Here is a 55,904-nt window from a genome sequence, read left to right as displayed (position 1 = left end):
CCAGCACCTGGGCGACCGTCCCCGGGGTGCCGACGGCGGTGACCCCGTGCAGGCCCTCCAGGGACAGCACCCGGCCGGTCTCGCGGAGCGACGGCCCCCACTCCTCCACCTGCTGCTTGATGACCTCGTCCAGGTCGAAGGCGACGGCGGTGGGGCTGCGCGGGTCGCGCTGGGTGGTGAGCAGCCGCTGGACGACGTCGGTGAGCCGCTCGACCTGCTGGAGGGCGATCGTCGCCTCCTCCTTGACCGTCTCCGGGTCCTCGGCGAGGGCGATGATCTCCTCCAGCCGCATGGAGAGCGCGGTGAGCGGGGTGCGCAGCTGGTGCGAGGCGTCGGCGGCGAGCCGGCGCTCGGCGGTGAGCATCCGGGCGATCCGCTCGGCGCTGGTGTCCAGCACCTCGGCGACCCGGTCGAGTTCGGGCACCCCGTAGCGGCGGTCGCGCGGGCGCGGGTCACCGGAGCCGAGCCGTTCGGCGGTCTCGGCGAGGTCGGTGAGCGGCCGGGCGAGCCGCTTGGCCTGCCAGACCGCGAGCGCCACGGCGGCCTGGACGGCCAGCAGGGCGACCACGCCGAGCAGCAGCAGGTTGTTGGCGATCTCGTGGTCGACGTCCGCGCGGGACTGCTCGACGGTGACGGTCTCGCCGCTGTTGCCGCGCTCGACGGCCTTCAGCAGGTGGTCGCCGGCCGGGCGCTGACCGGCCGAGAGGACCGGCTGGCCGGGGACCTGCACCTCGACGTAGCTGCCCTCGGTGACCTGGCTCTCGAAGGCCCGCTCGTTGGTGACCGACTCGCCCGCCGCGATCCGGCTCTCGACCAGGGCGAGCACCCGGACGGCGGCGGCGTCGACCCGGTCCTGGGCCGAGTTGACGATGGTGCGCTTCTCCACCAGGGCGAGTGGCACGCAGAACACCACGACCACCACCAGGACGACGCCCAGCAGCGAGTTGATCATCCGGCGTTTCACGCTGCCGCTCCCCGAGGTGTTCCGCTTCACCGGCCGTGGCCCGGTCCTGGTCTCCGTACGGGGCTAATTCTTCTCGAACCGGAACCCCACCCCGCGCACGGTGGCGATGTAGCGGGGGTTCGCCGCATCGTCGCCGAGCTTCTTGCGGAGCCAGGAGATGTGCATGTCCAGGGTCTTGGTCGAGGTCCACCAGGTGGTGTCCCAGACCTGCCGCATGATCTCCTCGCGGGTGACCACCCGGCCGGCGTCCCGGACCAGGACGCGCAGCAGCTCGAACTCCTTGGCGGAGAGGGTGAGCTCCTCGTCGCCGAGCCAGGCGCGGTGCGACTCGATGTCGATCTTCACCCCGTGCGCGCCGGTGGTGAGCTGGTCGACGTTGCCGCGCCGGAGCAGCGCCCGGACGCGGGCCAGCAGTTCGGCCAGGCGGAAGGGCTTGGTGACGTAGTCGTCGGCGCCGGCGTCCAGGCCGACCACGGTGTCCACCTCGTCGGCACGGGCGGTGAGCACCAGGACGGGGCAGCTCTTGCCGTCGGCGCGCAGTCGGCGGCAGACCTCAAGGCCGTCCATCTCGGGCAGCCCGAGGTCGAGGACGACGAGGTCGACCTCCTCGGTGAGGCCGGCGGCCAGTGCGGTCGGACCGTCCTCGCGGACGAGCACCTCATAGCCCTCGCGTCGCAGGGCCCGGGCGAGCGGTTCGGAGATCGCCGGATCGTCCTCGGCGAGCAGCACACAGGTCATGTGGTGATGGTAGTCCGCCGGGGTATGCCCGGACGCCCTGTGAGGTAGTTCACAGAGCGTGATCGTTATACAAGCATTCAAGTGATCTCAACAGGGCGTTGCAGTCCGCCGGTTCAGCGCAGATTCCCCTTCTCGATCTTGAATCCGAAGGGAGAGAACCCCATCTACCATGGATCGATCGGGAAGATCCGTTGATCCCTTTGCCATCGGCATACCTAATCCATGCCTTTTGTCATCTGATAGAGCCAAATATCGCCACGTAGAGTGGTTTCGTCCACGTCCGCCGCCACCCCCCTAGGCGGACGCTGTCAGGCAAGGAACCACTACACATGGCGTCTACCACCCGGGTTGCCGACCTCGCGTCGACCTCCCCCAGCGGCAAGACCTTCCTCGGGCACCCCCGAGGCCTCGCCACGCTGTTCATGACCGAGATGTGGGAGCGCTTCTCCTACTACGGCATGCGCGCCCTGCTCATCTACTACCTGGTCTCCGGCGGTGCCGACGCGGCAGCCGGCAGCCAGGGCGGCGGCCTCGCCATGAAGGCGACGATGGCGACGGCGATCTACTCCGTCTACGTCTCCATGGTCTACCTCATGGCCTACCCCGGCGGCTGGTTCGGCGACCGGGTCTGGGGTGCCCGCAAGACCGTCACCGTCGCCGGTTTCGTGATCATGGCCGGCCACCTCGCGCTGGCCGTCCCGGGCCAGGCGGCGTTCTTCGCCGGCCTGCTCCTGGTCGCGCTCGGCTCCGGGCTGCTGAAGGCCAACATCTCCACGATGGTCGGCCACCTGTACAACGGCCCCGAGGACCCGCGCCGCGACGGTGGCTTCACCGTCTTCTACATGAGCATCAACCTCGGTGCCTTCGCCGCCCCGTTCATCATCGGAACGGTCGGCAAGGAGTACAACTGGCACCTGGGCTTCGCGCTGGCCGCCGTCGGCATGGGCCTCGGCCTGCTGCAGTTCCTGCTGGGCACCCGCCACCTGAGCCCCAAGAGCAGCCTGGTCCCCAACCCGCTCATGCCCGCCGAGCGCAAGAGCCTGCTGGTGAAGGCCGGTGCGGCCGTCCTCGCGATCGCCGTCTTCTACGGCGCCGTCGTCGCCCTGGGCGTCTACACGCTGAACTGGGCCCTGGTGCCGCTGACCATCGCCGGTCTGCTCATCCCGGTCGTCGTCCTGACCCGCATAAAGCGCGACAAGGACCTGAGCGCCGGCGAGCAGTCCAAGATGTCCGCGTACATCTGGTTCTTCGCCGCGGCCGCCATCTTCTGGATGATCTACGACCAGGGCGGCTCGACCCTCTCCCTGTTCGCCGACAAGAACACCGCGGACACCCTGCTCGGCTTCGGCTTCTCGGCCACCTGGTACCAGTCGCTGAACCCGCTGTTCGTGATGGCGCTCGCGCCGGTCTTCGCCTGGCTGTGGCTGTGGCTGTCCCGCCGGAACAAGGAGCCCAACACCATCGTGAAGTTCGCGATGGGCCTGGTCCTGATCGGCGCCTCGTTCTTCATCTTCATCGTCCCGATGAACATGGCGGGCGACGGCAAGGTCTCCCCGATGTGGCTCGTCTCGATCTACATGATCCAGACCATCGGTGAGCTGTGCCTCTCCCCGGTCGGCCTCTCGGTCACCACCAAGATGGCGCCGCAGAAGTACGCCTCCCAGATGATGGGTGTCTGGTTCCTCGCCGTCACCGCCGGTGACTGCACCACCAGCCTGCTCTCGCTGGCCGGCGTCAACCTGGACGGCACCGGGATCATCGCGCTGCAGGCAGCGCTCGCTGCCCTGGCCGGCGTCGCGGTCTTCATGGGCCGCAAGCGCGTCCAGGCCCTCATGGGCGGCGTCCACTGACGCTCGCCTGACCGGCCCACCGCTTCCGGGGCCGCCGTGGATTCCTGAGATCCACGGCGGCCCCGGTCGTTTTTCCCCGCGGTGCACGGCGCCCGGTACGGCGGCGGGCCCACGGCGCGCGGTACGGCGGCGGGGCCCGGAGAACAGCGGGCCGCGAACAGACCTCGAAGAAGAAGAACGGGCCCCCGCGAACGGCGGGGTCCGGGAACAGCGGGGCCCGGGAACAGCGGGGTCCGGGAACGGCGAAAGGCCCCCGCGCCCGCCACCCCGGGGGCGCGGGGGCCTCCCGCAGACCGTCGGTCAGACCTCGCGGACGCCCGCTCGCCAGACCGCGGCCGTCAGCGGCACGCCCGGCCGGTAGGCCAGGTGGACGTGCGAGGGTGCGTCGAGCAGCAGCAGGTCGGCGCGGGCGCCGGGCGCGACCACGCCGACGTCGGTGCGCCGCAGCGCCTGGGCGCCGCCCACGGTGGCCGCCCGGACCGCCTCGTCCGGCGTCATCCCCATCTCCCGCACCGCCACCGCGATGCAGAACGCCATCGAGCTCGTGAAGCTGGAGCCCGGGTTGCAGTCGGTGGACAGCGCCACCACCGCCCCCGCGTCCAGCAGCCGGCGCCCGCTCGGGTACTCGGCCCGGGTGGAGAACTCCGCCCCCGGCAGCAGGGTCGCGACCGTCCCCGAGCCGGCCAGCGCCGCCACGTCCTCGTCCGTCAGGTGGGTGCAGTGGTCCGCCGAAGCGGCCCCCAGCTCGACGGCGAGCTGCACGCCGGGCCCGTACGAGAGCTGGTTGGCGTGGACCCGGGGGGTGAGGCCGCGCTCGATGCCGGCGGTCAGGATCGCCCGCGCCTGGTCGCCGTCGAAGGCGCCCTTCTCGCAGAACACGTCCACCCAGCGGGCGTGCGGGGCGCAGGCGTCCAGCATCTCGCCGGTGACCAGGTCGACGTACCCGGCCGGGTCCTCGGCGTACTCGGGCGCCACCACGTGCGCACCGAGGTAGGTGGTCTCCGGGGTGTGCCGGGAGGCGATCCGCAGTGCCCGGGCCTCGTCCGCCACCGTCAGCCCGTAACCGGACTTGCACTCGATGGTGGTGGTGCCCTGGCGCAGCGCCTCCCGGACGAACCGGTCCAGGTTGGCCTCCAGTTCGGCGTCGCTCGCGGCGCGGGTGGCCGCCACGGTGGTGCGGATCCCGCCCGCCGTGTACGCCTGCCCGGACATCCGGGCGTTGAACTCGGCGGTGCGGTCGCCGGCGAACACCAGGTGGGCGTGCGAGTCGACGAAGCCGGGCAGCAGGGCCCGGCCCTCGGCGTCGAAGCGCTCGTCCGCGGCCGGGGCCTGTGCCGCCGGGCCGACCCAGGCGACGGTGGCGCCGTCCAGCACCACGGCCGCGTCGGTCAGCAGGCCGAGCGGCCCGCTGCCCTGTCCGGGGTCGTTGGTGACCAGGCTGCCGATGCCCGTGATCAAGGTGGTCCTGGTGCTCAAGACAAGGCCTTCCGGAGGGAGGTGGACTGGGGTTCCAGCAGCGGGCGGGGTTCGGCGGGGCGTTCGACGGGGGTTCAGCAGTCCAGCGCGCCGATGGCGGACCGCAGCGCGCCGGGCACGTCGGCCACCAGCTGGTGCACGCCGTCCCGCACGACGTGCCGGCCGCCGACCACCACGTGTCGCACGTCCGCCGCCGAGGCGGCGAAGACCGCGATCTCGGCGCCGAGCCGGGGCGGCGGGCCCGCGGTGCGGACCGAGTCCAGCGCGATCACCGTGAAGTCGGCGAGCGCCCCGGCCTCGACCCGGCCGGCCTCCGGCCAGCCCAGCGAGGCGTGGCCGTCCTCGGTGCCGGCCCGCAGCAGCGCGTTGGCCGTCCAGTGGCCGCGGGTCCGGGTGCGCAGCCGCTCGTCCAGCTCCAGCGCGCGGGCCTCCTCGAACGGGTCGATGACCGCGTGGCTGTCGCTGCCCAGGGTGATCGGGCAGCCCGCCGAGGCGAGCCGGCGGGCAGGGCCGATGCCGTCCGCGAGGTCCCGCTCGGTGGTGGGGCACATGCAGACGGTCGTGGAGGAGTCGGTGAGGAGCTTGACGTCCTCGTCGGTGAGGTGGGTGGCGTGCACGACCGAGGTGCGCGGGCCGAGCGCGCCGTGGTCGGCGAGCAGCCGGGTCGGGGTGACGCCGTGCGCGGTCAGGCAGGCGTCGTTCTCGGCGGTCTGCTCGGACAGGTGGACGTGCAGCGGCGCCTTGCGCATCGCCGCCCAGTGCGCGACGGTGCCCAGTTGCTCGGCCGGGACGGCCCGTACCGAGTGGATGGCGGCGCCGATCCGGGCGTGCTCGCGGGGCTTGAGCGCGTCCACGCGCTCCGCCCAGGCCTGCGCGTCGCCGTCGCTGAACCGCTGCTGCGGCTTGGTGGGCTCGGCGCCGAAGCCGGCCGACAGGTAGCAGGTGTCCAGCAGGGTGATCCGGATGCCGGCCCGGGCGGCGGCCTCGATCAGCGCCTCGCCCATCGCGTTCGGGTCGGTGTAGCGGGCTCCGCCGGGCGCGTGGTGCAGGTAGTGGAACTCGCCGACGGCGGTGATCCCGGCCAGCGCCATCTCGGCGTAGACGGCGGTGGCGAGCTCCAGGTAGGCGTCCGGGTCGAGCGCGCCGGCGAACCGGTACATGGTGTCGCGCCAGGTCCAGAAGGTGCCGGAGCCGACCTGCACGTGCCCGCGCAGCGCCCGGTGGAAGGCGTGCGAGTGGGCGTTCGCCTGCCCGGGCAGCAGCAGCCCTTCGAGCCGGACGGCGCCGGGCGGGCAGGGCCCGCTGTCCGGCGTCACCGAGGTGGTCCGGCCGTCGGGGCCGGTGGCGATCAGCACGTCCCGCTCGACCACCGGCCCGTTCGGGTGCGGCAGCCAGGCGTACTGGGCCCAGTAGCTCACTGCGGTCACTGACACGCGAGGTCCTCCAGTACGTCGGCGAGGGCGGTGACCCCGGCCAGGCAGTCGGCCACCTCGGCGTGTTCGGCCGGGGAGTGGGAGACGCCGCTGGGGTTGCGCACGAACAGCATGGCGGTCGGGATCGCGGACGCCAGGATCCCGGCGTCGTGTCCCGCCCCGGTGGGCAGCACCGGGGCGTCCAGCAGCTTGGCGAGCCGGTCGCGCAGCGGCCCGTCGAAGTCCACCACCGGGGTGTAGGACTCGCGGGTCAGCTCGACCCGGACGCCGTCGCGCTCGCCGCGTTCGGCGGCGGCCTGCTCGATCTCGGCGACCAGCGCGGTGAGGGTGCGCTCGTCGGCCGCCCGGGAGTCCAGCCAGCCGCGCACCAGCGAGGCGATCGCGTTGGTGCCGTTGGGCTCGACCGCGACCTTGCCGAAGGTGGCCAGCGCGCCCGCCAGCTTCGCCTTCTTGCGGGCGGCGAGCACGGTGTTGGCGTAGGTCAGCATCGGGTCGCGGCGGTCCTCGATCCGGGTGGTGCCGGCGTGGTTGGCCTCGCCGTGGAAGTCGAACCGCCAGCGGCCGTGCGGCCAGATCGCGCCGGCCACCCCGACCGGCTGCCCCTCGGCGAGGTAGCGGCCCTGCTCGACGTGGAGTTCGACGAAGGCGCCGATCCGGGCCAGCCGGTCGTCGTCCGCACCGATCCCGGTCGGGTCGTAGCCGGCCTTCTCCATCGCGTCGGGCAGCCGGACGCCGGCGGCGTCGCGCAGCTCGTACGCGGCCTCCTGGGAGAGCACGCCGGCGGTCAGCCGGGAGCCGATGCAGGCCACGCCGAACCGGGCGCCCTCCTCGTCACCGAAGTTGACGATCGCCAGCGGCCGGGTGAACTCCGTTCCCCGGGCGCGGAGTTCGTCCAGCGCGGCGAAGGAGGAGACCACCCCGAGCGGGCCGTCGAAGGCGCCGCCGTCCGGGACGGAGTCCAGGTGCGAACCGGTGACGACGGCGCCGCCGGCCCGCGGATCGCCCAGCCAGGCCCACTGGTTGCCGTTGCGGTCCAGCTCGTACGCCAGACCGCGGTCGCGGGCCTGCTGCTCGAACCAGGCGCGGCACTCGGCGTCGGCGGAGTTCCAGGCGAAGCGGCGGTAGCCGCCGGTGGAGGCGGAGCGGCCCACGGGGAGCAGCTCCGCCCACATCTCCTCGAAGGACGGGACCGTCACAGTTCACCCATCGGGACGCGCACGCCACGCTCGGCGGCGACCTCGTCGGCGCGGTCGTAGCCGGCGTCCACGTGCCGGATGACGCCCATGCCCGGGTCGTTGGTGAGCACCCGGCGGATCTTCTCCCCGGCCAGCGCGGTGCCGTCGGCGACGGTGACCTGGCCGGCGTGGATCGAGCGGCCGATGCCGACGCCGCCGCCGTGGTGGATGGAGACCCAGGAGGCGCCGGAGGCGACGTTGACCATGGCGTTGAGCAGCGGCCAGTCGGCGATGGCGTCCGAGCCGTCCAGCATCGCCTCGGTCTCCCGGTACGGGGAGGCGACCGAGCCGCAGTCCAGGTGGTCGCGGCCGATGACGATCGGCGCGGACAGCTCGCCCGAGGCGACCATGTCGTTGAAGCGCTCGCCGGCCTTGTCGCGCTCGCCGTAGCCGAGCCAGCAGATGCGCGCGGGCAGGCCCTGGAAGTGCACCTTCTCCTGGGCCATCTTGATCCAGCGGTGCAGCGACTCGTTCTCCGGGAAGAGGTCGAGGACGGCCTTGTCGGTCTTGTGGATGTCCTGCGGGTCGCCGGACAGCGCGGCCCAGCGGAACGGGCCCTTGCCCTCGCAGAACAGCGGGCGGATGTACGCGGGGACGAAGCCGGGGAAGGCGAAGGCGCGGTCGTAGCCGGCCAGCTGGGCCTCGCCGCGGATCGAGTTGCCGTAGTCGAAGACCTCGGCGCCGCGGTCCATGAAGCCGACCATGGCCTCGACGTGCTTGGCCATCGACTCGCGGGAGCGCTGGGTGAACTCGGCGGGCTTCTCGGCCGCGTAGGTCGCCATGTCGTCGAAGTCGACGCCGACCGGCAGGTAGCTCAGCGGGTCGTGGGCGCTGGTCTGGTCGGTGACGATGTCGATCGGCGCGTCCATCGCGAGCAGCTGCGGGAAGAGCTCGGCGGCGTTGCCCAGCAGGCCGATGGAGAGCGGCTGCTTCTTGTCGCGGGCGGCGGTGGCCAGCTCCAGCGCGTGGCTGAGGTCCTTGGCCTCGACGTCCAGGTAGCGGTGCTCGATCCGGCGGGAGATGCGGGACGGGTCGCAGTCGATGCAGATCGCCACGCCGCCGTTCATGGTGACGGCCAGCGGCTGGGCGCCACCCATGCCGCCGAGGCCGGCGGTGAGGGTGATGGTGCCCTCCAGCGTGCCGTTGAACCGCTTGTTGGCGACGGCCGCGAAGGTCTCGTAGGTGCCCTGGAGGATGCCCTGGGTGCCGATGTAGATCCAGGAGCCGGCGGTCATCTGGCCGTACATGGTGAGCCCGAGGCTCTCCAGCCGGCGGAACTCCTCCCAGTTGGCCCAGTCGCCGACCAGGTTGGAGTTGGCGATCAGCACCCGCGGCGCCCACTCGTGGGTCTGCATCACGCCGACCGGGCGGCCGGACTGGACCAGCATGGTCTCGTCCTGCTTCAGGCCCTGCAGCGTCTTCACCATGGCGTCGAAGGAGCGCCAGTCCCGCGCGGCCTTGCCGGTGCCGCCGTACACGACCAGCTTCGACGGGTGCTCGGCCACCTCGGGGTCGAGGTTGTTCATCAGCATCCGCAGGGCGGCCTCCTGCTGCCACCCCTGCGTCGTGAGCCCCGTGCCACGCGCCGCGCGCACCTCGCGCGGCCCGCTCGCCTGCTGCTGCACCATAGTCCCGGCCTCCCTGCGGATGGATTCATTCAAGCTCGGTTCGACTGAATATAACTAAACAAGCGGGTTTCGACCAGACCCCGGAACAATCCGATCAGCCCCGGCACCGGCTGACTTGGCGCGCTAGCCTGAACCCGGCGAACACCAGCCACTCGGCCCAGTACCAGGGAGCGGAGAACACGATGACGGCCATCACCGTGCGGCCCGGCAGACTCCGGGATGCGGCGGAGGAGATCGAGCGGAGCACCGGACTTCGAGTCCAGATCATCGGAGGAGCCCTGATGATGTCCCCCACCCCCCGCGGCAAGCACGCGGGGACGGTGCAGGAGCTGCGCGACCAGCTCATCCCGCAGCTCCCCGGAGACCTCCGCGCCTACGAGGTCTCGTCGATCTGCATGCCGGACGACGAGGACGACTACGCAACCCCGAACCTGGTGGTCCTGCCGAAGGATTGGGGCCGCGACGACGAATGGCTCGCCGATCCGCATGACGTCGTCTTCGCGCTGGAGGTGATCTCCAGCTCGGAGCGTGCACGCGACATCGCGACCAAGACCGATTGGTATGCCACCGCCGGCGTGGCCGCCCTCCTCGCGACCGACCCCCGCGACGGCACCTGGACGCTCTACACCCACCCTCGCGACGGCGCGTACCAGGGCGTCCTGCACGGCAAGTACGGCGAGCCCGTCCCACTGCCCGCGCCGCTGCCCGCCGAGCTGGACACCTCCGACCTCCCGCTCTACGCGCCCCGCAGCTGAGTCAGGCCGCCGCGTCGCCGTCCCAGTCGATGCCGATCTCGGCGAGCCAGCGGCGGTCGTCGGCGTCCGGGGCGGGCGGGGACGGGGGGCGGGGGATGTTCTGGACGGGGCCGAGGCCGTACTTCTCGGCGGCCGCCGCGGCGCGGGCGTCGGGTTCGATGACGCCGACGTGGACGGCGGACTCGTCGCCCGGGTCGAGGACGGTCAGTTCGGGTTCGGGCAGGCGCCGCAGGGTGACTCGGCGCCCGCAGGTGGGGCAGGACCATTCGTCGGCACCCGAGGCCAGGCGGGCGACGAACTTCATCTCGTGGATCACGCGCATGGGTGACACCCCCTGCAGGAGGGGATGCCCGGGTTCGTGACGGCTACTCCCCTGCCGCTGCTCCAGGCTGCGTCCGTTCCGGACTGCGGCTATTCCAGGAAGAGCCCGCGTGCCGCCGCCGACTGCTCGATCGCCTCCAACCGGGCTTCCGCGCCCGGGAGTTCGTCGCACATGGCCTGCAGCAGCACCCGGCCGAGCATCATCGGCGCACACGCGGTGTCGAAGACCAGCCCGGTGCCGACGGCGGCCGGCAGCATCAGGTCGGAGAGCTTGGCGACCGGCGCGAAGGCGCTGTCGGCGACGGTGAGCACGGTCAGCCCGCACTCCCGGGCCACCGCCAGGGCGTCCATCAACTCCCGCGGGTAGCGCGGCAGCGCGAAGCAGAGCAGCGCGGTGGCCCCGGCCGCGGCGGCCTGTTCGAGGCGGTCGGCGAGCATGCTGCCGCCCTCGTCCAGGAGCCGGATGTCCGGGTGCACCTTGGCGGCGAAGTAGGCGAAGCCGCGGGCCTGCGCCGAGGCGGCCCGCAGGCCGAGCACGGGCAGCGGACGGGAGGCGGCGAGCAGCCGGGCGGCCCGGATGATCGGCTCCGGGTCGGCGAGGAGTTCGGCGAGGTGGCGCAGGTGCGCGATCTCGGCGAGCACGGCCTGCTGGTGCTCGTTGCGCACCGCGTCGTCCGGGGTCTCCGGCGCGGCCGGCTCTCCCCCGCCGAGTTCGCGCAGCTGCTTGCGCAGTGCCGGGTAGCCGTCGTACCCGAGGGCGACCGCGAAGCGGGTGACGGAGGGCTGGCTGACGCCCGCGAGTTCGGCGACCTCGACGCTGGACAGGAACGGCGCCTCGGTGGCGTGCCGCACCAGGGAGTGCGCGATCCGGCGCTGGGTCGGCGTCAGCCGGTGGCCCTCGAAGAGCTGGAGCAGCCGGGCGGAGGGGCCGACGCTGCCGGTCTCGTCGGTGGCGGTCATCAGCGGTACCTCCGGGTGCGAGCGGTTCGGACGACGACTGTGCAGCAGCGGGCCGCACCTGGCAAAGACGTCTCGTACGGCGGGACGCAACGTGAGACGTCCCGCGGATCGGACCGGATCGAACGGTATCCGGACACTTCCGAGCCGGGCCCGGGCGGTCGCCGGGTCCGGCTCGGGGTAACCCTGATTTGTCCCTGAGCCCGCCCGGATTCCCCCCGCGAACGGATGGACCGGGCGTCACCGCGGGGCCAGGCTGGATCCCATGGACACTCGCCAGGACGACCTGCGGCGCGACCTCGACGCCACCCTGCAGGCCCGCAAGGAGCTCGGCAAGGAGTACGAGGACGAGCTCGTCGACTCCTTCATGAAGCGCCTCGACGCCCGCCTGGACGCGCGGGTCGAGCGCTCCGTGGCCCAGCGGATGGACGACCACGAGCCGGGTCCGTACCGCGACCGCCACCACCGGTCCCGCCGCCAGGGCTGGACCAAGCGCTCCGGCAGCGGGCTCGCGGTGGTCTCGATGGCCTTCGGCATCCCGTTGACCGCGATCGCCAGCAACCCCACGAACGGCGGCTTCGCCGGTCTGCTGGTCTGCTGGGCGGGCATCGTCGGGGTCAACTTCGCCGCCGCGTTCGGCGAGCGCCGCAACCGTGAGGACCGTCGGCCGCGGAGCGACTGGGACTGAACCCCGGTCGCCCCGCGGCGGCGGTGCGTCAGGCCAGCGGGCCGGTGACCTCTTCGACCGCGCGCACCAGGTCGCCGGAGGCGACCAGCGCCGCGGCCGCCTCCAGGTCCGGCGAGAGGAAGCGGTCGCGGCCGGCGCCGCCGACCCCCGCCTCCCGGGCGACGGCCAGCGCGGCCGCGGAGGCCGGGGCGATCCGGCCGGCCGAGTCGGCCTGCTGACGGATCTCCAGCGCGCGGGCAGCGGCTGTGAGTTCGACGGCGAGGATCCGGCCGAGGTTGTCGACGGCCTGGCGCAGCTTGCGCGCGGCCGACCAGCCCATCGACACGTGGTCCTCCTGCATCGCGGAGGACGGGATCGAGTCGACCGAGGCCGGGACGGCGAGCCGCTTGTTCTCGCTGACCAGCGCCGCCTGGGTGTACTGGGCGATCATCAGGCCGGAGTCCACGCCCGGGTCGTCGGCCAGGAAGGCCGGCAGGCCGTGCGAGCGGGCCTTGTCGAGCAGCCGGTCGGTGCGGCGCTCGGAGATCGAGCCGAGGTCGGCGGCGGCGATGGCGAGGAAGTCCAGCACGTACGCGACCGGGGCACCGTGGAAGTTGCCGTTGGACTCCACCCGGCCGTCCGGCAGCACCACCGGGTTGTCCACCGAGGCGGCGAGCTCGCGGGAGGCGACCAGCTGGGCGTGCGCCAGGGTGTCGCGGCCGGCGCCGGCCACCTGCGGGGCGCAGCGGATCGAGTACGCGTCCTGGACGCGCGGTGCGTCGTCCTGGTGGTGGCCGGTGAGGCCGGAGTCCTTGAGGACGGCCAGCATGTTGGCGGCGCTGAGCGCCTGGCCCGGGTGCGGGCGGATCGGGGCGTGCAGCTCGGGGGCGAGCACCTTGTCGGTGCCGAGCAGCGCCTCCAGGGTCATGGCGGCGGTGATGTCGGCGGTGGTGAACAGGCGCTGCAGGTCGGAGATGGCCATGACCAGCATGCCGAGCATGCCGTCGGTGCCGTTGATGAGGGCCAGTCCCTCCTTCTCCAGCAGCTCGACCGGCTCGATGCCGGCGGCGGCGAGCAGCTCGGCGACGGGCTTCTCCTCGCCGTCCGGGCCGGTGGCGGTGCCCTCGCCCATCAGGACCAGCGCGCAGTGCGACAGCGGCGCGAGGTCACCGGAGCAGCCGAGCGAGCCGAACTCCCGGACCACCGGGGTGATGCCGGCGTTGAGCAGGGCGGCCATGGTCTGCGCGACCAGGGGACGCACCCCGGTACGGCCGGAGGCCAGCGTCTTCATCCGCAGGAACATCAGCGCGCGGACCACCTCGCGCTCGACGGCCGGGCCCATGCCGGCGGCGTGCGAGCGCACCAGCGACCGCTGCAGCTGGGCGCGCAGCTCGGGGCTGATGTGCCGCACGGCGAGCGCGCCGAAGCCGGTCGACACGCCGTAGACGGGACGCGGCTCGGCCGCGAGGGCGTCGATCCGCGCACGGGCGGCCGCCATCTCGGCGAGCGCGTCGGGACCGATCTCGACCCGGGCGTTGCCCCGGGCGACGGCCAGAACGTCCTCGGCGCTGACGTCGGCCTTGCCGACCAGGACCAGCGGAGCGTCGGGGGCCACAGCACTGTGCATATCCATATACACCATCACATCAGGTGAATGAAGATATGACAACAGGTGCTCGCCATTCGGATTCTCCGACCTCGGCGTCCACAGCGCACCCCGCAGCCCCGTCGCCCCCGCCGCCCCCGCCGGCACTCCCCTACGACCCGAGTTCCGCCTCGATCAGGTCGACCGCCCGGCCGGTGCCGCACTACGCGCGCTGGGACCGCGGACCGCTAGCGGCGGTTCGAGCGCCTGACCCAGAGGACGACCAGGACCGTCACCAGCAGGGCGATCAGCAGGGCCGTGGTCAGCCACCCGAGGAAGCCGTGGAAGAACCCGTGGAAGAAGCCGCGCTTCACCTTCTTCTTCGTCTTCGACTTCGACTTGGACCCGGCGAGCCGGGCGATCCGGTGCGCCCCGGCCCCGTCCCGCGCCTGCGGCACCCGCTCCGGCGCCGTACGCGCCGCTCCCGCCGCCCCCGTCGTCCGCACCACCGGCACCGCCGACGCCGGAGCGGCCGCCGCCACCCCGCCGCCGAGCACCAGCACCCCGGCCACCGCCGCACCCGCCAACCGTCTGCCCACGCCACGCCCCCCGTTACCGCTCGACCGGCCACCCACCATCCCACCGCCGCGCCCCCGGTGACAGCCCCGGCCCCCGACCGCGACCCACCCGCGACACATCGGTCACCGAACCGGAACACGCCCGGGAGCCACCCGGTGTCCGCGCGCTCACACCACCGGGGGCGAGGCCGCGCCGGCCAGGGCGACGGCGGCCAGGGCGCGCATCGCGCAGGCGGCCTGGCCGAGGGGGAGGGTGGCGTCGTCGGCGAAGAGTTCGACCAGCCAGCCGCCGGCCGCGTTCTGGCCGCCGGCCGCGACCATGCCGCGGTAGCCGGAGACGACGAGCATGGCCTCCTCCGCCGGGTCGTTGCCGGCGGCGCCGGCCCGCAGGGCGAAGGCGCCGCCGCGGACGGCGCGGCGGGTCATCGGGTAGTGGCGCAGGTCGAAGACGGCGTCGGGGGCCTCGATCTGGGCGCGCTGGGTCTCGGCGCGGGTGCTGCTGGGGCCGCTGGTCATCCGGTAGACGGCGTGCTGGGCGGTGCGCATGAGGTGGGAGCCGGGCGGGACGTACGAGACCCACCAGCCGACGGCGTCCAGCAGCCGGGCCGAGGTCTCGGCGACCACGACGAGCTTGCCGAGGGTGTCGGCCGGGTGGACGGCCCGCGCCGCGGCGGCCTGGTCGAGGGCGGCGAGGACGGCGGTGATCAGCTGGCCCGGGTCTGCGCTGTGGGCGGCGCCGCGGAACCGCCGCCGGTCGCCCGTGCCGGCCCGGCCGTTCGGCCCGCGCCGCCCGTCGGCCCGGTGGTGCGGGTCGGCTGCGTCGGCGAGCAGCACGGTGGGGTCGGGCGAGAAGCCGGGGCCGTGGCTGCGCCCGGCGACCACCGGGTGGGCGGCGCGGGCGGCCTTGGCCCGGTACTGGGCGGCGTCGGCGAGGCGGAAGAGCCGGTCGGGGGTGGTGACCGGACCGATGGAATCCCCGGTGGAGGCGACGCCGCAGGCCACGCCCTCGCCCTCGGACAGCGCGAGCGCCCGGGCGCACAGCTCCTCGGCGACGGCGACCACCTCGTCGGCCTTCTGCCCCTCCACCAGCAGGCAGAACTCGTCGCCGCCGAGCCGGGCGGCGAGGCTGCCGGGGAGTTTGGCGGCGGCCAGCGAGAGCTGGTGGGCGAACCGTTCCAGCAGCCGGTCGCCCATCTCGTGGCCGAGCTGGTCGTTGACCCGCTTCAGCCCGTTGACGTCGCAGACGACCAGCGAGACCACGGTGTTGTGCCGGTTGTGCGCCTCCAGCGCGCTCTCCAGCCGGGCGTCGACGGCGCGCCGGTTGGCGAGGCCGGTGAGCGGATCGGAGAAGGCGAGCTTGCGCAGGTCGGCGAGGCGTTCGGTCTGCGCGAGCCCGGCGGAGACCTGGGCGGCGAGCAGGGTCGCATAGTCGGCGTCGGCCTCGGTGAACTCGGGCATCCCGACCGACCGGGCGAGGTACAGCTCACCCCAGGCCTGCCCGTGCAGCACGATCGGCGCGACCACGCAGCAGGCCCGTCCGCGCCGGCGCAGCGCCGCGGCGCGTTCCCGGCAGTACGCGCCGGCAGTCGGGTGGGTGTGACCGGCGTGCGGTTCGGTGTTCTCGGCGCTCTGCAGCCAGGCGCGCGGCAGCCGCCCGGTGGTCCAGCGCTCCTCCAGATAGGTGACGATCTCGGGGAAGTCGGCGACCGGGTACGACTCGTCCTCGGGCAGTTCCTCCTCGCCCGGGGCGAGCTCGCCGTGGTTGACCAGCACCCGCAGCCGGCCGGACTCGCGGTCCCAGACCGAGACGGCCGCCATGGTGGCGCCGAGCGCCTCGGTGGCCCGGGTGGCGGCGGCCCGGACGGCCTCCAGGGGGGTGAGTGCGCCGGCCATGTCCTGGGCCAGCTCGACCACGGACTGCAGCCTCAGGTCGGGCAGCGGGTCGCGGTGCCGCGAGCCGCCGCAGTCGCAGCCGCGGTCCGTCATGATCGCCTCACTGCTCACCGGCTCGCCTCGCTCCCTGTGCTCGGTCCTGCCGGACCCCCGTCGCCCGGTCGCACCCGACCGGCCGCTTGCACCAAGACTATGGCGGTTTCGTTCGGTTATGCCCCGTTTGCCCGGATGGACCATCTCAGAGCCGTACGGGTTTCAACCGTTCGACACCCCAGAACAGCAGCCGAACCCCTCCCGTCGCCGCCCACTCCGTCCTCCTGGCGCCGTGCCGCACACCGCGCCGCCGCTACTCCGGCTTCAGCCGCCGGGTGAGCAGCCACGGCTCCACCAGCCCGAGCCCCCGCACCGGCCGCCGCCACATCGGCTGCAGGTGGAAGCGGGCGCCGGCGTCCGGCCCCGGCATCGGCAGCCCGGAGGCGGGCATCCCGGCGGCGGCCGACAGCGCCTCGGCCAGGCCCGGCCCCTCCGAGTCGGCCGGGGCGACGCTGCCGTTCTGCTCCAGCGCGGCGGCGAACTCGCCGTCGATCAGCACCGCGTCCTTGGGCGCGATCGAGGTGAGCCGGCTGGCCAGGTTGACGGTGGTGCCGAAGACGTCGCCCATCCGCGAGGTGACCGTGCCGAAGGCCATGCCGACCCGCAGCGGCGGGATGGCGTCGTCCCCGGCCAGTGCCTCGATCAGGCTGAGCGCGATCTCGGCGGCGGTCGCCGGGTCCTCGGAGACGTAGAGGATCTCGTCACCGAGGGTCTTGATCACCCGGCCGCCCTGTCCGGCGATCAGGTCGGAGCAGGTGTTCTCGAAGGTCTCGACGAGCTCGCCGAGCTCCTCCTCCTCCAGCCGCCGGGACAGCCGGGTGAAGCCGACCAGGTCGGCGAAGCCGACGGCGAGCCGTCCGCTGGTGATCTCGTGGTCCTCGGCGGCCTGCACCACCCGGCCGGTGACGGCGGCCAGCTGGCGCCGCCAGACGTACACCAGGAACTGCTCCAGCTCCGGCAGCAGCAGCTCGACCAGCGGGTAGGCCACGTCGGCGCGGGTCAGCCCGGGTTCGACGGACTGGGTGAGGTTCTCCAGGAAGGTGTCCATCTGCCAGCCGGCCAGCCGGGCCGTGGTCTGGCCGGTGGAGCGGGCCACCTGGATCGCCATGGACTCGCTCAGCAGTCCGGACTCGACCAGGCCGGCGAGGCGCCGCAGCGCGATCACGTCGCCGTCGGTGAGCGCCCTGGACTGGCCGATGTCGGGGAAGCCCATGGCCCGCCAGAACCGGGTGGCCAGCTCCATCGGGACGTCGGCGGCGCGCGCGGCCTGGTACGGCGTGTAACGGCGCGGCGCGTCCAGGATCAGGCGTTCCAGTTCGAGCGCGACCGTGGGGTCGTGGCTGCCCGCCGTCGTGCCGCTGCTGCCGTCCTCTGCCACCGGTCCGTCCCCGTGCGGTCGCCGCACTCGCCTCGTGTCCTACCTGTCCGGGCGCACCGCCCGCCACCCAGGCGGGCAGTGGCGCGCCTCACACCGCTGCCAGGTGGAATGTTCGCACGGAATCGCCGGATCCGGGGCATCAGCCCGGGTCAAGGAGAGGTGAAGACTGCCGTTCAGCGGGGCTCGGGGCGCACGTGGACGACGTCGCCCGCGCCGACCGCCCGGCGTGCGCCGTCGGGCGTACGAACCACCAGCCGCCCGTCGCCGTCCACCGCCACCGCCTCGCCGACCAGCTCGGTGTCGCCGGGCAGGTGGACCTTCACCTGGCGGCCGAGCGTGGTGCAGCGGTCCACGTAGGCGCGCAGCAGGTCGCTGGCGTGCGGGTCGCCGGCGGCGGCCGTCCACTCGCGGTACAGCTCGGCGAGTTCGCGCAGCAGGGCCCGCAGCAGGGTGCCGCGGTCGGTGGTGGCGGCGCCGGCCAGCGCGAGCGAGGCGGCGGTGGGGACGGGCAGCTCCTCGGCGCGCAGCGAGACGTTGAGGCCGAGGCCGACCACCACGGCGCCGCCGGCCAGCTCGGTGAGGATGCCGCCGACCTTGCGCTCCGCGCCGTCGATCTCCACCTGCAGGTCGTTGGGCCACTTCAGCCCGACCTCGACCTCGGCGATCCGGCCGAGCGTGCTGGCCGCGGCCACCCCGACCAGGATCGGCAGCCAGCCGTAGCGCTCGACCGGCACCTCCTCGGGGCGCAGCAGGACGGACAGGAACAGCCCGGAGCGGGCCGGGGCGGTCCACTGCCGGTCCAGCCGGCCGCGCGCGGCGCTCTGCGCCTCGGCCACCAGCACCGCGCCCCGGGCCCCGCCGGCCTTGGCCCGGGCGGCGAGGTCGCTGTTGGTGGAGCCGGTCTCGGTGACGACGTCCAGGGAGGTCCAGAGCCCGCCCGGCACGAGCAGGTCGTGACGCAGCGCCTCCTCGTCGAGCGGCGGACGGTCCAGGTCGGTCCACGGCGACGGTCCGGTGTGGCCGAAGCCGCGCAGTCCGCTGCGGCGGGGGGTGTCGGAGGCGTTCATGCGGGAAACCCTAGGGCGTGAGCCCAGCCGGGGGGCGTAGGCCGCCCCATCGTCCCGCAGAACGGCCGTCAACAAAACTGTGTCGATGGCCATAACGCCAGGACGTGCCGGATCGCCCTCCGCGCTGGCTACGCTACCCAGCGGTAGTTCGTAGCGCCGCCCTGCCCTCATGCGCGGGCCCCCTCCACCCGGTCCGCGCGCACTCGAACAGGTCGCGGCCATGGATCAGGGAGAGCCACCGGATGACCGAGGCGCCGTACGACCCCCACACGACCGCCGGCAAGCTCGCCGACCTGCGGCGCAGGCTCGACGAGGCGGTGCACTCCGGCTCGGCCAAGGCCGTGGAGAAGCAGCACGCCAAGGGCAAGCTGACCGCCCGCGAGCGGGTCGTGGAGCTGCTAGACGAGGACTCCTTCGTGGAGTTCGACGAATTCGCCCGGCACCGCTCGACCAACTTCGGCCAGGAGAGGAACCGCCCGTACGGCGACGGCGTGGTGACCGGCTACGGCACCGTCGACGGCCGCCAGGTCGCGGTCTTCGCCCAGGACTTCACCGTCTTCGGCGGCTCCCTCGGCGAGGTCTTCGGCGAGAAGATCGTCAAGGTGATGGACTTCGCGCTGAAGACCGGCTGCCCGGTCATCGGCATCAACGACTCCGGCGGCGCCCGGATCCAGGAGGGCGTGGTCTCGCTCGGCCTTTACGGCGAGATCTTCCGCCGCAACGTGCACGCCTCGGGCGTCATCCCGCAGATCTCGCTGATCATGGGCCCCTGCGCCGGCGGCGCGGTGTACTCCCCCGCGATCACCGACTTCGTGGTGATGGCCGACAAGACCTCGCACATGTTCATCACCGGCCCGGACGTGATCAAGACCGTCACCGGCGAGGACGTGGGCATGGAGGAACTGGGCGGCGCGCGCACCCACAACACCAAGTCCGGGAACGCGCACTACCTGGCCGCGGACGAGAAGGAGGCGGTCGAGTACGTCAAGAGCCTGCTCTCGTACCTGCCCTCCAACAACCTGAGCGACCCGCCGTCCTACGCCGAGCAGGCCGACCTGTCGGTCACCGACGAGGACCTCGAACTCGACACGATCGTGCCGGACTCGGCGAACCAGCCGTACGACATGCGCAAGGTCATCGAGCACATCGTCGACGACGGCGAGTTCCTGGAGACCCAGCCGCTGTACGCCGGCAACATCATCACCGGCTTCGGCCGGGTCGAGGGCCAGTCGGTCGGCATCGTCGGCAACCAGCCGATGGACCTGGCCGGCTGCCTGGACATCAACGCCAGCGAGAAGGCCGCCCGCTTCATCCGCACCTGCGACTCGTTCAACATCCCGGTGCTGACCTTCGTGGACGTGCCCGGCTTCCTGCCCGGCACCGAGCAGGAGTGGGACGGCATCATCCGCCGCGGCGCCAAGCTGATCTACGCCTACGCCGAGGCCACCGTCCCGCTGATCACCGTGATCACCCGCAAGGCCTTCGGCGGCGCCTACGACGTCATGGGCTCCAAGCACCTGGGCGCCGACCTCAACCTGGCCTGGCCGACCGCCCAGATCGCCGTCATGGGCGCGCAGGGCGCGGTCAACATCCTGCACCGCCGGGAGATCGCCGAGGCCGAGGCGGCCGGGAACGTCGAGGAGAAGCGGGCCGAGCTGATCGCCTCGTACGAGGACACCCTGCTGAACCCGTACCTGGCGGCCGAGCGCGGCTACGTCGACGCGGTCATCGCGCCGAGCGAGACCCGCCGGCACATCGTCCGGGGCCTGCGGGCGCTGCGCGGCAAGCGCGAGGTGCTGCCGCCGAAGAAGCACGGCAACATCCCCCTGTAGGCCCCATCCCTGTCGGGAGAGAACCAGCCATGTCCCCGATCCACGTGCTGCACGGGCAGCCGACCCCCGAGGAGCTGGCCACCGTCCTGGCGGTGGTCCAGGCCCGGGCCGCCGCCGCGCAGGCCGCCGCCGAGGCGGCGCGTCAGGCCGGCGCCGGCCCGGCCTCCCCCTGGAACGACCGCTCGCGCCTGCTCCGCCCCGCCCTCCGCCCGGGCGTCAACGCCTGGCGGACGTCGGGCTGGGCGCACTGAGCCGAACCGACCGCACGCGGAGCAGGAAGTCGGCCCGTCCGACGTCCTGCTCCGCCGTCGTCGGCCGTCCCTCCACCCCCGGCGCGCCGGAGCGGAGGGGCGCGCCGGGGGCCGCAGGCACACCGGAGCAGCGCGCACGCCGGGGCGCGAGGCGCGTCCGGGCGGCGGGCGCGCCCGGACGGCCGTCAACCTGAGTACGGATACTCAGGCGTCCGGGCCCGGCGCGGCGCACTCTGGACGGGTGCTCTGGTCAGACCCCCGTGACGAGCCCTCGCCCGAGGCCCGTCGAATGCAGGAACGGATGCAGCGGGCCGGCAGGGTGCTCGCCGCCATCGTGCTGGTGGGCTCCGTCCTGATCATGATCGCCCGGCTGTTCACCTGAACGGCGGACACCGGCACCCCCGGAGCCGCACCCCCTACGCTGGTGGCCATGACCGACCAGCGCACCCTCGTCCTCGCCTCCGCCTCCCCCGCCCGCCTCGGGCTGCTGCGCCAGGCGGGTCTCGACCCGCGCGTGGTGGTCAGCGGCGTCGACGAGGACGCGATCAGCGCCGCCTCGCCCTCCGAGCTCGCGCTCGTCCTGGCCGAGGCCAAGGCGAAGGCCGTCGCCGCCGACCTCGCCGGCGGCGAGCTGGTGATCGGCTGCGACTCCGTCCTGGAGCTGGACGGCCTGGCGCTCGGCAAGCCCGCCGACGCCGCCGAGGCGGTGGCCCGCTGGCAGTCGATGCGCGGCCGCGCCGGGGTGCTGCGCACCGGCCACTGCGTGATCGACACCGTCACCGGCCGGCAGTCCTCGGCCACCGCCTCCACCACCGTCCGCTTCGGCAGCCCGGACGACGACGAGATCGCCGCCTACGTGGCCTCCGGCGAGCCGCTGCACGTGGCCGGGGCGTTCACCCTGGACGGCCGCTCGGCGCCCTTCGTCGAGGGCATCGACGGCGACCCGGGCAACGTCATCGGCCTCTCGCTGCCGCTGCTGCGCCGCCTGCTCGCCGACCTCGACGTCCGGATCATCGATCTGTGGACCAACTGACCTGCCGCATCCGGCCGTCGGACCTCTAAGCTGACCGCCGTCCGGACGGGGAGGGAACGCGGCGATGACCGACAGCGTGCTCAACGTGGTGCTCGGACTGGTGGCCAGTGCCATCAGCGCCGGGCTGGGCTGGCTCGCGCAGAACCTGCGGCGGAGACGGCGGGTCGAGCGGGTGCGGGAGTTCCTCGGGCTGCCCGCCGACAGCGAGTGCCTGATCGTGGTGCCGCGCAGCATCGGCGCGGGCTCGCACGCGCACACCGTGACCCGCCGGGACGCCTACGCCCTGATGTGGCTGGCCGGGCTGGTCGAGGAGTGCGGGGCGCGGCCCGAGCTGGTCGCGCACGACGCCGCGCACCGGGGCCTGGGCGCCAAGACCGAGCTCTGCCTGGGCGGCCCGGTCAGCAACGAGCGGATGGCCGCCCACCTGGCCTGGGGCCTGCCGGGCGTGCTGGTCAGCTCCGGCCCGGGCCCGGGCAGCAACGTGCTCGTGGTGGGCGAGCGGGACTACACCGCGGACCAGGACCAGGCGCACACCCTGCTGGCCCGGATCGCCACCCCGGACGGCGGACGCCCGGTGTTCCTGATATCCGGCCAGACCGGCACCGCCAACCAGGCCGGGGTGCGCTACCTGGTGTCCCACCACCGCGAACTCGCCCGCCGGCACGGCCGCAACGGAACCTTCGCGCTGGTCCTGCGGGTGGTCAATCCGGAGGCGTACGGGCCGGACATGGTGGAGCTGGTGGCGGACGTGACGGCCCAGGCGGTCCAGCGGCCCGCCGCCCGCTCGGGCGTCGCTTGAGCGGTCCGGGCGAGAGTGTGGCCCATGCCACCGTCCCGCCACGCCGCCGCCCCGTCACCCCCCGTGGCCCCCGGCGCTCCGGCCCCACCCGGTGCGACCTGCGGAGTCTCCGTACCGGCCGGTATCAGGGGGTCGGAACCCATCACCGAGCGTGTGGGATAGTTCACAACCCGGGGCTACTCGCCGGTACTGCCCAGGAATCCATAAACTCATCGAGGTTCAAGAAGGGAGCCACAGTGCGCAAGGTGCTCATCGCCAACCGCGGGGAAATCGCCGTCCGCGTCGCCCGGGCCTGCTCGGACGCCGGTATCGCCAGCGTCGCCGTCTACGCCGAGCCGGACCGGGATGCGCTGCACGTCCGCGCGGCCGACGAGGCTTACGCGCTGGGCGGTGACACCCCCGCCACCAGCTACCTGGACATCGCCAAGGTCCTCAAGGCGGCCGCCGACTCCGGCGCCGACGCCGTCCACCCCGGCTACGGGTTCCTGTCGGAGAACGCCGACTTCGCCCAGGCCGTCCTCGACGCGGGTCTGATCTGGATCGGCCCGCCGCCGCAGGCCATCCGCGACCTCGGCGACAAGGTGACCGCCCGGCACGTGGCGCAGCGCGCCGGTGCCCCGCTGGTCGCCGGTACGCCGGACCCGGTCTCGGGCGCCGACGAGGTCGTCGACTTCGCCCGGGAGCACGGTCTGCCGGTCGCCATCAAGGCGGCCTTCGGCGGCGGCGGCCGCGGCCTCAAGGTCGCCCGCACCCTGGAGGAGATCCCGGAGCTGTACGAGTCCGCCGTGCGCGAGGCGGTCGCCGCCTTCGGTCGCGGCGAGTGCTTCGTCGAGCGCTACCTGGACAACCCGCGGCACGTCGAGACCCAGTGCCTCGCCGACAAGCACGGCAACGTGGTGGTCGTCTCCACCCGTGACTGCTCGCTGCAGCGCCGCCACCAGAAGCTGGTCGAGGAGGCGCCCGCGCCGTTCCTGACCCCCGAGCAGAACGCCGAGTTGTACCGGGCGTCCAAGGCCATCCTGAAGGAGGCCGGCTACGAGGGCGCCGGGACCTGCGAGTTCCTGGTCGCGCTGGACGGCACGATCTCCTTCCTGGAGGTCAACACCCGTCTGCAGGTCGAGCACCCGGTCACCGAGGAGGTCACCGGCCTCGACCTGGTCCGCGAGATGTTCCGGATCGCCGACGGCGAGGAGCTCGGCTACGGCGACCCGGAGGTGCGCGGCCACTCCTTTGAGTTCCGCATCAACGGCGAGGACCCGGGCCGCAACTTCCTGCCCGCGCCCGGCACCGTGACGCTGTTCGCCCCGCCGTCCGGCCCGGGCGTGCGCCTGGACTCCGGCGTGGAGACCGGCTCGGTCATCGGCCCGGCCTGGGACTCCCTGCTGGCCAAGCTGATCGTCACCGGCCGCGACCGCAAGCAGGCCCTGGAGCGGGCCCGCCGCGCGCTGACCGAGTTCAAGGTGGAGGGCATGGCCACCGCCATCCCGTTCCACCAGGCGGTCGTCACCGACCCGGCGTTCGCGCCCGAGGTGCACGGCAGCGACGAGCCGTTCAAGATCTTCACCCGGTGGATCGAGACCGAGTTCGAGAACACCATCCCGCCGTTCGCCGGTGCGGCCGGCGAGGGCGAGGAGGCCGAGGGCCGCGAGACCGTCGTGGTCGAGGTCGGCGGCAAGCGGATCGAGGTCTCGCTGCCGTCCTCGCTGGGCGTCTCGACGGCCCCGGCGGCCGGTGCGGCGGGTGCCGCCAAGGCCAAGCGCCGGGTGGGCGCCAAGAAGGCCGGTTCGGCCGTCAGCGGTGACACCCTCGCCTCGCCGATGCAGGGCACCATCGTCAAGGTCGCCGTGGAGGAGGGCCAGGTCGTCGCCGAGGGCGAGCTGATCGTGGTCCTGGAGGCGATGAAGATGGAGCAGCCGCTGAACGCCCACAAGGCGGGCACCGTCGTCGGCCTCAAGGCCGAGGTGGGCGCGAGCGTCAGCAGCGGCGCCGCGCTCTGCGAGATCAAGGACTGACCCTGATCGAGGTCTTACCCGCCCTGTCGGGCGACGACCGGTCCGTACGCCCCTCGGGGTGTGCGGACCGGTCGCTTTCCGTACGCGGCCCGGCCGGGCCGTTCAGCGCCCGCGCGGCAGGCCCATCTCGGCCAGCCGGACCGGCATCCCGCCGGAGCCGACCGGGCCGCCGTGGGCACCGGGGCGGCGCTGGCCGGGCAGCGGGGCGCCGCCGGGCGGCGGGCCGGCGCGGCGGGCCATCGGGCCGGGCTGGGTCTGGTGGACCGGACCGCTGCCGGTGCCGTGCACCGGGGCGTCGCCGCTCGGGGCCGCCCCGATCGGTGCGAGGTCGATCTGCACCCCGCAGTCGGCGAGCGCGTCCAGTTCGCGGGCGGTGCCGTCGTCCGCGGTGGCCTGCTCGTCGGTGACCAGGCGGGTGATCGTCTCGGTGGCGACGGTCTGGAACATGCCGGCCGCGCCGAGCTTGGTGTGGTCGGCGAGGACGATGACCTCGGCGGCCGCCAGCACCATGGCCCGGTCCACGCTCGCGGACAGCATGTTCGCGGTCGACAGCCCCCGGTCGGCGGTCAGCCCGCTGCCGGAGATGAAGGCCTTGGTGACCCGCAGCCCCTGCAGCGACTGCTCGGCACCGCTGCCCACCAGGGCGTAGTTGGAGCCGCGCAGGGTGCCGCCGGTCATCACCACCTCGACCCGGTTGGCGTGCGCCAGCGCCTGGGCGACCAGCAGCGAGTTGGTGACCACCGTCAGACCGGGCACCCGCGCCAGCCGGCGGGCCAGCTCCTGGGTGGTGGTGCCGGCCCCCACCACGACCGCGTCGCCCTCCTCCACCAGGCCGGCGGCGAGGTCCGCGATGGCGCTCTTCTCCGCCGCGGACAGGTGGGTCTTCTGCGGGTAGCCGGGTTCGCGGCTGAAGCCGCCGGGGAGCACCGCGCCGCCGTGCCGGCGGTCGAGGAGCCCTTCTGCCTCCAGCGCCCGCACGTCACGGCGCACGGTCACTTCGGAGGTCTGGACGACGCGGGCCAACTCCCGGAGCGAGACGGCTCCGTTGGCGCGCACCATTTCGAGGATCAACTGGCGACGTTCTGCAGCAAACACAGAACCGACGGTAACCTGCGTGACCGTCTGCTTTCAGGCGTTTGCAGCTAGTAGCGGGAATTGCTCGCGCACGAGCGGCGCGTGACCGTACAATACGCGCCGTCAATAGCCCGGGACTGCGCCCGCCGTCCGGGTGACGGTCGATCATGCGCGAGGGGCGGTCGCCGATCGGCGACCGCCCCTCAACTGTGCGCCGGACGCTCAGGATTCGCCGTCGGCCCGCTTGCGGATGTGCAGCTGCCGGGCGGCCTCGGCGGTCGAGCCGGAGACGGACGGGTAGACGGTGAAGGCGCTGGCCACCTGTTCGACCGTCAGATTGGCGTCCACCGCGAGCGAGATCGGGTGGATCAGCTCGCTGGCGCGCGGGGCGACGACCACACCGCCGACCACGATGCCGGTGCCCGGACGGCAGAACAGCTTCACGAAGCCGTCCCGGATGCCCTGCATCTTCGCCCGCGGGTTGCCGCGCAGCGGGAGCTTGACCACGACGGCGTCCATCTTGCCGCACTCCACGTCGGCCGCGGTGTAGCCGACGGTGGCGATCTCCGGGTCGGTGAAGACGTTGGAGGCCACGGTCTTGAGGTTCAGCGGCTGCACCGCGTCACCGAGCGCGTGGTACATGGCGATCCGGCCCTGCATGGCCGCCACCGAGGCGAGCATGAAGACGCCGGTGCAGTCGCCGGCCGCGTAGACGCCGGGCGCGGTCGTGCGGGAGACCCGGTCGACCTGGATCTGGCCCCAGTCGTTGAGCTTGACCCCGGCCTCCTCCAGGCCCATCTCGGCGGTGTTGGGGATCGAGCCGACCGCCATCAGGCAGTGCGAGCCCTCGATCACCTTGCCGTCGGCCAGGGTCACCTCGACCCGGTCGCCGATCCGCTTGACGCTCTCGGCCCGCGAACGGCCCATCACGTTCATGCCGCGGCGGCGGAAGACGTCCTCCAGCACCTCGGCGGCGTCGGGGTCCTCGCCCGGCAGCACGCGGTCGCGGCTGGAGACCAGGGTGACCTTGGAGCCGAGCGCCTGGTACGCACCGGCGAACTCGGCGCCGGTCACACCGGAGCCGACCACGATCAGCTCGCGGGGCAGCTCCTCCAGGTCGTACACCTGGGTCCAGGTCAGGATCCGCTCGCCGTCCGGCTGGGCGTCCGGCAGCTCGCGCGGGTGGGCGCCGGTGGCGATCAGCACGGCGTCGGCGCGCAGCGAGTGCACGGTGCCGTCGGGCGCGTCCACCAGGACCTCGCGGGAGCCGTCCACGGCCTGCCCGCCGGTGCCGAGCCGGCCGCGGCCGCGCAGCACGGTGACGCCGGCCCGGGTGACGGACTGGGTGATGTCGTGGGACTGCGCGATCGCCAGGCGCTTCACACGGCGGTTGACCTTGCCCAGGTCCACGCCGACGACCCTGGCGGCCTGCTCGTTGGGGGGCGTGTCGTCGGCGACGATGATGCCGAGTTCCTCGTACGAGCTGTCGAAGGTGGTCATCACCTCCGCGGTCGCGATCAGCGTCTTCGACGGAACGCAGTCCGTGAGCACCGCCGATCCGCCCAGACCGTCGCGGTCGACGACGGTCACCTCCGCGCCGAGCTGTGCGGCGACCAGAGCCGCCTCGTAGCCGCCGGGTCCGCCACCGATGATCACGATCCGAGTCACGCTCACCATTGTCCCGCACGCCGGGAGCGCCGCCACGCCGGGGTCCGGGCTTCCGTACCTTCGTCCAGTAGCCCGGTCCGGGCGCCGCCCCGGCTACGCTGGCCCCCATGCCCCTTTACGCCGCGTATGCCACCAACCTCGATGCCCGGCAGATGACCCGCCGAGCCCCGCACTCCCCGCTGCGCGGCACGGGGTGGCTGGACGGCTGGCGGCTCACCTTCGGCGGCGAGCAGCTCGGTTGGGAGGGCTCGCTGGCCACCGTCGTCGAGGACGAGAAGGACCAGGTATTCGTCTCGCTGTACGACGTCTCGCCGATGGACGAGGACGGCCTGGACCGCTGGGAGGGCGTCCAGCTCGGCATCTACCGCAAGATCAAGCTGCGCGCGCAGACCCTGGACGGCTCCATCCCGGTCTGGACGTACGTGCTCAACGACTACGAGGGCGGCCTGCCCGCAGCCCGCTACCTCGGCCTGATCGCCGACGCCGCCGAGAGCGCCGGCGCCCCGCACGACTACGTCATGGACCTGCGCCGACGCCCCTGTTAGAGCCGCGGTCGAGGGTCCGAAGAAGGGCCCCACAGAACTCCTGGGGGTCCGTCAGGGCTTCGCGCCCCAGCTGCGCGCGGTCTCGGCCAGCACCCCGGCCACCGCCGCGCGGCGGGCCGGCTCGGTGCGCAGCCCGTTGCCCAGCTCCACGTGCAGCCACGGCACCCCGACGCCGGCCGCGAACCGGCCCTCGACGTTGGTGGTGCCCTCCAGCTGCCCGCACCTGTCCCGCCAGGCCCGGCAGACCGCGTACCCGGCCCGGCCCAGCCCGGCGGCGGTGAGCTCGGCGGCCGGTCCGGCCTGCCCGGCGCCGCCGGAGACCACCGCGTCCTGGCCGGGCAGGCTGCCCTCGTCGAAGCCGTGCACCTGGATGCCGGGCAGCCCGCGGCCGGTGAGCGCCTCGACCACGGCGGCGAAGACGGTGTCGGAGCGGTGCGCGACGTCCGAGGAGCCGTCCGCCCCGGCCCGGCGGTGCGCCCCGGCGAGCACCAGCACGCCGCCCGGCGCGGCACGGAACAGCTCCACGCCGAGCGCCTCGGTCCGGGCGTCCGACACCGGGTGGGGCACCTGCACCGTCCAGTTCGGCCGGGCCGAGAGGTCCAGGTAGATCCGGCCCCAGCCGCGGGTCCCGTCCGCGGTGCCGTCGGCGACCTCGGCCACCCGGCGGCCGGTCGCGGCCTCGGTGAACTCGGTGAGTCGGTAGCCGACCCGGGCCAGCGCCCGGCCGGCCTGCTCGGACTGGCCGTCCAGCTCGCCGAGCACGCCGTCGGCCACCGCGCGGCGCTGTGCCGCGTCCGGCGCGGTGTACGGACCGTCCGAGGTGAACTCGGCGGTGTACTCGTCCACCCGGGCCGCCAGGTCGACCGGCGTCGGGCCCGAGGGCCCCGACCGGACCGCCCGCGGCTGCCCGGCCTCGCCGCGCGCGGCGAGGGTCAGCACCCCCGCGAGCACCGCCAGTACCAGCAGCACTGCCGCCGGCAGCAGCAGTGAGCGTCGCGAACCCCGAGTCTCCATGGCGGACGAACCTACCGTGCCCGCCGCTTCGTCCATGATCCACACCGGGACCGCCCGGATCGACACCCAAGCGGCACCGGATCGACACCGATACGTGACAGGTTTCGGTGAACCGCTTCGTACGCTGGTTCGGCTTGACCTGTTCTTGATCATTGCTTGACCGGGAAGGCCTGCCGCCGCCTCCCGGGGCCGGCCCGGCGCGCCTGAGGAGAACGAGGCCCCTCGTGAGCACGGCACCCAACCCGCCGCGGCAGCACCGCTACCGCCGTCGGGCCGACATGCCGCTGCTCGGGGGCATCCGCCCGCCCATCGTGCTGCTGCTGGTCCTGCTGCTCGCGGTCGCCGCGATCACCGCCCTGGCCGTCGGCGGACTGCGCGTCGACGACACCCCGCAGGCCGTCCGCGAGTCCCACCAGTACGCCGCCGAGGACACCGCCGCCTCGCTGCGCGCCGGACTGCACGAGAGCGCCACCGACCTGCGCCGGGCCGCCACCCGGTACGAGAACGCGCCCACCGAGCCCGCCGCCGTGCTGACCGCGCTCGGCCAGGCGTACCACAAGTGGCGCGGCACGGTGGTGGTCCGCCCCGACACCGGCCGACTGCTGGCCGCCCGCGGCGAGACCGTCCCGCTGGCCGGCCTGGACCTCACCAAGGTCACCGACACGGCGCCCGCGCCCGTCCTGGTGCCCTCCACCGCCGGCACCCGGCTGCTCACCTTCGCGCTGGTCGCCACCAAGGCCGACGGACGCGCCCTGCTGGTCGCCTCCGACAACCTGCGGCTGCCCGGCATCGCCACCCGCAAGGAACAGACCATCCAGGTCCTCGACGCCGGCGGCGCCGTCCTGGACACCACCGGCGCGGCGCTCACCGCCGACGGCGACCGCAAGCTGGTCACCGCCGCCCGCGAGCGCGCCGCCCGCCAGCACCCGGCCCCCGGCGAGACGGCCTCCGGCAGCCTGGCCGGCAGCCCGGACGCCAAGGGCGAGCGCCGGGTCGCCGGCTGGGCCGCCGTCGCCACCCCCGGCGGGAACGACCCGGCCACCCCGCTCGGCCTGACCGTGGTGTCCACCAGCACCGTCGACGGCAAGCCCGGCAACCTGCGCCACCCCATGCTCGGCCTGGCCGCCGCCGGCGCCCTGATCGTCCTGGCCCTGCTGCTCGCCTGGTACCTGAACCGCAGCCTCCAGCGCCCGCTGCTGGGCCTGTTCCTGGAGTCCCGCCGGCTCACCCGCGGCGACCGGCTGGAGCAGCCGGTCCGCGGCCCGAAGCGGGGCGAGGCCGGCCGGATCGCCCGCGCCCTGGAGGAGCTGCGGCTCCAGCTCCTGGACCCGGCCCGCCCGCCCGCCGACGCCCCCGCCCGCGGGCGCCGCCCCGGCACCGCGCTGCCGCTCGCGCTCTGCGCCGTCCTGGTGCTCGGCTGGTCCGGCCCGCTGCTGTTCCTCGGCGGCAACGACCCGACCGTACGGGTGCCCACCCAGGTCGTGGCGGGCCAGCGCGACCGCACCGACACCGCCGCCGACCGGATCCGCCAGGCGCTCAACGAGGGCTACGCGGACCTGCGTTCGATCGCCCCCTCGCTCACCGAGGCGTCCGTCGGCAAGGCCGAGACCCAGCTGCGCGACACCCTCGCCGAGCACGACCGCTACCGCTCGCTCTACGTCCTCGGCGCGAACGGCGAACTCCTCGCCCACGCCGGCGAGACCCCGCACCGCACCGGTCCGCAGGCCCTCGGCCCGAGCGGCGTGCTGCTGCTCAACAGCTCCGGCAAGGAGCCCCGGATCGCCGCCCGCGCGGCCCTCACCGCCGCCCCGGCCGACGCCGAGACGGAGGGCGCACCCGAGCCCAAGGGCCCGGTCCTGGTCGGTGAGTTCAAGACCGACTTCCTCAGCGGCCTGCTGGTCCGCCCCGGCCTCGGCCGGGTCTGGCTGGTCGACGACCGGCAGCGGGTGCTCGCCGCCAACGAGGGCTACAGCTCCTTCGGCGAGCTGCCCGACGGCCGCGGCCGGACGATCCTCGACGGCGCCAAGAAGTCCGCCGCCGCCGACGTGCTCCGCGACGGCGGCGACCCGGCCCTGCTCGCCGCCGCCCCGCTCGGCGGCAACGGCAGCGTCGCCAAGCTCGGCTGGTCCGTCGTCACCGCCAACCCGGTGGCCTGGCTGCACCTCGACCAGAACCGGGCCGACCGGCGGGCGATCCTGGCCGGCATGCTCGGCCTGGCCGCCGCCGCGCTCTGCCTCGGCTGGCTGTACATCGCCGTCGGCCTGCCGCTGCGCCGCCTCGCCGCGAGCGCCGAGGCGCTGGCCGCCGGGGACCGCCGCACCGTGCTCTACCCCGTCCACCACGACGAGGTCGGCGCCGTCGCCCGCAGCCTGGAGCTGATCCGCCAGGAACTGGTGCGCGCCGAACTCGCCGAGCGCGCCGTCCGCCGCACCCCCGCAACCGCTCGCTGAGCCCCGCCCGAAGGACCTCCCGTGCTCTTCCTCTACGTCGTGCTGCTGGTGTGCTGCACCGTGCTGCTGGTGGCCGGCATCGTCGAGCAGCGCCGGCACTTCACCGCGCTGGAGCAGATCCCGACCCGGGTCCTGGTCAACGGCATCCGCGGCAAGAGTTCGATCACCCGCCTGTGCGCGGGCGCGCTGCGCGGCGGCGGGCTGGTGACGGTCGCGAAGACCACCGGCACCGCGGCCCGGTTCATCCACCCGGACGCCACCGAGGAGCCGGTCTACCGCAAGTTCGGCATCGCCAACGTGGTGGAGCAGATCGGCATCGTCCGTCGCGCCGCCACCTACCGGCCGGACGCCCTGGTGATCGAGTGCATGGCCGTCATGCCGGCGCTCCAGGAGGTCAACCAGACCAAGCTGATCCGTTCCACCATCGGCGTGCTGTGCAACGTCCGCGAGGACCACCTGGCCGAGATGGGCCCGACCCTGGACGACGTCGCGCGCTCGCTCTCCCGCTCGATGCCGGTCGGCGGGGTGTGCGTCACCGCCGAGCAGGAGCGCGCGCACATCCTGCGCGAGGAGGCGGCCAAGCGGGACTGCCGGCTGATCGTGGTGGACCCGGAGACGGTCACCGACGAGGAGCTGCGCGGGTTCAGCTGGTTCACCTTCAAGGAGAACGTGGCGATCGCCCTCGCCGTCGCCGAACTCCTCGGCGTGGAACGGCAGACCGCGCTGCAGGGCATGTGGGCGGCCCCGCCGGACCCGGGCGTGCTGTCGGTCGAGCGCTACCGCACGGCGGACGGCAAGCGGCTGCGCTTCGCCAACGTCTTCGCCGCCAACGACCCCGAGTCCACGCTGATGAACGTCCGCCAGCTGGAGGACCTCGGCGCGATCCACCGCCCGCTCAGCGTGGTGATCAACTGCCGCCCGGACCGGGTCGAGCGCAACGGCCAGATGGGCCAGATCGTCCCGGACCTCGACCCGGACACGGTCTTCCTGATCGGCCACCCCACCAAGAGCGCCCGCGACGGCATCCCGGCCGGCTGGTCGGGCCGCGTCGTCGACCTCGGCGGCGACAAGCGGGACCCGGAGCGGCTCACCACCGAGCTGCTGGCCGAACTCGGGCCGGACTCCTCGCTGGTGGCGGTCGGCAACATCCACGGCCAGGGCGAGCTGTTCCTGGAGGAGCTCGCCCGGCTCGAAGCCGACTCGGCCCCGGACGCGCCGGAGACCCCGGAGTACGCGTACCACGAGCCCGAGCCGCTCTACCCGGAGCCGGACTACCCCGAGCCCGCGTACGACGCCGACCCGTACCCGTACCCGTACCCGTACCAGCACCACTACCAAGGCCAGTACGCCGACCCGGAGCCGTACGCCGACCGGCACTCGTACCCGGCCCCCCGGGCCCCGCGCACCGAGCCGGTCTACCGCCCCGAACCGCTCCCCGATTCCTGGTACGACACCCACCACCGCACCGCCGCCCCCTACGGAGACCAGCAGTGATCCCCACCGAGCTCACCCCCGAGATCGCCGCCATCGGCATCGCGCTCGGCCTGGTCTTCTCCCTGGTCTGCTACCTGACCACCAACCTCTCCCCCGGCGGCATGATCACCCCCGGCTGGCTGGCCCTCACCCTGGTCGAGTCCCTCCAGCGGGTGGCCATCGTGATCGGCGTGACGGTGCTGACCTACCTCGCCATCCGGGTCGTCCAGAAGCTGGTGATCCTGTACGGCAAGCGGCTGTTCGCCGCCGTGGTGCTGATCGGCGTGCTGCTGCAGGCCACCGTGATGCTGGTCCTGCAGCGCGAGCTGCCCACCCTGTACGCCAACCAGACGCTCGGCTTCATCGTCCCCGGCCTGATCGCCTACCAGCTGGTCCGCCAGCCCCGGGCGGCCACCCTGATGGCCACCAGCACGGTGACGCTCGCCAACTACGTCGTCCTCACCGCCGGCGTCCTGCTCGGCGCCCTGCCCGGCACCTGATCCCGACGGGAACCCCCATGCCAGTGACCCGCAAGTCCCTGCTCAGCGGCGGCCTCGCCGTGACGCTGCTGGCCGCCAGCGGCTACCTCACCGTCCAGTTGCGGGACCGCGACCGGCAGCCGGCGGCCGGCAGCAACGCCCCGCTGATCACCGCCGCCGCGCCGTCCCCCACCGCGGACGCCGGCACCGCCCGGGCCGCCGCCCCCGCCCAGTACCGCTACGAGCGGCTGGCCGGTCCGGACCGCACGGTGGTCCGGGACGCCCGCGGCGGCGTGGTCGCCACGCTGACCGACAGCGCCCGCACCGCCGTCCTGGCCGGCCCCAGCCGCACCTTCGCCGAGCCGGGCACCACCGCCGCCACCGTGGTGACGGACAGCTGGGTCCGCCTGATGCCGCAGGCCTGGAAGCAGGGTGCCGAGCAGGAGTCCTGGTTCCGCACCTGGTTCCAGCAGGCGCTCGGCTCCACGGCCGACGACGTCCTGGCCGCGGCCGGCCAGTACGTCGCCGGGGCGCCGGCCGAGAAGGACGCCAAGGGCGTGCGCTTCAAGGGCGACGCCTCCTTCGGCCCGCTCAACCCCAACGGTTCGGTCGGCAACGACCTGCGGCTGGAGCAGACCGACTTCTTCGACTACCTCGGCGTGCCGTACACGTTCGCCGACAAGGTCACCCGGCAGCCCGACAAGACCCGCTACGGCTCCTTCGACTGCTCCGGCTTCGTCCGGATGGTCTACGGCTACCGCTCCGGCTACCCGCTGCTCTCCAAGGACGCGGCCGGACCGGGCCTGCCGCGCACCGCCAACGGCCTGGCCCGGCTCGGCCCCGGTGTCCCGGTGATCCCGCTGACCACCGCCGCCGGTTCGGAGACGACCCTGCGCCCGGCCTCGATCGACCCGCTGCAACCCGGCGACCTGGTGTTCTTCGAGATCGACGCCCGCACCGGCGCCCGCCTCGACCACACCGGCATCTACCTGGGCCTGGACACCGACGGCCACCCCCGGTACATCTCCAGCCGGGAGGAGGCGGACGGCCCGACCTTCGGCGACAAGGGCGGCACGGCACGGCTGGACGACAACGGCATGTACGCGAAGGGGCTGCGCAGCGCGAAGCGGCTCTGATCGGCCGTGTGTGTGGAAATCGACAAGGGGCGTCACCCGGACAGCCCCACCCAGCTGTGCTTTCGGGTCAACCGGGTAACGATCCGGCATGCCGCGCCGGATTTTCTACGCGCGTAGTCGATTCCCGTCTATCCTCGGACCCGTGAACGCTTCTCCTCAGTCGGTCGTCTCCACCGACCCCTACGCCGCCGCCCAGGCCGCCGCCGAGCGCCTGCGCGAGCTGACCGGTGCCGAGCGGCACGACGTCGCCCTGGTGATGGGCTCCGGCTGGGTGCCGGCCGCCGACGCCCTGGGCGAGACCGTGGCCGAGTTCCCGGTCACCGACCTGCCCGGCTTCCCCGCGCCCGCCGTCGCCGGCCACGCCGGCAAGATCCGCTCGGTGAAGATCGGCGACAAGCGCGCCCTGATCTTCCTCGGCCGCAACCACTACTACGAGGGCCACGGCGTGGCCACCGTCGTCCACGGCGTGCGCACCGCCGCCGCGGCCGGCTGCGGCATCGTCGTGCTGACCAACGGCTGCGGCGGTCTGCGCCAGGGCTGGACCCCGGGTCAGCCGGTCCTGATCAGCGACCACATCAACCTGACCGCGGACTCCCCGATCGTCGGCGCCAACTTCGTCGACCTCACGGACCTGTACTCCAAGCGCCTGCGCACGCTGTGCCGCGAGGTCGACCCGACGCTGGACGAGGCCGTCTACGTCCAGTTCCGCGGCCCGCACTACGAGACCCCGGCCGAGGTCAACATGGCCCGGGTGATCGGCGGCGAGCTGGTCGGCATGTCCACCACGCTGGAGGCCATCGCCGCCCGCGAGGCCGGTTCCGAGGTGCTCGGCATCTCCCTGGTCACCAACCTGGCCGCCGGTATGACCGGCGAGCCGCTCAACCACGAAGAGGTGCTGGAGGCCGGCAAGGCCTCCGCCGAGCGCATGGGCGAGCTGCTGGCGAAGGTCCTTGAGCGGATCTGACGCCCACCAGGCGCAGAATCATGAGTGACGGGGCCCGCGGGCGGTCGTGATCCGCTGATCACACCCGCCTGCGGGCCCCGTCCGCATGTGCACACCTCTTCTCCCTTCGCGCGGAACCATCCGGCCGACACACCGACGCACTTCCCGATGGAGCAGGCACTATGACGCAGGCACCCACCACCGACCTCCTCGCCCGGGCCCGGACCTGGCTGGCCGAGGACCCCGACCCGCAGACCCGCGAGGAGCTCGGCGCGCTGCTGGCCCGCGCCGAGGGCCCGGAGGCCGAGTCGGACAGCAAGCTCGCCTGGGCGGAGCTGGCCGAGCGCTTCGCCGACCGCCTCCAGTTCGGCACCGCCGGCCTGCGCGGCGAACTCGGCGCCGGCCCGATGCGGATGAACCGCGCCGTGGTGATCCGGGCCGCCGCCGGCCTGGTCTCCTACGTCAAGCAGCAGGGCCTGGGCGACCTCGTCGTCATCGGCTACGACGCCCGCCACAAGTCGTACGACTTCGCCCGCGACACCGCCGCCGTGGTGGTCGGCGCCGGCCTGCGCGCCGCGCTGCTGCCGCGCCCGCTGCCGACCCCGGTGCTCGCGTTCGCCGTCCGCCACCTGGGCGCGGCCGCCGGCGTCACCGTCACGGCCAGCCACAACCCGCCGCAGGACAACGGCTACAAGGTCTACCTGGGCGACGGCTCGCAGATCGTCCCGCCGGCCGACGCCGGGATCGCCGCCGAGATCGACGCGATCGGTTCGCTGGACGACGTCCCGCGCGCCGAGGACGGCTGGGAGGTGCTCGGCGAGGACGTCGTCGAGGCCTACCTGGCCCGCGCCGTGTCCATCGTGGACCCGCACAGCCCGCGCGATCTCGACGTCGTCTACACCCCGATGCACGGCGTCGGCCGCGACACCCTGGTCGCCGCCTTCCGGCAGGCCGGCTTCCCCGCGCCCACCGTCGTCGCCGAGCAGGCCGAGCCCGACCCGGACTTCCCGACCGTGGTCTTCCCCAACCCGGAGGAGCCGGGGGCGATGGACCTCGCCTTCCGCACCGCCGCCTCGGTCGGCCCGGACATCGTGATCGCCAACGACCCGGACGCCGACCGCTGCGCGGTGGCCGTGCCCACCAACGGCAACGCGGCCGGCAGCGGCAGCGACGCCGTCGGCTGGCGGATGCTGCGCGGCGACGAGGTCGGCGCGCTGCTCGGATCGGCCCTGGTCGCGAAGAAGGCCGAGGGCACCTTCGCCACCACCATCGTCTCCGCGACGCTGCTCGGCCGGATCGCCGAGGCGGCGGGCCTGGGCTACGCCGAGACGCTGACCGGCTTCAAGTGGATCTCCCGCGCCGAGGGCCTGCGCTACGGCTACGAGGAGGCGCTCGGCTACTGCGTCGACCCGCAGGGCGTCCGCGACAAGGACGGCATCACCGCCGCCCTGCTGGTCGCCGAGCTCGCCGCCACCCTCAAGAAGTCCGGCCGCACCCTGTCCGACCTGCTGGACGACCTGGCGCTGGAGCACGGCCTGCACGCCACCGACCAGCTGTCCGTCCGGGTCCAGGACCTCTCGCTGATCGCCGACGCCATGCGCCGCCTGCGCGAGCAGCCGCCGACCGTCCTGGCCGGCCTGACCGTCACCCGCGCCGACGACCTCGCGGCCGGCTCGGCCGAGCTGCCGCCCACCGACGGCCTGCGCTACTACCTGGCGGGCGGGGCCGTCCGCTCGGCCCGCATCGTGGTCCGCCCCTCCGGCACCGAACCCAAGATCAAGTGCTACCTGGAGGTCGTCCTCCCGGTCGGCTCGGCCGCCGACCTCGCCGCCACCCGGGAGCGCGCCGCCGGCCTCCTCGCCGGCATCAAGCAGGACCTCGCCGCAGCCGCCGGCATCTGATCGCGGCACACGCGAACGGGCCCACCGGTCGACCGACCGGCGGGCCCGTCGTCGTACGGGGGTGCGGGCTCAGGCCGCGATGACCGCGACCAGCGCCACCAGGCCGACCAGGGCGGGGGCGATCACCCACCAGCACCAGCGCACCTCGATCGGGCCGGCGGCCTCGGGCCGGCGGGCGTTGCGCTCGGCCATCTGCGTCAGCACGTCGGTCACCTGGTCGGACCAGGCGCGGGTGGGGTCCGGGGAGCCCTGGACGACCGGGTTGGTCCGGCTCGCGAGGCCCATCCCCAGTCCGGTCCGGGAGGCGTGCTCGGCGTTGCTGCGGCTCTGGGCGCGGTTCGCGCGCTTGCGCTGGCGCAGCGACACCGGCACCGCCCAGACCTGGTACTTCTTGTCGCCCGCGAGCAGTTCGACCGAGTACCCGGCGCGCAGCGCGTCCACCGAGGCCCACGGCGCGGTGATGGTCCGCCACGGGTTGCGCACCACCAGCCGGCTGCTCGACGCGCGCACCACCGGGCGCAGCGTGTAGGCGATCACCGGGAAGGCGAACACCGGGAGGGCGGCGAGGGCGACGTACGGGGTCTTCCCGGTACCGGTCACCGCCGCGTCGCCGATCAGCCAGGTGGCGAGGGCGAGCAGGAACACGCCGGAGATCACGCCGGGGACGGAGCGGTACACGCGGTCCGCGTACTCGGGTTCCCCGTCGGGGGCGGCCGGGCCCCGGTGGGGCGTACCGTCGGAATCGGTCATGGCGTCGATTCTGCCCCATGCCCCTTGCGCCGAGGTCTCGGTCCGGCCACGAAAGGTGGCCGCTCTGGCGCACTACTACGCGCGTAGATATGCTGGTCTGGTGACTATGTCCACTGTTGCAGCCAATGCCCTCGGCGTTGCGGGCAGCGGCCTTCAGGACGTTGCGGCGTCCGAGGCCTCGCTCCGCCGCTTTCTGCACGGCCTGCCCGGCGTCGACCAGGTCGGCCTGGAGGCGCGTGCCGCCACCCTCGGTACCCGCTCGATCAAGACCACGGCGAAGGCGTACGCCATCGACCTGGCGATCTCCATGATCGACCTGACCACGCTGGAAGGCGCGGACACGGTCGGCAAGGTGCGCGCGCTGTGCGCGAAGGGCAGGACCCCCGACCCGACCGACCCGAGCACCCCGCGCGTCGCCGCCATCTGTGTCTACCCGGACATGGTCGCCACCGCGAAGGACGCCCTGCGGGGCACCGACATCCAGGTCGCCTCGGTGGCCACCGCCTTCCCGGCCGGCCGTGCCGCCCTCCCGGTCAAGCTCGCCGACACCGCCGACGCGGTCGCCGCGGGCGCCGACGAGATCGACATGGTGATCGACCGCGGCGCCTTCCTCTCGGGCCGCTACTTCGACGTCTACAACGAGATCGTCGCCGTCAAGGAGGCGTGCAAGCGCGCCGACGGCAGCTACGCCCACCTCAAGGTGATCTTCGAGACCGGCGAGCTGCAGACCTACGACAACGTCCGCCGGGTCTCCTGGCTGGCGATGCTGGCCGGCGCCGACTTCATCAAGACCTCCACCGGCAAGGTCGCCGTCAACGCGACCCCGCCGGTCACCCTGCTGATGCTGGAGGCGGTCCGCGACTTCCGCGCGGCCACCGGCGTCCAGGTCGGCGTGAAGCCCGCGGGCGGCATCAAGACCACCAAGGACGCGATGAAGTACCTGGTGATGGTCAACGAGACGCTCGGCGACGACTGGCTGACCCCGCATTGGTTCCGCTTCGGCGCCTCCAGCCTGCTCAACGACCTGCTGATGCAGCGCCAGAAGCTGGCCACCGGCCGCTACTCCGGCCCCGACTACGTGACGGTGGACTGATCACCATGGCCAAGAAGAAGAACATCGAGGAGCCCACGGCCAAGCCCGCCGGCGGCCTCTTCACGTACGCTCCGGCCCCCGAGTCCCCCGCCGCCGCGGGCGACATCGCCACCTCCTACGGCCACTTCATCGGCGGCGAGTTCGTCGACTCCTCCGGCAGCGAGGCCCTGAAGACCGTCAACCCGGCCACCGAGCAGGTGCTCGCCGAGTTCGCCCAGGGCACCGACGAGGACGTGGACCGCGCGGTCGCCGCCGCCCGCAAGGCCTTCGCCGACTGGTCGGCGCTGCCGGGCAGCGAGCGTGCCAAGTACCTCTTCCGGATCGCCCGGATCATCCAGGAGCGCGGCCGCGAGCTGGCCGTGCTGGAGTCGATCGACAACGGCAAGCCGATCCGCGAGACCCGCGACTTCGACATCCCGACCGTCGCCGCCTGGTTCTTCTACTACGCGGGCTGGGCGGACAAGCTGGACTACGCGGGCTTCGGCCGCAACCCGCGCCCGCTGGGCGTGGCCGGTCAGGTCATCCCGTGGAACTTCCCGCTGATGATGCTGGCCTGGAAGATCGCGCCCGCGCTGGCGACCGGCAACACGGTCGTCCTGAAGCCGGCCGAGACCACCCCGCTGACCGCGCTGCGCTTCGCCGAGATCTGCCGCCAGGCCGGTCTGCCGAAGGGCGTCGTCAACATCGTCACCGGTGACGGCCGCACCGGCGCCGCGCTGACCGCCCACCCGGACGTCAACAAGGTCGCCTTCACCGGCTCCACCCCGGTCGGCCGGGCGATCGCCAAGCAGCTGGCCGGCAGCCGCAAGAAGCTGTCGCTGGAGCTGGGCGGCAAGGCCGCCAACATCGTCTTCGACGACGCGCCGATCGACCAGGCGGTCGAGGGCATCGTCAACGGCATCTTCTTCAACCAGGGCCACGTCTGCTGCGCGGGCTCGCGCCTGCTGGTCCAGGAGTCGATCCAGGACGAGCTGCTGGACGCCCTGAAGCGCCGGATGTCCACCCTGCGGGTCGGCGACCCGCTGGACAAGAACACCGACATCGGCGCCATCAACTCGGCCGCGCAGCTGGCCCGGATCACCGAGCTGACCGACGCCGGCGAGGCCGAGGGCGCGGACCGCTGGTCCCCCGAGTGCGAACTCCCGGGCAACGGCTTCTGGTTCAAGCCGACCATCTTCACCGGCGTCAGCCAGGCCCACCGGATCGCCCAGGAGGAGATCTTCGGCCCGGTCCTGTCGGTGCTGTCCTTCCGCACCCCCGAGGAAGCGGTCGCGAAGGCCAACAACACCCCGTTCGGCCTCTCCGCCGGCATCTGGACGGAGAAGGGCTCGCGCATCCTCTGGACGGCGAACCGGCTCAAGGCCGGTGTGGTCTGGGCCAACACCTTCAACAAGTTCGACCCGACCTCGCCGTTCGGCGGCTACAAGGAGTCGGGCTACGGCCGCGAGGGTGGCCGCCACGGTCTGGAGCCCTACCTGAATGTCGAGGCCTGAGATGTCTGACACGACCTTCGCGCGTCTTGACGTCCTCAAGACCTACAAGCTGTACGTCGGCGGGAAGTTCCCGCGGTCCGAGAGCGGGCGGGTGTACGAGGTGACGGACTCGAAGGGCGACTGGCTCGCCAACGCCCCGCTGGGCACCCGCAAGGACACCCGGGACGCCGTCCTGGCCGCCCGCGCCGCGGTCAAGGGCTGGGCCGGCACCACCGCGTACAACCGCGGCCAGGTGCTGTACCGGGTGGCCGAGATGCTGCAGGGCCGCCGCGAGCAGTTCGCCGCCGAGGTCGCCCTCTCCGAGGGCATCGGCCCGAAGAAGGCCGCCGCGCTGGTGGACGCCGCGATCGACCGCTGGGTCTGGTACGCGGGCTGGACCGACAAGGTCGCCCAGATCTCGGGCGGCGCCAACCCGGTCGCCGGTCCGTACTTCAACCTGTCGACCCCGGAGCCGACCGGCGTGGTCGGGATCGTCGCGCCGCAGGCCGGCTACGGGCACTCGCTGCTCGGCCTGGTCTCGGTGATCGCCCCGGCGATCGCCACCGGCAACACGGTCGTGGTCGCGGCCGCCGCGGACGCCCCGCTGCCCGCGCTGTCGCTGGGCGAGGTGCTCGCCACCTCGGACGTCCCGGGCGGCGTGGTCAACATCATCTCGGGCCGGACCGCCGACATCGCCCCGACCCTGGCCTCGCACCAGGACGTCAACGCGCTGGACCTCACCGGGGCCATCGCCTCCGACGGCCCCGGCGCGGCGCAGGCGCTGGAAGCGTCCGCCGCGGATACCCTGAAGCGGGTGGTCCGTCCGGAGCTGGACCCGTTCGCCCAGGACTGGACCAATGCGCCCGGTACGGACCGGCTACTCTCCTTCCTGGAGACGAAGACGGTCTGGCACCCGATGGGTATCTGACCCACCCCGCCCCTCGGGGCGACAACTCCACAGACTGGCCGTCCCCAGTGCCCTCTCCCCCCCAGGGCCCGGACGGTCATTGGACGGACCCGCGCCTCTCCCCCCCTGGCGCGGGTCCGTCGGTGTTCCGGCACCCCTCCACCGCCGTTCCGTCGACTTTCGTCACCCGCGCCGCCGACTTTCGGCGCTCCCGCGCACCCGTCCGGTCCGGCGAGGATCGCGGTGACGGGGCGATCGAGGGGGGCGCATGGGCGAGTTCATCGGCGAGCTGACGGCACTGTTCGCGGACGGCCTGTACCGCAGGTACCACGTGGCCCGCACCACGCGCCGGCTGGCCGCCGGGCGGCCGGTCCGGGTGCCCTGCTCGGCGCGGACCGGCCGACGGACCGAGTACGTCAACGGCACCCTGCACCTCACGCCCGGGGCCGGCACCGCAGCCTTCGTCCCGCGCGGCGCCGACCGGCTCGAACTGCCCACCGGGGGAACCTTCCACGAGCCCGAGCCCGACACCTGGCACAGCCAGGACTGGGCCGCCACCGCCTATCTGCCGCCCGGCGCCGCGGACCCGGTCCACCTCCAGGTCGACAGCCGCTACCTGCCGGTGGTCCACGTCGCCCTCGCCGACCCGAAGTCGCAGCAGAAGGTCTGAACCGACCGGTTTCGGCAACGGGCCGGGATGCGTCAGACTGGTGTCCCGTGAGTGACTCCCCCATGAACCCCGCACCGTCCGCGCATGCCCGGGTGATCCTGCTCTCCGGACCCTCCGGGTCGGGGAAGTCCTCGCTCGCCGAGCGCAGCGGACTGCCCGTGCTCCAGCTCGACGACTTCTACAAGGACGGGGACGACCCCACGCTGCCGCGGCTGCCGGACGGCGCCGTCGACTGGGACTCCCCGCTGGCCTGGCACCGCGACCAGGCCGTCGCCGCCATCCGCGCCCTGTACGAGCACGGCCGCACGGACGTCCCGGTGTACTCGATCCCGGACAACGGCCGGGTCGGCACCCGCACCCTGGACCTGGACGGCGCCGGCGCCTTCATCGCGGAGGGCATCTTCGCCGCCGAGATCACCACCGAGTGTGCCGAGGAAGGCCTGCTCGGCGACGCCCTGTGCCTGCGCAACGGCGCGCTCACCACGGCCTGGCGCCGGCTGCGCCGGGACGTCCGGGAGGGCCGCAAGTCGCTGCCGGTGCTGCTGCGCCGCGGCTTCCGGCTGATGCGGGCCGAGCGGTCCATCGTCGGGCGGCAGGTCGCCCTCGGCTCGCACGCCTGCGCCGGACCGGAGGCCGAGCGGAGGATCCGCACCGCGGCCCGGCCGGCCGAGCTCTCCGCCGCCTGAGCCGGCCCGCAGCCGCCGCGGCGGCACGGACAGCACGACGACGGGCCCGGTGCGTCTCCCCCGCACCGGGCCCGTCGCCTTTCCGAACGGTCCTCGGCTCCCCCACGGACATGCTCCCCCGAGCCGCTGTCCCCGGACCGTGACCGTCCGATTCCCGTCCCCCGACGGGAGTCCTCGTTACGCGACCAGCTCGCCGAACGCCCGGACGGTGTCGCCCGACTTGTTCAGGTGCTCGTCGTCGCGCAGCCGGCGCAGGGCGCGCCAGATGCTGCTCTTGACGGTGCCGACGCTGATCCCCAGCACGTCGGCGATCTCCGGGTCCGTCTTGCCCTCGTAGTACCGCAGCACCAGCATGGTCCGCTGGTTCTCCGGCAGCTTCGCCAGCGCCTGCCAGAGCACGGTGCGCAGCTCGGTGCCGCCCATCGCGTCGGTGTCGCCGGCCGTCTCCGGCAGCTCCTCGGTCGGGTACTCGTTGACCTTGCGGCGCCGCCAGGCGGAGATGTGCAGGTTGGTCATGGTGCGGCGGAGGTAACCCCCGACCGCGGCCTTGTCGGTGATCCGGCCCCAGGCCCGGTAGGTGCTGAAGAGCGCGCTCTGCAGCAGGTCCTCGGCCTCGTAGCGGTCACCGGTGAGGTGGTACGCCGTGGCGTACAGGGAGGCGCGGCGCTCGCGCACGTACGCGGTGAACTCCGTGATGTGGTCCTCCGCGGCGGCCGAGTGCTCCCCCTGCGCGCCTCCCTGTCCGGCCTCGGTGGTGCGGGCCGCGGCGGGGTTCAACCGCAGCAGCGTCGCACCGGCGGCCTCGCGACCTGCCGACTCCCCCGAGCCGACCGTCCGCAGACCGTTCCCCCCGGCCCCCCGGTTCCCCCCGGGGGCCTCCTTGCCCTCGACGCGGACGGGGAGGATCCCCCGCAGCGTCAGGGTGGTGCCGGAGTCGACCGAACTCCCCAGTCGGCCGATCCCGTACAGCTCCCCCGTCCTGCCTCCGCCGCTCACCCGGCGGGCGACAGGGTTTCCACCGGTGCTGTGCGCGCACCCCCGTACGGTCACGGCACCGGAGTTCTCGTCGGTCCTGACCTCGTACCGGGTCCGGTGGGTGGTCGCTGACGAACGCGCGGTGCGGACAGCCGGGTTGGTCCGGGTCTGAAGCATGGCGGTCATCGTGCGCCCCCTTGGATCGGTACGAGCGGTTCCGGTAGCCGCCCTCCAGCCGGCCTTCCGGCCCGCTGTCCTGCGGCGACATGGAAAATCCTGCCCGCCGGTTGTGATGGCGCTGTCCGCCGACTGTCACAGGGGTGTCACAGGCGGGGGCCTTTCGTCCCGGTCCGCCTCCCTCCGTACCGGACGCCGGTGGCGGTCCTTCCGGTTCCCGTACGGTCCGTGAGCGGTCCGGGGGGTGATTCGGGGCTGCGGGTGGGCCAAAATGGGGCCGTGCCTTTCCTCCTACTCATCGAGGACGACGACGCCATCCGGACCGGCCTCGAACTCGCCCTCACCCGCCAGGGCCACCGCGTGGCCACCGCCGCCTCCGGCGAGGACGGTCTGAGGCTCTTCAAGGAGCAGCGGCCCGACCTGATCGTGCTGGACGTCATGTTGCCCGGGATCGACGGCTTCGAGGTGTGCCGCCGGATCCGGCGCACCGACCAGCTGCCGATCATCCTGCTGACCGCACGCTCGGACGACATCGACGTGGTGGTGGGCCTGGAGTCCGGCGCCGACGACTACGTGGTCAAACCGGTGCAGCCGCGCGTGCTGGACGCCCGGATCCGGGCGGTGCTGCGGCGCGGCGAGCGGGAGAGCTCGGACTCCTCCGCGTACGGCAGCGTGGTGATCGACCGCGCGGCGATGACCGTCACCAAGGACGGACAGGACCTCCAGCTCACCCCGACCGAGCTGCGACTGCTGCTGGAGCTCAGCCGCCGCCCCGGGCAGGCGCTCTCCCGCCAGCAGCTGCTGCGGCTGGTCTGGGAGCACGACTACCTCGGCGACTCGCGCCTGGTGGACGCCTGCGTGCAGCGGCTGCGGGCCAAGGTCGAGGACGTGCCGTCCGCGCCGACGCTGATCCGCACCGTGCGCGGGGTGGGCTACCGGCTGGACCCGCCGGCCTGAGCCCTCCCCTGCCCCTGCCCTCCGACCGCTGACCTCCCGTACCACGACAGGCTCTTGTGACTGACCATCAGACGACTGCCCGGCGTTTCCCGGCGGGCCGGTGGCGACGGCTGCGCTCCCTGCGCGTTCGGCTGATCGCGGTGTTCGCGGCGGTCGCGCTGCTCGCCGCCGTTTCGGCCTCCGGCATCGCGTACTGGCTGAACCGCGACGCGGTGCTCAAGCGTGCCCAGGACACCGCGCTGAACGACTTCCGGGTCTCGCTCAGCCGCAACGTCTCCGAGCTGCCGCTGAACGCGGCCTGCCCGGAGCTGGCCACGCTGGCCTCCAACGTGGCCAGCTCCGGCCTCAGTTACGACGTCGTGGTGGTCGACCCGGCGCACCCGGAGTGCCCCGCGGCCTCCTCCGATCCGACGCGCTTCACGCTGGCCGACGTGCCGGCCGCGCTGCAGTCCACGGTCGCCAAGCCGCGCGAGGTCACCGAGAGCAACCCGTACCCGTACCACCTGTACTGGCAGCGGCAGAACCTGGAGGGCCGGCCGTTCGTGATCGGCGGCACCAAGGTGGTGCCGAACGGCCCGACGGCGTACATGTTCAAGTCGTTGGAGAACGAGCGGGCCGACCTGAACACCCTGGGCTGGTCGCTGGCGATCGCCACCCTGCTCGCACTGATCGGCTCGGCGCTGCTCGCCCAGGCCGCCTCGGCCACCGTGCTGCGGCCGGTCAAGCGGCTCGGCGACGCGGCCCGGCGGCTCGGCGAGGGGCACCTGGACACCCGGCTCGAAGTCGACGGCGCCGACGAACTCGCCGATCTGGCGCGGACCTTCAACCGGACCGCGGAGCAGCTCCACGAGCAGGTCGAGGAGCTGAGCGCGCGCGAGGCGCAGAGCCGGCGGTTCGTGGCCGACATGTCGCACGAGCTGCGCACCCCGCTGACCGCGATGACCGCCGTCACCGACATCCTGGAGGACGAGGCCGAATCGCTGGACCCGATGATCGAGCCGGCCGTCCGGCTGGTGGTCAGCGAGACCCGGCGGCTGTCCGACCTGGTGGAGAACCTGATGGAGGTGACCCGCTTCGACGCCGGCACCGCCAAGCTGGTCGCCGACGAGATGGACATCTCCGACCTGATCATGTCCTGCATCGACGGGCGTGCCTGGTACGACGCGGTCGAGGTGGACGCCCCGCGCGGCATCCTGGCCGTGGTCGACCCGCGCCGACTCGACGTGGTCTTCGCCAACCTGATCGGCAACGCGCTCAAGCACGGCGGCTCGCCGGTGCGGGTCAGGGTCCGGCAGTCCGAGGACTCGGTGGTGGTCGAGGTCAGCGACAGCGGCCCGGGCATCCCGGAGGACGTGCTGCCGCACGTCTTCGACCGCTTCTACAAGGCGGACCGGGGGCGGGCCCGCTCGGAGGGCAGCGGCCTGGGGCTGTCGATCGCGATGGCCAACGCGCAGATTCACGGGGGGACGATCACGGCGGCGAACGGGGAGGTCGGCGCGGTGTTCACCCTGACACTGCCGCTGACGCCACCGCCTCCGCCGTCCGCGGGCGGGGCCGAGGACGGCCCCGCGCGCGACGCCGTCGAGGACAAGGACGCCACGTGACCGCCCCCACCCGCACCGCCCTGCGCCGCACCGCCGGCGCACTGCTCCTGCTCGCGCTGGCTTCCGGCTGCGGCATCCGGCCGACCGCCGTACCGGTCGACGCCGGCGCCCCGGCCAGCCGGACGGCGTGCCCGACCACCCCGCACATACCCACCGCGCTGGCCACCCCGCCCGGCCCCGCACCGGCCGTGACCGCGGCCCGCGGCGCCGCCAAGGGCGCCGCGAGCCCGAGCCCGTCGCCCACGCCGGTGGTGCCCGGCAGCCCGCCGCCGGACAACGCGTTCAGCGCGGTGCCGACGGCCGCGCCCTGCAAGTAGCGGAGGGCGGCGGGGGCGCGTTCGGGAATGTTCACGCCCGACGTGGAACCGCCGTGCCACCGGCTCACGTCCTTCCCCCCGTGCAGCGACATGGCACCAGGACACGCGAGGAGCGTTCCGGCGCGGGGACCGAGAGCAGCCCGGCGGCGGCCGTCCACCGTTCCCTCCGGCTGGCCGGACTGACGGGCCTGGCCCTGTACCTGGCGCTGGTGCTCTGGGTGGTGCTGAGACCGCTTCCGGTGGCGTGGGTGTACGACGCCAACCTGACGCCGCTGGCCTCGCTGCGCTCCTCCACCGGCTGGCAGGTGGTCGGCGAGCTGCTGCTGCTGGCCCCGCTCGGTGTCCTGCTGCCGCTGGCCGGCGGGCGCCTGCGGGCCCCCTGGCTGCCGTCCTTCCTGCGCACCACCGGCGTCTCCGCGCTGCTGGCGACCGGGCTGGAGTTCCTGTCCTCCTGGACGCCGGGGCACGTCCTCAACGTGGACCACATCCTGTTCGCCGTGATCGGTGTGGCCACCACGCACGTCGCGCTGGTCCCCGGCCTGCGGCACCTGCTGCGGGAGCGTCGGCCGCGGGCGCCCCGGGTGTCCGTCCTGGCCGTCCCGCCGGTGACCGCCGTCGGCCGGGTGGCCGCCGTCGCGCCCGCCCCCCGGCCGTCCGTCGCGCGTCCGCGCGCCTACGCGGAGCCGACGCCGCCCGTCCGCTGAACCGGCGCCACCCGACCGCCCACCTCGACCAGCCCGCCCGGGCGCAACCCGGTCAGCAGCTGCGAGCCCCGGCCCTGGGTCACGGTCAGCGCCCGGCCGAGCCGCGCGGTCAGCAGCAGGGCGGCCGCCCCGGTCGCCTCGTCCTCGTCGATCCCGTCGCCGCGCCCGGGGAAGGCCCGCGCCCGGACGGTGCCGGCCGCCTCGTCCTGCCAGGCCCAGGCGTAGATCCACTCCCCCGGCGGGGGCACCTCCAGCGCCTCCACCTCGGCCACCGATCCGTACTGCCGCAGCGTCCGCGGCGGGGCCCACTGCGGCCGGGCCTCGATCCGGGTCACCCCGTCCGCGCGCCGCACGCCCACCACGCCGGCGGCCGTGACCAGCCGGTCCACCCCGAGCAGCCAGGCGGCGCCCACGCACGGGTGGCCGGCGAACGGCAGACGCAGCGTCGGGGTGAAGATGTCGATCTCCCCGCGCTCCGGGTCGTCGACGAACACCGTCTCACTGAAGCCGAGTTCGTGCGCGATCCGCTGCCGGTCGGCGCGCTCCGGGACGGCGGCGCCGTCCCGCACCACACCGAGCTCGTTCCCGTACCGGCCGTCAGGTCCGCAAAAGACCCGCAGCACCTCATACTCAGTCATTTCCCACCTCGTCAATTGCCGCTTCGGCAGAGCGCAACGACACCGTGACGTAAAGGCCGCGACGAATGTCAGCCGCCTCCAGTACTGTGCGCTCTCGTCCCCAAACGGTTCCGCCGTTGTTTCTTCCCTCCCACAGGAAACCCCCCGTGAACAATCTCGACTTCAGCGCCGAACCGCTGTTCTCCTGGTACGTCGTCCTGCTGGCGCTCAGCGGCGTCCTCATGCTGCTCCTCGGGGCCTTCGCCGGCGGGCTGAAGGTCGGCCTGCGGATCCTCAACGTCGTGGTCGCCCTCGGTTTCCTGGGGTACGCCTACTACCTCGCGTTCGTCTTCGAGGGCGGCACGTACTACATCTTCTTCAAGGTGTTCATCCTGCCGGTCGCGCTGATCGCCGGTTCCGTGAAGGCGATCGTCGAGCGCAGCAACGCCAAGAACCACCCGGCCCCGCAGGCCGCCGCGTTCAACCCGAACGCCCCGCAGGCGCCGTACAACCCGAACGCGCCGCAGGCCCCGTTCAACCCCAACGCCCCGCAGGCCCCGTTCAACCCCAACGCCCCGCAGCCGGGCGCGCCGTACCAGCCGGGCGTCCCGCCGCAGCCGGTGGCGGACAACCCGTACGCGCAGCCCGCGCCGCCGGCCCAGCCGCCGCACCCGGCCGGCTGATCCGGACGCACCCGTCGTACGAACGTCGGAAGGCCCGTCCGTCACCGCTCTGCAGCGGGTGACGGACGGGCCTTCCGGCGTCCGCGGGGTCGCTCCCCGGTGCCGCCCGTGGGCGTCCCTACCCGTTCCTGCGGCGGCGCGCCACGACCAGGGTGCCCACGCCGAGGGCTATCGCGACCGCACCGGTGATCGCCATCGGCGCGGAGCTGGGGCCGCCGCCGGTGGAGGCCAGCCGGGTCTCCGGGGTCGGTGCCGCGGGGGTGACCACCTGCGGGAGGCCGGCCGCCGGGCTCGGCGCCGCGCTGGTGGTCTGGACGACCGGGACGACCGCGACGGCGGACGGCGCCGACGCGGTCGGCGTCGGGGTGGCCGACACGGTGGGCACCGGCGTCGCGGTGGAGCCCGCCGCGGCCACGATCGTGAAGTCGGCCTTCGGGCTGGACGCCTCGTTCCCGCTCTCGCCCTCGCCGGGCAGGCTGCCCGCGAGGGCCGCCAGGGACTGGGCCATGGCCGGGGTGTCCCTGGTGAAGGACAGCCGGACGTCGATCGTCCGGGTCTCGCCCTTCGCCAGCGCCATCACGTCGGCGCTCCTGTCACCGGTGCGCAGCCCCAGGTAGAGCCAGCCGGGGTGCTCCGAGCTGCCGGCCGGGGTCCCCTCCAGCCAGGCCCCGCCGGCCGTCCTGAACTCGAACCCGACGGTCTCGGAGGGGAGCTCGGTCGCCCCCCGGAAGACGATCGCGGGCAGGATGCGGAGGTCCTTGCCGCTGGTGTTGGCGAAGACCAGCCTGAACGCCTTCGCCTCGCCACCCGCCGTGAAGGCGGCGGGCACGCCGTCGAGCCTGACGTCCGCCGTGGCGGCGGGCCTGGGCGCCGCGGTCGTCGGCGTGACCGCCGGGGCGATGACCAGGTCCGAGAAGCCGATCGCGGAGGAGACCCGCTGCTCCGGCGGCAGGGCGGGGTCCGAGACGACGGCGCTGAACCCGGGCGTCACCCGGCCCGCCGGGGTGTCGGCGGCGACGGTGAGCCGCAGCCGGTAGACGGCCTCGGTACCGGGCGCCAGGTGCAGCTGGGCGGGCTGGTCGAGGTCCCAGAGGCCGCCGCTGTTCGTGGCCCGCACCTTGGCGTCCTGCCACTGCGTGCCGCCGGGCGACCGGTACTGCAGCGTGAACTGGCTCGGCTTCGTGGCGGTACCGGTGTCGCCGATGACGACGGAGGACGCGGGCACGTCCATCTGGTGGTCGGCGGTGTTCCTGAGCGTCACGGTGAACTCCACCGGCGCGCCGCCCGCCTTGACGGTGCCGGGCAGGCCGCCGAGGGCGACGGTGACCGGCGAGGGCTGGGCCTGGGCGCCCTGGGTGGCCGCGACGGCCCCCGGGGCGGCGAGGACGGCCGGGGCCTCGACGACGGCCAGGCCGGAGGCCAGGGTGACGGCGGCGGTCGCGGCCAGGAAGCTGCGCTGTGGAATGCGCAATGTCAACCTCACGAGAGAATTCGGACAGAGCCCAACAGAACGTGAAATCGCTTGCGTGAGAGGCCATTTCCTGGCGATGGCGCGCCGATGTTCCGCCCCCCGGCCAACAGCGACTGCGGCATCATATCGATCCCATTCCACGCGCCCGCGGCGGGAGGTCACGGGGCATTCGGCCCGGGCCGGAGGGCGGTGGTCCTCAGGGTCACCCTGAGGACGACCCCGACGTCCGGCTACGCCTCCCCGGTGAACGTTCGGGGTGCGGAATCACCTGCCGGGCGGAGGCTTTCGCGCCGGCGACGGCGGAGCATGGAAGTACGCCCGCCGGACCGGCCGGACCGGGTCGCACCGTGCGGACCAGATCAGGAGTACACCATGAGCGCGCGCCTTGCCCGTCCCCGCCACAACCGCGTCATCGCCGGCGTCTGCGCCGGGATCGCCGCCCGCTTCGGGCTGACCCCGTGGACCGTCCGGCTGATCTTCCTGCTGTCCTGCCTGCTGCCCGGCCCGCAGTTCCTGCTCTACCTCGCCCTCTGGCTGCTCCTCCCCCAGGAGCCGTGAGCCGTCGGCCGCGAGCGTGAGCCGTGAGCCGTCACGGCGGAACGCGGACGGGCCGCCCGCCCCGGTGCTCCGGGGCGGGCGGCCCGTCCGTGTGTCGGCGCCTGCGGAATCAGCCGCCCAGGCCCGGCAGGCCCGGAAGGGCGCCGGTCAGCCCGCCGAGGGGGGTCTTGTCGAGACCCGGGACGGAGGGCACGGCGGCGCGCTGCTGGGTGACGCCGGCGAGCGGGGCCTCGGCGGCCGGGGCGGCGTGGCCGACGCTCGGGGCGAGGGTGCCCAGCGTGCCGGTGACCTTGTCGCCGCCCGGCAGCTTGGCGGCGGTGTCGGTGACCGCCCCGGTCACCGCGGGGTTCGTCACCGCGCCGGTGGGCAGCCCGAGGCCGCCGGGCGCCGGGGCGGCGTCGGCGGAGGCGGTGCCGGCGCCGACCGCCGCGATGGCGATGCCGAGCGCCGCGGTGCCGGCGGCCTTGAGAGCCTGCTTCATGGTTCGTCCCCTTGGGTCCTCGTCGGAGGCCGACGACGCGTACGGCTTCCGGCGGACGGGAGGCCGCCACCGTGCCTGGTCGGCAATGACTGGCACACCGTAGTGAGCCGGTCGCGCAAGAACCAAGGAGCGTTCACTCACCCGAGTGAGTAGTCGGATGAACGCCAACTTCCTTGTGGAAGAAGGCCGTTCATCCGACCGAAAGGAGCGCGTCAGCGCTACGGCTCAGTTGCCGCCGGTGCCCGCGCTGAACAGCCACTCGGCCTTCAGCTCGGCGTAGCCGGGCTTGATCACGTCGCTGATCATCGCCAGTCGCTCGTCGAAGGGCAGGAACGCGGACTTCATGGCGTTCACGGTGAACCACTCCATGTCGCCCAGGGTGTAGCCGAAGGCCTCGACCAGGTGCCCGAACTCCTGGCTCATGCTGGTGCCGCTCATGAGCCGGTTGTCGGTGTTCACCGTGACCCGGAACTTCAGCCGGCTGAGCAGCCCGATCGGGTGCTCGGCGTACGAGGTGGCCGCCGCGGTCTGGAGGTTGGAGGTGGGGCACATCTCCAGCGGGATGCGCTTGTCGCGCACGTACGCGGCCAGTCGGCCGAGCTCGACGCTGCCGTCCTCGTTCACCGTGATGTCGTCGACGATCCGCACGCCGTGGCCGAGCCGGTCGGCGCCGCAGCACTGCAGGGCCTCCCAGATCGACGGCAGGCCGAAGGCCTCGCCCGCGTGGATGGTGAAGTGGTTGTTCTCGCCCTTGAGGTAGTCGAAGGCGGCCTGGTGGCGGGTGGGGGGGTAGCCGGCCTCGGCACCGGCGATGTCGAAGCCGACGACGCCCGAGTCCCGGTGGCGGTTGGCCAGTTCGGCGATCTCCTGCGAGCGGGCGGCGTGCCGCATCGCGGTGATCAGGGTGCCGATGCGGATCCGGTGGCCGGCCTCGCGGGCGTTGGCCTCGCCCAGGCGGAAGCCCTCCTGGACGGCCTCGACGACCTCGTCGAGGGTCAGGCCGCCCTCCAGGTGCTGTTCGGGGGCGTACCGGACCTCGGCGTACACGACGCCGTCGGCGGCGAGGTCCTCGGCGCAGTCGGCGGCGACCTTGATCAGGGCCTCGCGGGTCTGCATCACGGCGCAGGTGTGCGCGAAGGTCTCCAGGTAGCGGACCAGCGAGCCGGAGTCGGCGGCCTCGCGGAACCACTCACCGAGTTCCTTGACGTCGGTGGTGGGGAGCCCCTCGTAGCCGACGGCGGCGGCCAGCTCGACGACGGTCTCCGGACGCAGCCCGCCGTCCAGGTGGTCGTGCAGCAGGACCTTGGGCGCGCGGCGGATCTGGTCGGCGGTGGGGATGCGCGGGCCGGTGCCCGCGGTGGTGACGGGGATCTGCTTCTCCATTGCGGAAATATAGCCCCTACGCGCGTAGACCCACCACTGTGAACACCACCGAATGGTCCAAACTCCGCCCGGAATTCCACCGACCGGTCCATAGGATCCGCCAAACCGCCCTGGCCGTTCCGGAATACCGCGACGGCGGTTTCAGTCGTGCTGGAGCAGCCGTCCGCGCCGGGACAGCACGAAGTCCCGGAACGCCTTCGCCGGCGGCGTCAGCGGCCGCCCCGCCGCCCAGGCCAGCCCGACCGCCCGCCGGGGGCGCGGCGCCGTCACCTCCAGCTCCACCACCCCGGGCCGCGGCACCAGGGCCGGCGGCAGCAGCGCCACCCCGAGCCCGGCCGCCACCAGCCCGCGCAGCGTCTCGGCCTCCTCCCCCTCGAACGCCAGCCGGGGGACGAACCCGGCCTCCGCGCAGAAGCCGTCCGTGATCGCGCGCAGCCCGTACCCCTGCTCCAGCCCGACGAACGGCTCCTCGGCCACCTCCGCCAGCCGGATCCGCCGGCGCCCGGCCAGCCGGTGGTCCGCCGGGACGACCAGGTGCAGGCGCTGCTCGTCCAACGGGCGGGCGGTGAACGCCGGTTCCTCCGGCAGCGGCGCCACCAGGCAGAGGTCCAGCTCACCGGCCCGCAGCCGCTCCAGCATCGCCCCGCCGTAGTCCTGCACCAGCTGGAACCGCACCCGGGGGTGCGCCGCGCGGAAGCCGCGCAGCAGCGCCGGAACCGCGTCCGGCCCCATCGTGTGCAGGAAGCCGAAGGCGACCAGCCCCGCCTCCGGGTCCGCCTCCGCCCTGGCCGCCTGCGCGCCCCGCTCGACCTCGGCCAGCGCCCGCTCCACCGAGGCCAGCAGCAGCCGGCCCGCCCTGGTCAGCCGGACCGTACGGCCCTGACGGGCCAGCAGCTCCACCCCCAGCTCCTCCTCCAGGCGCGCCACCGCGCGCGACAGCGTCGGCTGCGGCACCCCGAGCACCGCGGCCGCCTGCGTCACGTGCTCCAGCCGGGCCACCGCCGCGAACTGCGCCAGCCGGGGCGCCAGCAGGACGGCCGGCTCGTCCGGCCCCAACTCGGCCGCCCGGTACCGCTGCTCCCCGCCGTCCACCGGCTCCGGCCCGGCCATCCCGTCACCACCTCGACACCTCGACTCATACGCCAGTGCATCGATCATGCCTGCTTCATGCATTGGACGCATCAACGACACCAGGCCTACGGTCAACGGCATGCAGCCCTCAAGTACCAGGGCATCCGTGCCCGCCCCGGATGCCCCCGCCACCGCCACCGCCCCGGACGACCGCCTCCGCCCCGGACGGCCCGCCTTCCGCCGCGCCAACCTCGCCCTGTTCGCCGCCGGGGTCGCGACCTTCGTCCTGCTCTACTCCACCCAGGGCCTGCTGCCGGTCCTCTCGGCCGACCTCGACCTCACCCCCGGCCAGGCCAGCTGGACGGCCTCCGCCGCCACCCTCGGCCTCGCCCTCGGACTGCTCCCGGCGAGCGCGCTCTCCGACAGGTACGGCCGCACCGCCGTGATGACGGCCTCCACCCTCGCCGCCTCCGTCCTCGCCCTCGCCCTGCCCTTCGCACCGGACCTGACCACCCTCGTCGTCCTGCGGGTCCTCCAGGGCGCCGCCCTCGCCGGGCTCCCGGCCACCGCCATGGCCTACCTCGCCGAGGAGGTCCACCCCAGCGCCCTGGCCTCCGCGATGGGCCTGTACGTGGCCGGCAACAGCATCGGCGGCATGGGCGGCCGGCTGCTCTCCGGCTGGACCGCCGCCGCCCTCGGCTGGCGCTGGGGCCTCGCCGCCTCCGCCGTCCTCGCCCTGCTCGCCACGCTCGTGTTCCGGCTGCTGATCCCCGCCGCCCGGCACTTCACCCCCGCCCCGGTGGACGCCCGCGCGCTCGCCCGCACCGTCGGACGGCACCTGCGCAACCCGCTGCTGGTCCGGCTGTACGCGCTCGGGATGCTGTTCATGGCCGTGTTCGGCGCGGTCTACAACACCGTCGGCTACCGGCTGATCTCCGCGCCGTTCCACCTGCCCGAATCGATCGCCGCCTCGATCTTCGTGGTCTACCTGGTCGGCACCGGCACCTCCGCCGCGGCCGGCCGCCTCTCCGGCCGGCTGGGCCGCCGCGGCGCCCTGTACGTCGCCATCGGTGTCACCGCGGCCGGCCTGCTGCTCTCCCTCGCCGACTCCCTGCTCTGCGCGCTGCTCGGCCTGGTCCTGATCACCGCGGGCTTCTTCGCCGGCCACGCCACCGCCTCCTCGGCGGTCGGCCGCACCGCCACCGAGGGCCGCGCCCAGGCCTCCGCGCTCTACCTGATCGCCTACTACCTCGGCAACAGCCTCGGCGGCACCCTCGGCGCCGACGCCTACCACGCCACCGGCTGGCCCGGCGCCGCCGCCGTCGGCCTCACCGCCATGACCCTCGCCACCACCGTCACCCTCTACGCCACCCGCCGGGCCCGTACCACGACGCGAGCGGTCGCGGACGCTTGACAGCGGCCGTCGATAGACTCCGGAGCATGAGCACCGATCCTGCTGCGTACGCCCGGCTCCGCGAGATCGCGGATCAACTGCCGAAGGTGCCGGGGATAGGGAAGGTCGAGATCGCCGGCGGCGAGATCGTCATGATGATGTCGCCGGTCATGCGGCACGAGCTCGCGGTGTTGCGCATCGCCCGTCAGCTCAACGCCCAGTTGCCGACCACACATCCGGGCCACATCGCCTACCACGGTGCCGATCTGGAGGATGCCGGACTCGGCAGGCTGCGCAACCCGGACCTGATGGTCTTCCCTGAAGCACTTCTGGAGAGTGAACAGTCCGCGGTGCTCCCCCACGACGTACTCCTGGCCGTGGAGGTCGTCTCCAAGTCGAACCCCGAGAACGACTACCGCGACAAGGTCCGGGACTATTCGGCGATGGGCATCCCCTACTACCTGATCGTCGACCCCCGCACGGGCACCGGAGTCCTGTACTCGGACCTCGACTACTGCTCCCGTGAGAAGTTCGTCTTCGGCGACAAGGTCACCATCGGTCCTTGGGCACTCGACACCAGTGGTCTGCTCACGTACGCCTGATCCGGCGTACGTGAGCAGACCTCACGCCGCTCAGGCGATGCGGTCCAGCACGATCGGGTTCGGGGTGAACGCCGTGCCCTCGGGGGCGACGGTGATGCCGCCGGC

The 55,904-nt window shown here is 73.3% G+C and carries 52 protein-coding genes and 1 pseudogene (2 of these 53 cut by a window edge); 29 read left to right on the top strand and 24 right to left on the bottom strand.

What is annotated here, in order from left to right; translation table 11 throughout:
- A protein-coding gene (locus ACZ7KX_RS09040) for an ATP-binding protein (RefSeq protein WP_470325905.1) crosses the window boundary here: on the bottom strand, nt 1-964 show its 5' portion. It extends 284 nt beyond the left edge of the window; 964 of the gene's 1,248 nt are visible here — the first part of the coding sequence; its start codon is at nt 962-964; the stop codon falls past the left edge of the window.
- Between the two features lie 63 nt (nt 965-1,027).
- Nucleotides 1,028-1,702, bottom strand: coding sequence for a response regulator transcription factor (locus tag ACZ7KX_RS09035; protein WP_030058577.1), 675 nt, complete (start codon nt 1,700-1,702; stop codon nt 1,028-1,030).
- Between the two features lie 329 nt (nt 1,703-2,031).
- Between ACZ7KX_RS09035 and ACZ7KX_RS09030 the strand changes: the two genes are divergently transcribed.
- Nucleotides 2,032-3,552: a peptide MFS transporter gene (locus ACZ7KX_RS09030; protein WP_470325904.1), complete on the top strand. Its 1,521-nt coding sequence runs from the start codon at nt 2,032-2,034 to the stop codon at nt 3,550-3,552.
- Nucleotides 3,553-3,852: 300 nt separating this feature from the next.
- Here ACZ7KX_RS09030 and hutI read toward each other — a convergent pair whose 3' ends face one another.
- From hutI to hutU, 4 genes are all read right to left on the bottom strand, one after another.
- Complete coding sequence (gene hutI, locus ACZ7KX_RS09025) at nt 3,853-5,028, bottom strand: imidazolonepropionase (RefSeq protein WP_470325903.1); 1,176 nt, start codon at nt 5,026-5,028, stop codon at nt 3,853-3,855.
- A gap of 74 nt (nt 5,029-5,102) precedes the next feature.
- A complete protein-coding gene (locus ACZ7KX_RS09020; RefSeq protein WP_402803236.1) occupies nt 5,103-6,455 on the bottom strand; it encodes a formimidoylglutamate deiminase in 1,353 nt (450 codons plus the stop codon).
- The gene (locus ACZ7KX_RS09015) at nt 6,452-7,633 is read right to left on the bottom strand and encodes an allantoate amidohydrolase (protein WP_470325930.1); all 1,182 of its coding nucleotides are present in this window, start codon (nt 7,631-7,633) and stop codon (nt 6,452-6,454) included. The genes ACZ7KX_RS09020 and ACZ7KX_RS09015 overlap by 4 nt, the downstream gene beginning before the upstream one ends.
- A gap of 20 nt (nt 7,634-7,653) precedes the next feature.
- On the bottom strand, nt 7,654-9,324 hold the full coding sequence (gene hutU / locus ACZ7KX_RS09010; RefSeq protein WP_470325902.1) for a urocanate hydratase: 1,671 nt from the start codon (nt 9,322-9,324) through the stop codon (nt 7,654-7,656).
- 182 nt (nt 9,325-9,506) lie between these two features.
- Here hutU and ACZ7KX_RS09005 point away from each other — a divergent pair, with 182 nt between their 5' ends.
- Nucleotides 9,507-10,079, top strand: coding sequence for a Uma2 family endonuclease (locus ACZ7KX_RS09005; protein WP_470325901.1), 573 nt, complete (start codon nt 9,507-9,509; stop codon nt 10,077-10,079).
- 1 nt (nt 10,080) lies between these two features.
- On the opposite strand, the gene ACZ7KX_RS09000 is transcribed toward ACZ7KX_RS09005, so the two are convergent.
- Nucleotides 10,081-10,401: a hypothetical protein gene (locus ACZ7KX_RS09000; RefSeq protein WP_350520041.1), complete on the bottom strand. Its 321-nt coding sequence runs from the start codon at nt 10,399-10,401 to the stop codon at nt 10,081-10,083.
- 89 nt (nt 10,402-10,490) lie between these two features.
- On the bottom strand, nt 10,491-11,360 hold the full coding sequence (locus ACZ7KX_RS08995; protein WP_396551830.1) for a MurR/RpiR family transcriptional regulator: 870 nt from the start codon (nt 11,358-11,360) through the stop codon (nt 10,491-10,493).
- A gap of 262 nt (nt 11,361-11,622) precedes the next feature.
- On the opposite strand from ACZ7KX_RS08995, the gene ACZ7KX_RS08990 reads away from it, so the two are divergent.
- Complete coding sequence (locus ACZ7KX_RS08990; RefSeq protein WP_350520039.1) at nt 11,623-12,045, top strand: hypothetical protein; 423 nt, start codon at nt 11,623-11,625, stop codon at nt 12,043-12,045.
- 28 nt (nt 12,046-12,073) lie between these two features.
- On the opposite strand, the gene hutH is transcribed toward ACZ7KX_RS08990, so the two are convergent.
- From hutH to ACZ7KX_RS08965, 5 genes and pseudogenes are all read right to left on the bottom strand, one after another.
- Nucleotides 12,074-13,651 (bottom strand): histidine ammonia-lyase, encoded by a 1,578-nt coding sequence (hutH, locus tag ACZ7KX_RS08985; protein ID WP_470325900.1) that lies wholly within the window; start codon nt 13,649-13,651, stop codon nt 12,074-12,076.
- Nucleotides 13,652-13,857: 206 nt separating this feature from the next.
- Complete coding sequence (locus tag ACZ7KX_RS08980; protein ID WP_470325899.1) at nt 13,858-14,208, bottom strand: hypothetical protein; 351 nt, start codon at nt 14,206-14,208, stop codon at nt 13,858-13,860.
- A gap of 714 nt (nt 14,209-14,922) precedes the next feature.
- Nucleotides 14,923-16,080: pseudogene (locus tag ACZ7KX_RS08975) on the bottom strand (GGDEF domain-containing protein); the annotation flags it as partial.
- Between the two features lie 346 nt (nt 16,081-16,426).
- Entirely contained in the window at nt 16,427-17,551 is a 1,125-nt protein-coding gene (locus ACZ7KX_RS08970; RefSeq protein ID WP_396551839.1) for an adenylate/guanylate cyclase domain-containing protein, read from the bottom strand.
- 173 nt (nt 17,552-17,724) lie between these two features.
- Nucleotides 17,725-18,618: a biotin--[acetyl-CoA-carboxylase] ligase gene (locus tag ACZ7KX_RS08965; protein ID WP_470325898.1), complete on the bottom strand. Its 894-nt coding sequence runs from the start codon at nt 18,616-18,618 to the stop codon at nt 17,725-17,727.
- Between the two features lie 242 nt (nt 18,619-18,860).
- Between ACZ7KX_RS08965 and ACZ7KX_RS08960 the strand changes: the two genes are divergently transcribed.
- The 6 genes from ACZ7KX_RS08960 to ACZ7KX_RS08935 all read left to right on the top strand — a co-directional run bounded on the left by ACZ7KX_RS08960 (nt 18,861) and on the right by ACZ7KX_RS08935 (nt 24,545).
- Complete coding sequence (locus tag ACZ7KX_RS08960) at nt 18,861-20,450, top strand: acyl-CoA carboxylase subunit beta (protein WP_350520026.1); 1,590 nt, start codon at nt 18,861-18,863, stop codon at nt 20,448-20,450.
- A gap of 29 nt (nt 20,451-20,479) precedes the next feature.
- Nucleotides 20,480-20,701 (top strand): acyl-CoA carboxylase subunit epsilon, encoded by a 222-nt coding sequence (locus ACZ7KX_RS08955; RefSeq protein ID WP_350520025.1) that lies wholly within the window; start codon nt 20,480-20,482, stop codon nt 20,699-20,701.
- Between the two features lie 241 nt (nt 20,702-20,942).
- Entirely contained in the window at nt 20,943-21,083 is a 141-nt protein-coding gene (mmpB, locus tag ACZ7KX_RS08950) for a morphogenic membrane protein MmpB (protein WP_350520024.1), read from the top strand.
- A gap of 48 nt (nt 21,084-21,131) precedes the next feature.
- A complete protein-coding gene (locus ACZ7KX_RS08945) occupies nt 21,132-21,734 on the top strand; it encodes a nucleoside triphosphate pyrophosphatase (protein WP_470325897.1) in 603 nt (200 codons plus the stop codon).
- A gap of 64 nt (nt 21,735-21,798) precedes the next feature.
- Nucleotides 21,799-22,533, top strand: coding sequence for a hypothetical protein (locus ACZ7KX_RS08940; RefSeq protein ID WP_470325896.1), 735 nt, complete (start codon nt 21,799-21,801; stop codon nt 22,531-22,533).
- Nucleotides 22,534-22,769: 236 nt separating this feature from the next.
- On the top strand, nt 22,770-24,545 hold the full coding sequence (locus ACZ7KX_RS08935) for an acetyl/propionyl/methylcrotonyl-CoA carboxylase subunit alpha (protein WP_470325895.1): 1,776 nt from the start codon (nt 22,770-22,772) through the stop codon (nt 24,543-24,545).
- 102 nt (nt 24,546-24,647) lie between these two features.
- On the opposite strand, the gene ACZ7KX_RS08930 is transcribed toward ACZ7KX_RS08935, so the two are convergent.
- Together ACZ7KX_RS08930 and ACZ7KX_RS08925 are read right to left on the bottom strand one after the other, a co-directional pair.
- Nucleotides 24,648-25,604, bottom strand: coding sequence for a DeoR/GlpR family DNA-binding transcription regulator (locus tag ACZ7KX_RS08930; RefSeq protein ID WP_470325929.1), 957 nt, complete (start codon nt 25,602-25,604; stop codon nt 24,648-24,650).
- Between the two features lie 237 nt (nt 25,605-25,841).
- Nucleotides 25,842-27,296: an NAD(P)H-quinone dehydrogenase gene (locus tag ACZ7KX_RS08925; RefSeq protein ID WP_350520019.1), complete on the bottom strand. Its 1,455-nt coding sequence runs from the start codon at nt 27,294-27,296 to the stop codon at nt 25,842-25,844.
- Between the two features lie 98 nt (nt 27,297-27,394).
- On the opposite strand from ACZ7KX_RS08925, the gene ACZ7KX_RS08920 reads away from it, so the two are divergent.
- Nucleotides 27,395-27,832, top strand: a complete 438-nt coding sequence (locus ACZ7KX_RS08920) for a gamma-glutamylcyclotransferase family protein (protein WP_189916169.1) — start codon at nt 27,395-27,397, stop codon at nt 27,830-27,832.
- Nucleotides 27,833-27,883: 51 nt separating this feature from the next.
- Here the strand turns inward: ACZ7KX_RS08920 and ACZ7KX_RS08915 are convergent, their stop codons facing one another.
- A complete protein-coding gene (locus ACZ7KX_RS08915) occupies nt 27,884-28,846 on the bottom strand; it encodes a hypothetical protein (RefSeq protein ID WP_470325894.1) in 963 nt (320 codons plus the stop codon).
- Nucleotides 28,847-29,070: 224 nt separating this feature from the next.
- Between ACZ7KX_RS08915 and ACZ7KX_RS08910 the strand changes: the two genes are divergently transcribed.
- The 6 genes from ACZ7KX_RS08910 to ACZ7KX_RS08885 all read left to right on the top strand — a co-directional run bounded on the left by ACZ7KX_RS08910 (nt 29,071) and on the right by ACZ7KX_RS08885 (nt 37,228).
- Nucleotides 29,071-31,296, top strand: a complete 2,226-nt coding sequence (locus tag ACZ7KX_RS08910; protein WP_470325893.1) for a HAMP domain-containing protein — start codon at nt 29,071-29,073, stop codon at nt 31,294-31,296.
- 21 nt (nt 31,297-31,317) lie between these two features.
- Nucleotides 31,318-32,790: a poly-gamma-glutamate synthase PgsB gene (gene pgsB, locus ACZ7KX_RS08905; RefSeq protein WP_470325892.1), complete on the top strand. Its 1,473-nt coding sequence runs from the start codon at nt 31,318-31,320 to the stop codon at nt 32,788-32,790.
- The gene (locus ACZ7KX_RS08900) at nt 32,787-33,269 is read left to right on the top strand and encodes a poly-gamma-glutamate biosynthesis protein PgsC/CapC (RefSeq protein WP_189916166.1); all 483 of its coding nucleotides are present in this window, start codon (nt 32,787-32,789) and stop codon (nt 33,267-33,269) included. The genes pgsB and ACZ7KX_RS08900 overlap by 4 nt, the downstream gene beginning before the upstream one ends.
- Before the next feature lie 17 nt (nt 33,270-33,286).
- The gene (locus ACZ7KX_RS08895) at nt 33,287-34,384 is read left to right on the top strand and encodes a C40 family peptidase (protein ID WP_470325891.1); all 1,098 of its coding nucleotides are present in this window, start codon (nt 33,287-33,289) and stop codon (nt 34,382-34,384) included.
- 142 nt (nt 34,385-34,526) lie between these two features.
- Complete coding sequence (locus ACZ7KX_RS08890; protein ID WP_470325890.1) at nt 34,527-35,348, top strand: purine-nucleoside phosphorylase; 822 nt, start codon at nt 34,527-34,529, stop codon at nt 35,346-35,348.
- Nucleotides 35,349-35,509: 161 nt separating this feature from the next.
- Entirely contained in the window at nt 35,510-37,228 is a 1,719-nt protein-coding gene (locus tag ACZ7KX_RS08885; protein WP_470325889.1) for a phospho-sugar mutase, read from the top strand.
- Between the two features lie 69 nt (nt 37,229-37,297).
- Here ACZ7KX_RS08885 and ACZ7KX_RS08880 read toward each other — a convergent pair whose 3' ends face one another.
- Nucleotides 37,298-37,978, bottom strand: a complete 681-nt coding sequence (locus tag ACZ7KX_RS08880) for a PH domain-containing protein (RefSeq protein WP_350520012.1) — start codon at nt 37,976-37,978, stop codon at nt 37,298-37,300.
- Between the two features lie 106 nt (nt 37,979-38,084).
- Here ACZ7KX_RS08880 and deoC point away from each other — a divergent pair, with 106 nt between their 5' ends.
- The 5 genes from deoC to ACZ7KX_RS08855 all read left to right on the top strand — a co-directional run bounded on the left by deoC (nt 38,085) and on the right by ACZ7KX_RS08855 (nt 42,806).
- Nucleotides 38,085-39,071 carry a deoxyribose-phosphate aldolase gene (gene deoC, locus ACZ7KX_RS08875; protein WP_350520098.1) on the top strand — a complete coding sequence of 329 codons (987 nt, stop codon included), beginning with the start codon at nt 38,085-38,087 and terminating at the stop codon, nt 39,069-39,071.
- A 5-nt stretch (nt 39,072-39,076) separates the two neighbouring features.
- Complete coding sequence (locus ACZ7KX_RS08870; RefSeq protein ID WP_470325888.1) at nt 39,077-40,564, top strand: aldehyde dehydrogenase family protein; 1,488 nt, start codon at nt 39,077-39,079, stop codon at nt 40,562-40,564.
- Nucleotide 40,565: 1 nt separating this feature from the next.
- Nucleotides 40,566-41,471, top strand: coding sequence for an aldehyde dehydrogenase family protein (locus tag ACZ7KX_RS08865; RefSeq protein WP_470325887.1), 906 nt, complete (start codon nt 40,566-40,568; stop codon nt 41,469-41,471).
- A 247-nt stretch (nt 41,472-41,718) separates the two neighbouring features.
- Nucleotides 41,719-42,120: a hypothetical protein gene (locus tag ACZ7KX_RS08860; RefSeq protein ID WP_470325886.1), complete on the top strand. Its 402-nt coding sequence runs from the start codon at nt 41,719-41,721 to the stop codon at nt 42,118-42,120.
- Nucleotides 42,121-42,167: 47 nt separating this feature from the next.
- Complete coding sequence (locus ACZ7KX_RS08855) at nt 42,168-42,806, top strand: ATP-binding protein (protein WP_470325885.1); 639 nt, start codon at nt 42,168-42,170, stop codon at nt 42,804-42,806.
- A gap of 177 nt (nt 42,807-42,983) precedes the next feature.
- Here ACZ7KX_RS08855 and ACZ7KX_RS08850 read toward each other — a convergent pair whose 3' ends face one another.
- Nucleotides 42,984-43,958 carry a SigE family RNA polymerase sigma factor gene (locus ACZ7KX_RS08850; RefSeq protein ID WP_470325928.1) on the bottom strand — a complete coding sequence of 325 codons (975 nt, stop codon included), beginning with the start codon at nt 43,956-43,958 and terminating at the stop codon, nt 42,984-42,986.
- A 279-nt stretch (nt 43,959-44,237) separates the two neighbouring features.
- Between ACZ7KX_RS08850 and ACZ7KX_RS08845 the strand changes: the two genes are divergently transcribed.
- The 4 genes from ACZ7KX_RS08845 (at nt 44,238) to ACZ7KX_RS08830 (ending at nt 47,540) form a co-directional block, all read left to right on the top strand.
- Nucleotides 44,238-44,915, top strand: a complete 678-nt coding sequence (locus tag ACZ7KX_RS08845; protein ID WP_030257458.1) for a response regulator transcription factor — start codon at nt 44,238-44,240, stop codon at nt 44,913-44,915.
- A 56-nt stretch (nt 44,916-44,971) separates the two neighbouring features.
- Nucleotides 44,972-46,519 carry an ATP-binding protein gene (locus ACZ7KX_RS08840; protein WP_470325884.1) on the top strand — a complete coding sequence of 516 codons (1,548 nt, stop codon included), beginning with the start codon at nt 44,972-44,974 and terminating at the stop codon, nt 46,517-46,519.
- A complete protein-coding gene (locus ACZ7KX_RS08835; RefSeq protein ID WP_470325883.1) occupies nt 46,516-46,836 on the top strand; it encodes a hypothetical protein in 321 nt (106 codons plus the stop codon). The genes ACZ7KX_RS08840 and ACZ7KX_RS08835 overlap by 4 nt, the downstream gene beginning before the upstream one ends.
- 80 nt (nt 46,837-46,916) lie before the next feature.
- Nucleotides 46,917-47,540, top strand: coding sequence for a VanZ family protein (locus ACZ7KX_RS08830; protein WP_470325882.1), 624 nt, complete (start codon nt 46,917-46,919; stop codon nt 47,538-47,540).
- Here ACZ7KX_RS08830 and ACZ7KX_RS08825 read toward each other — a convergent pair.
- Nucleotides 47,510-48,178, bottom strand: a complete 669-nt coding sequence (locus tag ACZ7KX_RS08825; protein ID WP_402803179.1) for a PhzF family phenazine biosynthesis protein — start codon at nt 48,176-48,178, stop codon at nt 47,510-47,512. The genes ACZ7KX_RS08830 and ACZ7KX_RS08825 overlap by 31 nt on opposite strands.
- Before the next feature lie 146 nt (nt 48,179-48,324).
- On the opposite strand from ACZ7KX_RS08825, the gene ACZ7KX_RS08820 reads away from it, so the two are divergent.
- Complete coding sequence (locus ACZ7KX_RS08820) at nt 48,325-48,840, top strand: hypothetical protein (protein ID WP_470325881.1); 516 nt, start codon at nt 48,325-48,327, stop codon at nt 48,838-48,840.
- Between the two features lie 118 nt (nt 48,841-48,958).
- On the opposite strand, the gene ACZ7KX_RS08815 is transcribed toward ACZ7KX_RS08820, so the two are convergent.
- Nucleotides 48,959-50,323 (bottom strand): hypothetical protein, encoded by a 1,365-nt coding sequence (locus ACZ7KX_RS08815; protein WP_470325880.1) that lies wholly within the window; start codon nt 50,321-50,323, stop codon nt 48,959-48,961.
- Nucleotides 50,324-50,683: 360 nt separating this feature from the next.
- Between ACZ7KX_RS08815 and ACZ7KX_RS08810 the strand changes: the two genes are divergently transcribed.
- Nucleotides 50,684-50,869, top strand: a complete 186-nt coding sequence (locus tag ACZ7KX_RS08810) for a PspC domain-containing protein (protein WP_360495264.1) — start codon at nt 50,684-50,686, stop codon at nt 50,867-50,869.
- 109 nt (nt 50,870-50,978) lie between these two features.
- On the opposite strand, the gene ACZ7KX_RS08805 is transcribed toward ACZ7KX_RS08810, so the two are convergent.
- The 3 genes from ACZ7KX_RS08805 to ACZ7KX_RS08795 form a co-directional block, all read right to left on the bottom strand.
- On the bottom strand, nt 50,979-51,350 hold the full coding sequence (locus tag ACZ7KX_RS08805; protein WP_396551859.1) for an ATP-binding protein: 372 nt from the start codon (nt 51,348-51,350) through the stop codon (nt 50,979-50,981).
- 225 nt (nt 51,351-51,575) lie between these two features.
- Complete coding sequence (locus tag ACZ7KX_RS08800) at nt 51,576-52,733, bottom strand: adenosine deaminase (protein ID WP_470325879.1); 1,158 nt, start codon at nt 52,731-52,733, stop codon at nt 51,576-51,578.
- Between the two features lie 141 nt (nt 52,734-52,874).
- Entirely contained in the window at nt 52,875-53,843 is a 969-nt protein-coding gene (locus ACZ7KX_RS08795; protein ID WP_470325878.1) for a LysR family transcriptional regulator, read from the bottom strand.
- Between the two features lie 100 nt (nt 53,844-53,943).
- Here ACZ7KX_RS08795 and ACZ7KX_RS08790 point away from each other — a divergent pair, with 100 nt between their 5' ends.
- Nucleotides 53,944-55,218: an MFS transporter gene (locus ACZ7KX_RS08790; protein ID WP_470325877.1), complete on the top strand. Its 1,275-nt coding sequence runs from the start codon at nt 53,944-53,946 to the stop codon at nt 55,216-55,218.
- Nucleotides 55,219-55,244: 26 nt separating this feature from the next.
- Entirely contained in the window at nt 55,245-55,799 is a 555-nt protein-coding gene (locus ACZ7KX_RS08785) for a Uma2 family endonuclease (protein ID WP_470325876.1), read from the top strand.
- Between the two features lie 30 nt (nt 55,800-55,829).
- On the opposite strand, the gene ACZ7KX_RS08780 is transcribed toward ACZ7KX_RS08785, so the two are convergent.
- Nucleotides 55,830-55,904 carry the final stretch of a thymidine phosphorylase gene (locus ACZ7KX_RS08780; protein WP_396551863.1) on the bottom strand. Its footprint extends 1,203 nt past the window's final position, so 75 of the gene's 1,278 nt are visible here — the last part of the coding sequence; its start codon lies off the right edge, out of view; the stop codon is at nt 55,830-55,832.

This window comes from Kitasatospora sp. NPDC038210 (assembly GCF_055600605.1).
The sequence above is the reverse complement of the archived record's forward strand: the minus strand, read 5'-3'. Positions and strand labels throughout refer to the sequence as shown.

Bases quoted from the DNA above. Each gene is read 5' to 3' on its own strand.
- ACZ7KX_RS08990 (WP_350520039.1), top strand. From the start codon at position 11,623: ATGGACACTCGCCAGGACGACCTGCGGCGCGACCTCGACGCCACCCTG.
- ACZ7KX_RS08995 (WP_396551830.1), bottom strand. From the start codon at position 11,360: ATGACCGCCACCGACGAGACCGGCAGCGTCGGCCCCTCCGCCCGGCTG.
- hutU (WP_470325902.1), bottom strand. From the start codon at position 9,324: ATGGTGCAGCAGCAGGCGAGCGGGCCGCGCGAGGTGCGCGCGGCGCGT.
- ACZ7KX_RS08785 (WP_470325876.1), top strand. From the start codon at position 55,245: ATGAGCACCGATCCTGCTGCGTACGCCCGGCTCCGCGAGATCGCGGAT.
- ACZ7KX_RS09030 (WP_470325904.1), top strand. From the start codon at position 2,032: ATGGCGTCTACCACCCGGGTTGCCGACCTCGCGTCGACCTCCCCCAGC.
- ACZ7KX_RS08805 (WP_396551859.1), bottom strand. From the start codon at position 51,350: ATGAAGCAGGCTCTCAAGGCCGCCGGCACCGCGGCGCTCGGCATCGCC.
- ACZ7KX_RS08960 (WP_350520026.1), top strand. From the start codon at position 18,861: ATGACCGAGGCGCCGTACGACCCCCACACGACCGCCGGCAAGCTCGCC.
- ACZ7KX_RS09035 (WP_030058577.1), bottom strand. From the start codon at position 1,702: ATGACCTGTGTGCTGCTCGCCGAGGACGATCCGGCGATCTCCGAACCG.
- ACZ7KX_RS08790 (WP_470325877.1), top strand. From the start codon at position 53,944: ATGCAGCCCTCAAGTACCAGGGCATCCGTGCCCGCCCCGGATGCCCCC.
- ACZ7KX_RS08945 (WP_470325897.1), top strand. From the start codon at position 21,132: ATGACCGACCAGCGCACCCTCGTCCTCGCCTCCGCCTCCCCCGCCCGC.
- hutH (WP_470325900.1), bottom strand. From the start codon at position 13,651: ATGCACAGTGCTGTGGCCCCCGACGCTCCGCTGGTCCTGGTCGGCAAG.
- ACZ7KX_RS08895 (WP_470325891.1), top strand. From the start codon at position 33,287: ATGCCAGTGACCCGCAAGTCCCTGCTCAGCGGCGGCCTCGCCGTGACG.
- deoC (WP_350520098.1), top strand. From the start codon at position 38,085: ATGTCCACTGTTGCAGCCAATGCCCTCGGCGTTGCGGGCAGCGGCCTT.
- ACZ7KX_RS09015 (WP_470325930.1), bottom strand. From the start codon at position 7,633: ATGTGGGCGGAGCTGCTCCCCGTGGGCCGCTCCGCCTCCACCGGCGGC.
- ACZ7KX_RS08925 (WP_350520019.1), bottom strand. From the start codon at position 27,296: ATGGTGAGCGTGACTCGGATCGTGATCATCGGTGGCGGACCCGGCGGC.
- ACZ7KX_RS08940 (WP_470325896.1), top strand. From the start codon at position 21,799: ATGACCGACAGCGTGCTCAACGTGGTGCTCGGACTGGTGGCCAGTGCC.
- ACZ7KX_RS09005 (WP_470325901.1), top strand. From the start codon at position 9,507: ATGACGGCCATCACCGTGCGGCCCGGCAGACTCCGGGATGCGGCGGAG.
- ACZ7KX_RS08825 (WP_402803179.1), bottom strand. From the start codon at position 48,178: ATGACTGAGTATGAGGTGCTGCGGGTCTTTTGCGGACCTGACGGCCGG.
- ACZ7KX_RS08865 (WP_470325887.1), top strand. From the start codon at position 40,566: ATGTCTGACACGACCTTCGCGCGTCTTGACGTCCTCAAGACCTACAAG.
- ACZ7KX_RS08915 (WP_470325894.1), bottom strand. From the start codon at position 28,846: ATGGAGACTCGGGGTTCGCGACGCTCACTGCTGCTGCCGGCGGCAGTG.
- ACZ7KX_RS08810 (WP_360495264.1), top strand. From the start codon at position 50,684: ATGAGCGCGCGCCTTGCCCGTCCCCGCCACAACCGCGTCATCGCCGGC.
- ACZ7KX_RS09000 (WP_350520041.1), bottom strand. From the start codon at position 10,401: ATGCGCGTGATCCACGAGATGAAGTTCGTCGCCCGCCTGGCCTCGGGT.
- ACZ7KX_RS08920 (WP_189916169.1), top strand. From the start codon at position 27,395: ATGCCCCTTTACGCCGCGTATGCCACCAACCTCGATGCCCGGCAGATG.
- ACZ7KX_RS08955 (WP_350520025.1), top strand. From the start codon at position 20,480: ATGTCCCCGATCCACGTGCTGCACGGGCAGCCGACCCCCGAGGAGCTG.
- ACZ7KX_RS08930 (WP_470325929.1), bottom strand. From the start codon at position 25,604: ATGGTGCGCGCCAACGGAGCCGTCTCGCTCCGGGAGTTGGCCCGCGTC.
- ACZ7KX_RS08885 (WP_470325889.1), top strand. From the start codon at position 35,510: ATGACGCAGGCACCCACCACCGACCTCCTCGCCCGGGCCCGGACCTGG.
- ACZ7KX_RS08880 (WP_350520012.1), bottom strand. From the start codon at position 37,978: ATGACCGATTCCGACGGTACGCCCCACCGGGGCCCGGCCGCCCCCGAC.
- ACZ7KX_RS08870 (WP_470325888.1), top strand. From the start codon at position 39,077: ATGGCCAAGAAGAAGAACATCGAGGAGCCCACGGCCAAGCCCGCCGGC.
- ACZ7KX_RS08800 (WP_470325879.1), bottom strand. From the start codon at position 52,733: ATGGAGAAGCAGATCCCCGTCACCACCGCGGGCACCGGCCCGCGCATC.
- ACZ7KX_RS08795 (WP_470325878.1), bottom strand. From the start codon at position 53,843: ATGGCCGGGCCGGAGCCGGTGGACGGCGGGGAGCAGCGGTACCGGGCG.
- ACZ7KX_RS08860 (WP_470325886.1), top strand. From the start codon at position 41,719: ATGGGCGAGTTCATCGGCGAGCTGACGGCACTGTTCGCGGACGGCCTG.
- ACZ7KX_RS08965 (WP_470325898.1), bottom strand. From the start codon at position 18,618: ATGAACGCCTCCGACACCCCCCGCCGCAGCGGACTGCGCGGCTTCGGC.
- ACZ7KX_RS08850 (WP_470325928.1), bottom strand. From the start codon at position 43,958: ATGCTTCAGACCCGGACCAACCCGGCTGTCCGCACCGCGCGTTCGTCA.